The 41,534-nt window shown below is 29.2% G+C and carries 31 protein-coding genes and 1 other annotated feature; of the genes, 29 read left to right on the top strand and 2 right to left on the bottom strand.

Annotated features, from left to right (window positions below):
* Positions 1 to 832: 832 nt before the first annotated feature.
* A complete protein-coding gene (gene galE / locus EG57_RS0221955) occupies positions 833 to 1,819 on the bottom strand; it encodes a UDP-glucose 4-epimerase GalE (protein ID WP_032079238.1) in 987 nt (328 codons plus the stop codon).
* A 601-nt stretch (positions 1,820 to 2,420) separates the two neighbouring features.
* Here galE and EG57_RS0221950 point away from each other — a divergent pair.
* The 6 genes from EG57_RS0221950 (at position 2,421) to EG57_RS0221925 (ending at position 8,734) form a co-directional block, all read left to right on the top strand.
* Positions 2,421 to 4,109, top strand: coding sequence for a methyl-accepting chemotaxis protein (locus EG57_RS0221950; RefSeq protein ID WP_032079237.1), 1,689 nt, complete (start codon positions 2,421 to 2,423; stop codon positions 4,107 to 4,109).
* Positions 4,106 to 6,040 (top strand): response regulator, encoded by a 1,935-nt coding sequence (locus EG57_RS0221945; RefSeq protein WP_032079236.1) that lies wholly within the window; start codon positions 4,106 to 4,108, stop codon positions 6,038 to 6,040. Before EG57_RS0221950 ends, EG57_RS0221945 begins: the two co-directional genes overlap by 4 nt.
* Positions 6,041 to 6,069: 29 nt before the next feature.
* A complete protein-coding gene (locus EG57_RS0221940) occupies positions 6,070 to 6,462 on the top strand; it encodes a response regulator (protein ID WP_032079235.1) in 393 nt (130 codons plus the stop codon).
* A 17-nt stretch (positions 6,463 to 6,479) separates the two neighbouring features.
* Positions 6,480 to 6,833: a response regulator gene (locus EG57_RS0221935; RefSeq protein ID WP_032079234.1), complete on the top strand. Its 354-nt coding sequence runs from the start codon at positions 6,480 to 6,482 to the stop codon at positions 6,831 to 6,833.
* A 282-nt stretch (positions 6,834 to 7,115) separates the two neighbouring features.
* Positions 7,116 to 7,556 (top strand): hypothetical protein, encoded by a 441-nt coding sequence (locus EG57_RS0221930; protein WP_032079233.1) that lies wholly within the window; start codon positions 7,116 to 7,118, stop codon positions 7,554 to 7,556.
* 191 nt (positions 7,557 to 7,747) lie between these two features.
* The gene (locus EG57_RS0221925) at positions 7,748 to 8,734 is read left to right on the top strand and encodes a metallophosphoesterase family protein (RefSeq protein WP_032079232.1); all 987 of its coding nucleotides are present in this window, start codon (positions 7,748 to 7,750) and stop codon (positions 8,732 to 8,734) included.
* Positions 8,735 to 8,981: 247 nt separating this feature from the next.
* Here the strand turns inward: EG57_RS0221925 and EG57_RS25280 are convergent, their stop codons facing one another.
* Positions 8,982 to 10,898 (bottom strand): HD-GYP domain-containing protein, encoded by a 1,917-nt coding sequence (locus EG57_RS25280; RefSeq protein WP_034853981.1) that lies wholly within the window; start codon positions 10,896 to 10,898, stop codon positions 8,982 to 8,984.
* 249 nt (positions 10,899 to 11,147) lie between these two features.
* On the opposite strand from EG57_RS25280, the gene EG57_RS0221915 reads away from it, so the two are divergent.
* The 23 genes from EG57_RS0221915 (at position 11,148) to EG57_RS0221805 (ending at position 41,440) form a co-directional block, all read left to right on the top strand.
* Positions 11,148 to 12,272 (top strand): GntR family transcriptional regulator, encoded by a 1,125-nt coding sequence (locus EG57_RS0221915; RefSeq protein ID WP_032079231.1) that lies wholly within the window; start codon positions 11,148 to 11,150, stop codon positions 12,270 to 12,272.
* Positions 12,273 to 12,664: 392 nt separating this feature from the next.
* Positions 12,665 to 14,335, top strand: a complete 1,671-nt coding sequence (locus tag EG57_RS0221910) for a ribulokinase (protein ID WP_032079230.1) — start codon at positions 12,665 to 12,667, stop codon at positions 14,333 to 14,335.
* Positions 14,336 to 14,353: 18 nt separating this feature from the next.
* Positions 14,354 to 15,043 (top strand): L-ribulose-5-phosphate 4-epimerase, encoded by a 690-nt coding sequence (locus EG57_RS0221905; RefSeq protein ID WP_032079229.1) that lies wholly within the window; start codon positions 14,354 to 14,356, stop codon positions 15,041 to 15,043.
* 228 nt (positions 15,044 to 15,271) lie between these two features.
* Positions 15,272 to 16,477 (top strand): response regulator transcription factor, encoded by a 1,206-nt coding sequence (locus EG57_RS0221900; RefSeq protein WP_032079228.1) that lies wholly within the window; start codon positions 15,272 to 15,274, stop codon positions 16,475 to 16,477.
* The gene (locus tag EG57_RS0221895) at positions 16,478 to 17,500 is read left to right on the top strand and encodes a substrate-binding domain-containing protein (RefSeq protein ID WP_032079227.1); all 1,023 of its coding nucleotides are present in this window, start codon (positions 16,478 to 16,480) and stop codon (positions 17,498 to 17,500) included.
* 138 nt (positions 17,501 to 17,638) lie between these two features.
* Positions 17,639 to 18,640: an ABC transporter substrate-binding protein gene (locus EG57_RS0221890; RefSeq protein ID WP_032079226.1), complete on the top strand. Its 1,002-nt coding sequence runs from the start codon at positions 17,639 to 17,641 to the stop codon at positions 18,638 to 18,640.
* Positions 18,641 to 18,742: 102 nt separating this feature from the next.
* A complete protein-coding gene (locus EG57_RS0221885; protein ID WP_032079225.1) occupies positions 18,743 to 20,278 on the top strand; it encodes a sugar ABC transporter ATP-binding protein in 1,536 nt (511 codons plus the stop codon).
* Positions 20,268 to 21,305 carry an ABC transporter permease gene (locus tag EG57_RS0221880; protein ID WP_032079224.1) on the top strand — a complete coding sequence of 346 codons (1,038 nt, stop codon included), beginning with the start codon at positions 20,268 to 20,270 and terminating at the stop codon, positions 21,303 to 21,305. Before EG57_RS0221885 ends, EG57_RS0221880 begins: the two co-directional genes overlap by 11 nt.
* Positions 21,302 to 22,306 carry a galactofuranose ABC transporter, permease protein YjfF gene (gene yjfF, locus EG57_RS0221875; protein ID WP_032079223.1) on the top strand — a complete coding sequence of 335 codons (1,005 nt, stop codon included), beginning with the start codon at positions 21,302 to 21,304 and terminating at the stop codon, positions 22,304 to 22,306. The genes EG57_RS0221880 and yjfF overlap by 4 nt, the downstream gene beginning before the upstream one ends.
* A 637-nt stretch (positions 22,307 to 22,943) precedes the next feature.
* A complete protein-coding gene (locus EG57_RS0221870; RefSeq protein ID WP_032079222.1) occupies positions 22,944 to 24,710 on the top strand; it encodes a sensor histidine kinase in 1,767 nt (588 codons plus the stop codon).
* An 830-nt stretch (positions 24,711 to 25,540) separates the two neighbouring features.
* Entirely contained in the window at positions 25,541 to 26,509 is a 969-nt protein-coding gene (locus EG57_RS0221865) for a sugar ABC transporter substrate-binding protein (protein WP_032079221.1), read from the top strand.
* Between the two features lie 89 nt (positions 26,510 to 26,598).
* Entirely contained in the window at positions 26,599 to 28,089 is a 1,491-nt protein-coding gene (locus EG57_RS0221860; RefSeq protein ID WP_341350126.1) for a sugar ABC transporter ATP-binding protein, read from the top strand.
* A gap of 1 nt (position 28,090) precedes the next feature.
* The gene (locus EG57_RS0221855; RefSeq protein WP_032079220.1) at positions 28,091 to 29,083 is read left to right on the top strand and encodes an ABC transporter permease; all 993 of its coding nucleotides are present in this window, start codon (positions 28,091 to 28,093) and stop codon (positions 29,081 to 29,083) included.
* Between the two features lie 24 nt (positions 29,084 to 29,107).
* Positions 29,108 to 30,127 carry a carbohydrate kinase family protein gene (locus EG57_RS0221850; RefSeq protein ID WP_032079219.1) on the top strand — a complete coding sequence of 340 codons (1,020 nt, stop codon included), beginning with the start codon at positions 29,108 to 29,110 and terminating at the stop codon, positions 30,125 to 30,127.
* Between the two features lie 16 nt (positions 30,128 to 30,143).
* Positions 30,144 to 31,007 (top strand): class II fructose-bisphosphate aldolase, encoded by an 864-nt coding sequence (locus tag EG57_RS0221845; RefSeq protein ID WP_032079218.1) that lies wholly within the window; start codon positions 30,144 to 30,146, stop codon positions 31,005 to 31,007.
* An 18-nt stretch (positions 31,008 to 31,025) separates the two neighbouring features.
* Entirely contained in the window at positions 31,026 to 31,571 is a 546-nt protein-coding gene (locus tag EG57_RS0221840) for a D-lyxose/D-mannose family sugar isomerase (RefSeq protein ID WP_032079217.1), read from the top strand.
* Between the two features lie 119 nt (positions 31,572 to 31,690).
* The gene (xylB, locus tag EG57_RS0221835) at positions 31,691 to 33,190 is read left to right on the top strand and encodes a xylulokinase (RefSeq protein WP_032079216.1); all 1,500 of its coding nucleotides are present in this window, start codon (positions 31,691 to 31,693) and stop codon (positions 33,188 to 33,190) included.
* Between the two features lie 351 nt (positions 33,191 to 33,541).
* The gene (thrC, locus tag EG57_RS0221830; RefSeq protein WP_032079215.1) at positions 33,542 to 35,023 is read left to right on the top strand and encodes a threonine synthase; all 1,482 of its coding nucleotides are present in this window, start codon (positions 33,542 to 33,544) and stop codon (positions 35,021 to 35,023) included.
* Positions 35,024 to 35,032: 9 nt separating this feature from the next.
* Entirely contained in the window at positions 35,033 to 35,941 is a 909-nt protein-coding gene (gene thrB / locus EG57_RS0221825) for a homoserine kinase (protein WP_032079214.1), read from the top strand.
* Positions 35,942 to 36,016: 75 nt separating this feature from the next.
* Positions 36,017 to 37,336 (top strand): aspartate kinase, encoded by a 1,320-nt coding sequence (locus tag EG57_RS26865; RefSeq protein ID WP_032079213.1) that lies wholly within the window; start codon positions 36,017 to 36,019, stop codon positions 37,334 to 37,336.
* Positions 37,337 to 37,363: 27 nt separating this feature from the next.
* Positions 37,364 to 38,647, top strand: coding sequence for a homoserine dehydrogenase (locus EG57_RS26860; RefSeq protein ID WP_032079212.1), 1,284 nt, complete (start codon positions 37,364 to 37,366; stop codon positions 38,645 to 38,647).
* Between the two features lie 68 nt (positions 38,648 to 38,715).
* Positions 38,716 to 39,004: a binding site (T-box leader), on the top strand.
* Positions 39,005 to 39,294: 290 nt separating this feature from the next.
* Positions 39,295 to 40,527 carry a threonine ammonia-lyase gene (gene ilvA, locus EG57_RS0221810; protein WP_032079211.1) on the top strand — a complete coding sequence of 411 codons (1,233 nt, stop codon included), beginning with the start codon at positions 39,295 to 39,297 and terminating at the stop codon, positions 40,525 to 40,527.
* 154 nt (positions 40,528 to 40,681) lie between these two features.
* Positions 40,682 to 41,440, top strand: a complete 759-nt coding sequence (locus EG57_RS0221805; protein WP_032079210.1) for an exodeoxyribonuclease III — start codon at positions 40,682 to 40,684, stop codon at positions 41,438 to 41,440.
* Positions 41,441 to 41,534 lie beyond the last annotated feature (94 nt).

The raw sequence follows: 41,534 nt of genomic DNA, 5'->3' as shown, positions 1-41,534 counted from the left end.
TATGCTGTGAAGGAAAACTCACTTCATTAAGAAGTTCTAATGCTTGAGATATTGAAAAATGACTACCTCCTCAAATGCGACGTCCTGTCACTTTCGGAGCTTTTGCCGTCCTGGCAAAAATTACGCCATTTTTCAATATCTCAAGCAAAGAACTTCTAAAATTCGTTCGCATCTTCCTTCACAGCATATATCAGTCTACATACAGTTGAAAGTTACTTCTTAGTGCATTACGTATACACATAATACTGTGATATGGCTCTAAATAAAAAGCGTAGCTTTCATAATATCTGTTATATAGTTTATGTATATTTCAGCTATTTTAATAATACTCTATGGCGCAGCCTGCAAAAATAATAAATTTATTGATTATTACCTTTATGAGATACTTGCATATTTTTTTATGTTATATTTTTCAACAACCTAAATAATAAATTTCTTTTAAGGTATTTCTATAAATATAGAAAGCAACCGACTTTTAAATGAAATATATTAGTCTATCAACAGGCTGCACCTTAATTTTTAAGCATTATAAGTTATGATTATAAATATAATTTTCACTTACTAAAACTACTTATGACGATGTAATTAGGTGTGTACACTTGAACTTGCTAGTTTGGATTTTAACTTTTAGGTAGTGATATATGATAAGTGTGTCATCACATTAGCTAAATTGTTTTAGAATAATTAAAACATTTAGCCGTGATGACACACTTATCATATATCACGGACTAAAAGTTAAAATCCAAACTTTCACTGCATCCTTGTGTTGCATTATTTTTAAACTGTGAAAGTAGAGAGTAGTTAAACTTTTAGCATTAATATTTAAATGAAATTATTTTTCGTAACCATTTAAGTGATTTTTATGCCACTTCCATGCAGTTTCTATTATAGTTTCAAGAGAGTTGAATTTAGGTTCCCATCCAAGTTCTTTTATAGCTTTTTCAGAAGATGCTATTAAAGTTGCAGGGTCTCCGGCACGTCTTGCAGCAATTTCAGCTTTAATATTTATACCTGTTACTTTTCTTGCTACATCTACAACTTCTTTAACAGAGAAACCTTTTCCATTACCTAAATTGTAAATTTGACTTTCGCCACCATTTTTAAGTCTTTTTAAAGCTAATGAGTGAGCAGAAGCAAGATCTGATACATGAACATAATCTCTTACACATGTACCATCTTCAGTATTATAATCATCTCCAAAAATCATTATTTTTTCTCTTTTACCTAAGGCAGTCTGTAAAATTATAGGGATAAGATGACTTTCAGGCTTGTGATCTTCTCCAATCTTTCCATTTATATGAGCACCACAAGCATTAAAATATCTTAATGCAGTATATTTTATGTTATAAGCTTTATCACACCATTTTAATATCTTTTCTACTGCAAGCTTTGATTCACCATAAGGGTTCGTTGGAAAAGTTTTATCCTGTTCTAATATAGGTATGTTTTCAGGTTCACCATAAGTTGCAGCTGTAGATGAAAATACAATATATTTAACATCATGTTTATTCATAGCTTCTAAAAGTTTTATAGTAGAACTAATATTATTATCAAAATATTTTAATGGATTTTCTACACTTTCACCTACTAGAGAATTTGCTGCAAAATCTATAACAGCATCAATTTTATTTTCAGTAAAGACTTTATCCAAAATTTTATTATCTTTTAAATCTCCAATATAAAATTTTCCACCTAAAAGTGAATCCTTATGGCCTGTTTGAAGATTGTCAAGGATAACAACATCATGACCACTTTCTAATAAATAAGCAACCATGTGACTGCCTATATAACCAGCGCCACCACAAACTAGTATGTTCATAATAAAAGACCTCCTAATATATAAGTATAAATTTTAGAATTAAGTTAAAAATATTAATTTAGTGAAAGCTTAATTCTTTATATAGTATATTTTTTCCATAGAAAAATAATTTTTTAAATACAGTATAACTTAATATTAATATACTAGCAATATATATATAAAATTAATGTTATATGGTATTTTATATGGATTTTTAACGGTTTGCTATATGAGCTGATTTACTAAATTAACTCATATAACATCAAAAATTGACAACATATATCCAGCATAGTATAATTATAGCCAATAAAACATTCGCTTCTAAATGAATAAAATTTATGTAAAACCGATTGACGCTTGAAGAATAAATATCACAATTCTAAAAAATAAGTAACTAATTAGTAATGTAGCCTCCTACTAAAGAGTTATCAGTGAAAAGTTCATTTCAAAAGAGTTTAGTTTATGCAGTCTGTTCTGAAAATTGTGGAATTAACCAATATTAATTGTAATAAGCCAAAAGTAATGGTTGATGAAGGATAGTGGGATATTATTCTGAATATTTGGTCAATTAATGGTTTTAAAAGAAATGTTTAATGATATTTAACAATAAGGGGGATAGAAAATGAAATGGTTTTACAATTTAAAAATAAGAGTTAAGATTATTTTGTATTTTGTTATGCTTGTAATTTTTATTGGAGTGGTTGGAATCATCGGCATTACCAATATGAGAAACATTAACAGCAGAAGTGAAGATATGTATAAAAACAATTTACTTGCGATACAAGATGCTCAAAATATACAGAAAGATTTATTTGTTATCCGTTCAGATTATTTGTCAATGTTGTATGAAAAAGACAACTCTAAGGTACAACAAAGAATAAATGATATTCAAAAACTAATAGAGGAATGTAATCAAATACAAAAAGATTATGAGCCAACTATTCAATCTTCAGAGGAAAGAAATTTATTCAATTCTTTAAAGAATAATTTTACCATGTATAAAAACACATTAGATGAACATATGAGCTTAATGAAAGCTGGCAATTATTCAGAAGTAAGTTCTAAAGTGACTCAACTTGCAAATTTGAGAGAAAAAAGCGATCAATCAATTCAAGATTTAGTAAGTTTAAATAAGAAAAATGCGGAAACAAAGAATGCAATAAATGTTGCAAGCTATAAAAGTCAATCTATAATTATGATTATAGTCATAATGCTAGGAGCTGTACTTGCAGTACTTGTAGGGTTATTGTTTGCCAATATGATAAGTAAACCTTTGAATCAAATTGTAAATGCAGCTAATAGTATAGCTAAAGGTGATTTGAATGTATATGTAAAAGTAGATACTAAAGATGAAATAGGTATATTGGCAGATGCCTTTATGAAAATGTCAACTAATATCAATGAAGCTATGTCAAATATAAATGCAGCAGCAGAAGAAGTATCAGCAGGAGCAAAGCAAGCGTCTGATTCAAGTATCGCACTTTCACAAGGGAGTACTGAACAAGCAAGTTCAATTGAACAACTAACTGCTTCTATGGAAGAAATATCTTCTCAAACAAGTGAAAACAGTAATAGTGCAAGTAAAGCAAATGAGCTTGCCTATGCTACCCAAGAAACTGCTATTAAAGGTAATGAACATATGAAGGAAATGTTAAAATCAATGGAAGATATTAATGAATCATCTTCAAACATTTCAAAGATTATTAAGGTTATAGATGAAATTGCATTTCAAACTAATATACTCGCTCTTAATGCTGCAGTTGAAGCAGCAAGAGCTGGACAACATGGAAAGGGTTTTGCAGTAGTTGCAGAAGAAGTGAGAAATTTAGCTGAACGTTCTGCTAATGCAGCTAAAGAAACTACAAATATGATTGAAGGTTCTATTAAAAAAGTTGAAAGTGGTACTAAAATAGCATCTGAAACAGCATCAGCATTAAGTGAAATAGTTAAAGATGTTTCAGAAGTAGCAGAGCTTGTAAAAGGTATAGCTGAAGCATCAAATGAACAAGCATTGGGTATTGAACAAATTAATCAAGGAATCATGCAAGTGTCAAATGTAGTTCAGACTAATTCTGCAACTTCTGAAGAAATTGCAGCTTCAAGTGAAGAGCTATATGGTCAAGCTGAAATGTTAAAAGAAGAAGTAGAAAGATTTAAGTTGAAGAAAATAGATAATTATTATGGTAAAACAGAAAAATTTAGTCCTGAAGTATTAGAACTTTTGAAAAAAGTAAATGAAAGTAAAAAGTATGGCAAAAATAATTCACCTAGAATTGCTTTAACTGATAAGGAATTGGAGTTAAATGAATGATTGAAAATAGTATTTTAAATAATAACAATTCATTTCTAATTAATGCCTTATCATGTATGGCTGATGGTGTAATTGTTGTTGATGTTAATGGGAAAATTATGTTTTTAAATTCAGCAGCAGAAGAAATAACGGGATGGTTATCAAAGGAAGCAAAAAATGAAAATTTTAATACTATTTTTCCTTTGATAAATATCAGTACGGGTGAAAAAATTAGAAGTCCAATTGATAATGTAATTAAATTGGGAAAGTCAGTTGGACTTACTAAAAATTCGGGACTAATAACAAAGGATAATAGGAAAAAATATATTTCAGCTAATAGTTCACCTATAAAAGATGATTATGGAAATTTTATTGGGGTAGTTGTAGTTTTTAGGGATATTACAAGAATTAGAAGTATTGAATTAGAACTAATAAATAAGGAAATAGAACTTAGAAAAGCAAAAGAACAAGCAGAAGCAGCTAGTAAAGCTAAAAGTGAATTTTTGGCAAATATGAGTCATGAAATTAGAACACCTCTTAATGGATTAGTTGGTATGGTGGATTTAACTCTTTTAACTGATTTAAATTGTGAGCAAAAAGAAAATTTAATGACAGCTAAATCTTGCGCAAATTCTTTGTTAAAGGTTATTAACGATATATTAGATTTTTCAAAACTTGAAGCTGGAAAATTAGTTATAGAAAATATTAATTTTGATATTAAAAATCTTATAGAAGAAATAATAAGAGCTAATTCTTCAACTGCAGTTGCAAAAGAAATTGAATTAAATTACACATTTTCTTCTACTATACCTCAGTTCCTTATAGGAGATCCAAATAGATTAAGACAGGTGTTAAATAATTTAATTAGTAATGCAATTAAATTTACGGAACATGGAGAAATTTCATTAAAGGTAAAGAATATAGAAACTATTGATGAACATGTTAAGTTAGAATTTAGTGTAACTGATACAGGTATTGGGATATCAGAAGAGAACATAAATACAATATTTGAAAGTTTTAGCCAAGTAGATAGTTCATCTACAAGAACAGTAGGAGGCACAGGATTAGGACTTGCCATATCTAGACAGCTTACTAAGATAATGGGTGGAAATTTGTTGGTTAAAAGCAAATTTGGTCAAGGAAGTAGTTTCTATTTTATCTTGAAATTCCCTGTTGGTAAAGAAGTGAAAAAGATAATAAAACAGCCTTTCAAGATAAATAAGACAACTAAAAAATTAAATATATTGCTTGTGGAAGATGATAAGTTGAATCAACAAGTTATAGAACGAATGTTAAAAGAAAGAGCATATTTTGTTGATATTGCAAATAATGGTTCAGAAGCAATAAAAATGTACGAAAATAAAAAATATGATGTAATACTTATGGATATTCAAATGCCAGTAATGAATGGTATTGAAGCTACAAAAATAATAAGAGAAAAAGAAATTGAAAATCATACACCAATTATAGCTATTACAGCATATGCTTTAAAGGGCGATAAGGAAAAATTTTTATCAAAGGGGATGGATGATTATATACCTAAACCTGTAAAGATGGATAAGCTGTTTAATGTTATAGAAAGTCATACAACAGGTAGTAAGGAAGAAAATTTGAAAAATTTCAATATAAGATTTGGTGAAAATGGAGAAATTGAGTTTTTTAATGATGAAAGTAGAATTCTTAACAAAGAAAAACCAATTATTATGAAAAAATTGTTATATTCTATAGAAGAGCTCAATAAAGCCTTGCAGAAAAAACAATTATCATCTATTGAAAGATTAGCAAATAAAATAAAAAGTTTATCTGATGAAATAAATATATACGAATTAAAGGATATTTCTTTTAAGATAGAACTTTCTGCAAGACGTGGAGATCTTAATGAAGCTGTCTATTATGCTAAGAAAGTGAGTGAAGAATTTGAAATCCTTAAAAAGTCAATTTTAGATATTTAAGAATAAAGTATGATTAGGGGGATACTGCTATGAGAATATTAATTGCAGAAGATGATTTGGCCAGCAGAAGATTTTTATTGAAGTTTCTTTCACAGTATGGAGAATGTGATATTGTAGTGGATGGTATAGAAACTTTGGATGCTTATTTAATTGCTGTTAAAGAAAATAATCCTTATGATCTTATTTGTCTTGATATAATGATGCCTAAAGTAGATGGAGTAAAGGTACTTAAAGCTATTAGAGAATTTGAGGATGATAGAGGGATTATTCCTGAAAAAAGAGCAAAAATAATAATGACAACAGCTCTTATGGATACAGAGTATGTTCATAAATCTTTTGAACTAGGTTGTGAAGCATATGCTGCTAAGCCTATAGATACAAATAAACTAATTGAAGTTATGAAAAAATTAGAATTAATATAATAAAGAGGTGGACTTTTATGAAAAAGATCTTAATTGTAGATGATGCAATGTTTATGCGTGTTGCACTTAAAACGATGCTTGAAAAAAATGGGTATGAAGTTGTGGGGGAAGCTGAAGATGGAGCTGATGCTATAAGTAAGTATTCAATATTAAAACCAGATATAGTAACAATGGATATTACTATGCCTAAGATGGATGGTGTAGAAGCACTGTCTGAAATAAAAAAGAAAGATCCTAATTGTAAAATTGTTATGATTTCTGCTTTAGGACAAGAAACTTGGGTTAAGAAGGCTATTATAATTGGAGCAAAAGGATTCATAGTTAAGCCTTTTAAAGAGGAACATGTTATTAAGACTTTAAGTAAACTGTAACTATATTATATTTAAACAATTTAATAGAATATAATTTTAATTAAAAAACTATGAAATACAGGGTTAATCCTTGAATTTTATAGCTTTTTTTTATGTATAAATTAATAGAAAAAGAATTTATTGAGCATATATTTTGAAATAATTGTTTCTGGAATTAAAAACAGAAAATTTCGAAAATAAACACTTTATAATCAATATTTATTATGATAAAATTATATAAACTAGATAAATAAGCTTTGCTTCATTGAAATTAAATGTATTGACTAATAGGGGGAATTAGTAATGAATAAACAAATATTAGTTTCAAATGTTATATTAAAGCTAGATAAGCTAGGAATAAAGTATTCATTAGGACAAGAAACAGATGTATCAATAAATTGTGATTTTATAAATAAAATATGGAAAGTTGGTATTGAAAATATAAACTACTCTGCATTTGTGTACTTTAATGAAGAAAATAAAACTGTTTTTATGTGGGAAATGATAAAAGATAATAGCTCTGGATTTTCATTTGATTGCGATACTGGAACCTCTTTTCAATCAGGTACTGCAATTTTTAGACAAGTCAAGACATTTCCTCATGATGGAAATGGAGAATATCATGAATGTATTCTTGATCTAAATGATATATCTAAGAGTTTCAAAGAGGTAGCTAAAGAAAATGGATGGAAGTTTAAGAGGGTAATAAGAAAAAAGAAAGCTTTGTATTTACAAGCAGGATAGTATATAGGAATTAAGGCTTTTCCTTTATAGTTGATGCAAACTTCAAAAATGTTATTAAATATCTTCTTTTGCTTATATAACAAGTATGTAATTACCGCACTTATTAAAAATAAGAAAATATAGTTTTATGTATTATAATGTGATATTATATTGTCAATGAATTTTATAGAATAACAGGTGATTTATATAATATGAAAAAATTGAAATTAACTACAGTAATATTAACGGTAATAATTTTAGCTATTTTTTTATTTGTATATAAAAATAAAACTATTAATAGAGAGTTAATCAATTCTAAAAAAGTAGTAAGTAGTGTAAATAAAAAAGTAATTAACAAAAAAGACGAACTTAATTTTTCTGTTCTTGGAGATGTACATGGAGATGCTCGTAAACTGAAAATTGCTATTGATGATTTGCATGATATAAATAATGATGCTGATGTAATGGTGTTTAATGGTGATAATGTAGATCAGGGGATAAAAAGTCAGTATTATATAATGGAAAGTACTTTGGATAAAAAATCAAATGTATTACCTAAGATTATAATTAAAAATATTGGTAACCATGAGTATTTTGACTATGCAAGAGGCAAAAATAATTCTGAAGATGTTGAAAAGCTTAAAAATATGTATTTAAATTTTGCAGGAGAAAAGTCTATATATCATGATAAGTGGATTAATGGATATCATTTTATATCCCTGGGATCAGAAGTTGGTAATACAGAAAAACCAGGTTCAGCAGTAAATGCTTTTTTATCACAAAATCAATTGGATTGGCTGCAGCAGAAGTTATCTGAAAAGCATGAAAAAGGTAAGCCTATTTTTATATTTTTACATCAGCATTTAAGTACTAGCATATCAGGTTGGATTGGAATAGAACAAAGAGATGAGCTTAATGAAATTTTGTCAAAATACCCTGAAGTTATTTTGTTTACATCGCATACACATGTTTTGCTGAGTATAGATAATGTAAATTCCAATGGAACATTTACTACAGTTCATACAGGAGCTGTTCATTATGACATATTGCCAGAAAAAGACCATAAAATTAAAAGACTTTATAATGAAAGTCAAGGATTGTATGTAGAAGTGCATGGAGACAAAGTATTAATAAAAGGCAGAGATTTTGCAAAAAAATCCTGGATATTTTCAAAAGAAATTGATACTAATGTAAAATAGATCTTTTACAGTTTAAGCACATTGTCAAACTCGGTTCCCTCAGACAGGACTAAAGTTCTAAGGCTTTCCAAATCTTCAAGCTAAGAATAATATTAAAGCAATTTAGCTTATGTGATGAACCACTTACCATATATCACTACATAAAAGTTAAAATCCAAACTAGTAACTTCAAGTGTATGCATATAATTACATTGTTATAAGTTACTTCGCTTATGTCGCAATGTGCTTAAATTATAAATTTTATATGTTAATGAATATTATTTTGTTCCAAAACTTTTATAAATTCTTGTACAATAGCTGGATCAAATTGAGTACCTGAGTTTTTTCTAATTATTTCAATGGTTTGTTCTTTTGTAAATGCTTTTCTATAAGGTTTTTCATTTATCAGTGTGGCATAGGTATCAATTATAGAAATAATTCTTGATTGTATTGGAATTTTATCTCCTTTTAGGCCTCTAGGATATCCTTTACCATCCCAACGCTCATGATGATCAAGTACATATTCAGATACCTTTGCCATATTGTTAACTGAGTTTAATATATGATATCCTGTTTCAGGATGATGTTGTATTTCAAAGCGCTCTAGATTAGTTAACTTGTCAGGTTTATTAAGAATGTTCTCATCTAAAGATATATTTCCTATGTCGTGAAGTAATGCTGCTGTTCTTAGATCTTCAATATCATTATCAGACAAGTTTAATTGTTTGCCTACCATTTCACAAAGATTGCTTATTTTTAAATAATAGTCTTCAATTCCTTTGAATTTTTCACACATGGTATCAATTATTATATTTATAATATTTAATTTTATATTTTGACTTTCACATAATTTTTGCTTGTACATGTTTTTCTCAGCCTTTTTAAAAATGTTTGCAATTTTATTGCTACATGTATTTTTACATGCACATCCAAAAGAAATTGATAAATTAATAGATCCAACTTTTTCAAAATAAGTTGATTTTTGCATTTTTTCCACTAATAATTCAGCCCCTCTTAAATTAGTTTTAGGAAGCAATATGGCAAATTCATCACCACCAATTCTTGCAATAACATCATTGGTTTTGCATGATTTTTTCATTACATAAGCAGCCTTCTGTAAAAGTTTATCACCAACTAAATGACCAAAAGCATCATTTGCCAATTTTAAACCATTGACATCTGCAATAATAAAGCCTAAAGGATAATTTTCTTCAATATCCATTCTTGCTAATGCATTTTCAAAAAATCTGCGATTATGAAGTTTGGTTAATTGATCATGAAAGCTTAAGTATTGTATTTTTTCATTTTTTTTCTTTTTTTCTGAAATATCTCTAAATATAAGTATCATTCCAATTATAAAACCTTCACTATTTCTAATTGGTGATGCACTATCCTCAATAGGAGTTTCAGTTCCTTTCTTAGAGATTAATAAAATATTGTAATTAAGTTCAGTAGTTCTTTTAGTATTAAATACAATTTTTAATGGACTTTCACATTTTTCTCTTGTTTTTTCATCTACAATATTAAAAATTTCATCAAATGCTTTACCTAAAACTTCATCTTCTTTCCAGCCTAAAAGTTTTTCAGCAGTTGTATTAACTAGACTTACATTTCCATTTTTGTCTGTTGATATTATACCATCACTAGCAGACATTAGAGTACTATAAAGTAATTTGTTTTCTTCCATTATAGTATCCGCTTTAACATTTACATTTTTAATTATATTGTTAATTGAATTGTTCATTTTATTAAGAGCTGTTACAAGTTCTCCAACTTCATCTCTTCTATTATTAAAATGTTCTGGAAATTTTGTTTCTAACAAACTGTTAGGAATTTGTTTTACTTGGTCAACAGCAATTTGTATAGGAAAAGTTATATTTTTTGATATAATGTATGTGATTATAATAGATAAAAAAATGGATAATGTAGATAAAATAATAAAAATAATTATATTTTTAATAAGTTCGTTATATTTTAATTCTTTTTCTTTAGCAATTATTATATCTATATCATATTGTCTTTTAGGAGTATAGTTTTTTCTTATTGTAGTATCTAATAAATTAATTTCTCTATTATTTGATATAATTTCATTATGTAATGAAACTAATCCTAGTATTAATATCATAATAAGCATTATAAACGATAAAATAAGCATTTTTGCTTTTATTTTAAAGTTATTCAACATCTTTAGCACTCCCTATCATATTTGGTATTAATTAAGTGAAAAATAACCCTTATATAACAATATTTTACTATGAAATTGGACATATTAAAAGTAAAAATTTCCAATTAAACAAGTAAGTTTTTGTTATAGTATATGACAGTGTAAATATTTGCTTTAAATTTAATTTATCCATTGACAGAGTAATAAAAGTATGTAAAATTAAATTAATGACACGTACGTATATGTAAAATGTTTAAGAGGTGTAAAAGTATGATTTATGATGATGATAAATTACCTAAGTATGTTAAAATAGCTGAATATTTTAAAAAACTTATGGAATCTGGTGGAATAAAATATGGAGAAAAAATACTTTCAGAAAGTGAAATTGTGGAAAAATTTAAGGTTAGTAGACATACTGTTAGGCAAGCACTTATGGAACTAAATAATGGTAAATATATACAAAAAGAACAAGGGAAAGGTACCTTTTGTATTTTTAGAGAAAAGGATAATTCGGTAAAAAATATAGCCGTGCTTACAACTTATATATCTAATTATATATTTCCTACAATCATAAGTGGTATTGAAGAAGTATTAAGTTCTTATGGATATAATCTAACATTATTTAATACCAATAACGAAAAACAAAAAGAGAGAGAATGTTTAAAAAAAATAATTGATAGTGAAGTATTAGGACTTATTGTTGAACCTACTAAAAGTGCACTTGAAAATACAAATTTAGATTTGTATAGAGAATTAGAAAAAAAAAGTATACCTTATATTATGATTAATGCACAATACGATGCATTAAATCCAGCGTATATAATTATGGATGATATAAAGGGTGGGAATATTATAACAAATTATCTATTACAGTTGGGTCATAGAGAAATAGCAGGTATATTTAAGTCAGATGATCTTCAAGGTGTAAACAGAAAGCTTGGATATATAAAATCTTTGGAAGAATATAAAATAGAATTAAATAAAGATTATTTAGGAGAATATGAAACTAGTGAAGCAAATTTTTTCCCTTATGAATTTACTAGCAATCTACTTAGAAAAAGTAACAGACCATCATCAATAGTTTGCTATAACGATCAAATAGCAGTACAAGTTTTACAGGCTATACGAGATATGGGATATAGTGTTCCAGAAGATATTTCTATTGTTGGATATGATGATTCAGATTTAGCTACTGCAACAGAAGTAAAGCTTACAACTATCAGGCATCCTAAACAGGAAATGGGAAGAAGATCAGCTAGATTTTTAATGAATATGATTGAAAAGAAAGAAGAAAAATTAGAATATATCTACAAGCCAGAACTTATAGTAAGAAATTCTGCAATTGTTAGGGGAATTCAGCTTAACAAGGAATCTTCTAGTATAATAATTAAGTAATAAACAACTTGCCAATGTATTAAAAACAGTAATTAGTTTTTCTATTATAATTGGATCATATTTAATTTAAAAAATTATTTTATAGTGATACTTATTTAGAAAATATTCTATTGAAGAAGGGTTTTTTATAAATATGAAGAATATAATATTAGATGTACGTACAACATTTGGCGATTGTACTCATATTGATAATTCAAAGCAATCAACTTATAAGTAAGTTTAAATATTAAGTGTTATAAAGAGTCTTTTTTAGATAATACATATCAATGAATTAAGTTAAAATAATGCATCCTTTAAAGTTTACAATTGTGAAAACGTATACACGAAATTACATAGTAATAGTAAATTTATTAAATTGAAAATATTATTAATAACATTTTAGGAGGTAAGTTATGGGCAAATATGTTGTAGGTGTTGATTTTGGAACACAATCTGGTAGGGCAGTTGTTATATCAGTAGATGAAGGGAAACAATTAAGTGAAGCGGTCAGTTTTTATAGGGATGAAGTAATTGATGAATTTTTACCAGGAACAGATATTAAACTTTCATCAGATTGGGCTCTTCAAAATCCAGATGATTATATTGAGGTGTTATTTACTGCAGTACCTGAAGCTATTAAAAAATCTGGAGTGAATAAAGATGATATTATAGGAATAGGCATAGATTTTACAGCATGTACTATGATGCCAGTATCAAAGGATGGTAAGGTTTTATGTCAAATAGAAGAATTTAGAAACAACCCACATGCATGGACTAAACTATGGAAACATCATGCAGCTCAATCAGAAGCAAATAAATTAAATGAAATTGCCAAAGAGAGAAGAGAAGATTTCCTTCAGAGGTATGGTGGTAAAATATCATCTGAATGGTTAATACCAAAAATATGGCAAATATTAAATGAAGCACCAGAGATTTATAATGAAGCAGATAAATTTATGGAAGCTACAGATTGGGTTACTATGCAGATGACAGGAGTAGATATTAAAAATAGTTGTACTGCAGGATATAAAGCAATTTGGAATAAGAGAACAGGATATCCTTCAAAAGAATTTTTTAAAGCACTAGATTCAAGACTTGAGAATTTAGTAGAAGAAAAGCTAAATAGTAAAATAGTGTCCATAGGAAGTAAAGCAGGAGAGCTTATAAAAGAAATGGCAGATAATATGGGGCTTAATTCAGGAACAGCTGTGTGTGTAGGAAATGTAGATGCACATGTATCAGCACCAGCAGTTAATGTAGTTGAACCAGGTAATATGCTTATGATTATGGGAACATCTATATGTGACATACTTTTAGGAATGGAAGAAAAAATAGTACCAGGAATGTGCGGCGTAGTTGAAGATGGAGCTGTGCCAGGATTTTTTGCATATGAAGCAGGACAGTCAGCTGTAGGAGATATATTTGAGTGGTATGTGGATAACTGTATACCAGAAGAATATAGAAAAGAAGCTTTAGAAAAAGAAGTTAATATACATTCATTATTAGAAGAAAAGGCTTCAAAATTAAAACCAGGTGAAAGTGGACTTCTTGCTCTTGATTGGTTAAATGGAAATAGGTCTGTACTGGTTGATACGGATTTAACAGGAATGATCTTAGGACTTACTCTTTTAACAAAACCAGAGGAAATATATAGGTCATTAATTGAAGCCACTGCTTATGGTAAGAATATAATAATAGAAACTTTTGAAAATTCAGGGGTACCTATTAGAGAACTTTATGCTTGCGGAGGACTTCCACAAAAAAATAAGATGCTTATGCAAATATATTCTGATGTTACAAATAAAAGAATAAATATATCTGCATCTCCTCAAACACCAGCGTTGGGTGCAGCAATGTTTGCAGCGGTAGCTGCTGGAAAAGAGAATGGTGGATATGATGATATATTCGAAGCAGCTAAAAATATGGCCAAGCTTAAAGAAGAGCATTATGAACCTGTTAAAGAAAATATGGAAATATATAGAAAATTATATAATGAGTACAAGAAGCTTCACGATTATTTTGGAAGAGGAGAAAATAATGTAATGAAAACTTTAAAAAATATAAAAAGTGAAGTAAGTAAATAAAATTTTGGGAGGTAAAAAATGTTAGAGGATCTAAAAAGCAGAGTGTTAGAAGCAAATTTAGAATTGGTTCGTAAAAATCTTGTTATATATACATGGGGAAATGTAAGTGGAATAGATAGGAAAAGTGGACTTGTTGTCATAAAACCAAGTGGGGTAGATTATGATGAACTTAAAGTAGAGGATATGGTAGTAGTTGATCTACAAGGGAAAATAATTGAGGGACATTTTAATCCTTCTTCAGATACTCCTACACATCTAGTATTGTATAAGGATTTTAAAGAAATAGGAGGAGTGGTACACACCCATTCAGAATGGGCTACTAGTTTTGCTCAGGCAGGATTAAGTGTGCCAGCATTTGGTACAACTCATGCAGATTATTTTTATGGAGAAATACCATGTACTAGAGCTATGATTGAAGGAGAGATAAAGGGAGAATATGAAAAAGAAACAGGCAATGTAATAGTGGAAACATTTAAAAATATTAATCCATTATTTACTCCAGGAGTATTGGTAAATGGTCATGGTCCATTTAGTTGGGGAAAAGATTGTGATGAAGCTGTTTACCATTCAGTGGTAATGGAGCAAGTGTCTAAAATTGCCTTTAATACAATTAATTTAAAAGGAAATAGAAATCCTATGGATCAAGTATTGTTGGATAAACATTTTTTTAGAAAGCATGGAAAAAATGCTTATTATGGGCAAAAATAATTAATTTTATATTTTAAATAAATTACAAGGGGTCTTATAAATGATAAGTGTTTTCTTGCATTACCTATTTAATGTAATAAAGCACTTATTGTCATACTTAAAAACAAATTAAATGTTTTGTTACATATATTACATTTTATACAATTATTTTAAATTATTGATTAAAATTTACTAAAATAGTAAAATGTAATTATGGAGATTTTTTCATTTAGTTTGGAGGTTAGTATAATGTATAAACTTCTAATTGCTGATGATGAAGCAAGAATAAGGAAGGGACTTAGAAACTCAATTAATTGGACTGAACTAAATATTGAAATAGTAGGAGAGGCAGAGGATGGAGAAATAGCATTAAAACTTGTGAAGGAGTTGAATCCTCATATAATAATGTTAGATATATGTATGCCGTTTCTAAATGGGTTAGAACTTATAAAAAAGTTAAAAAATATAAATGAAAAATCTATTATTATAATAGTTACAGGGTACGATCAATTTGAATATATGCATGAAGCATTAAAATTAAAAGTTTTTGACTATATTTTAAAGCCAGTTAATAAAGAAAATTTAAAGGATACTATTTTAAAAGCTGTACAGGAATTAAGTAAAATTGAAAGAAAAAGAAATTATTTAAACTGGACAAGCAGGCAAGTGGATGAAAACTTAAATTCATTAAGACAAGTGTTTTTTAATAATTGGTTTAAAGATAAATTGACACATAAGGACATAATAGATGAACTAAAGTTTTTAAAAATTAAGTTTTCAGAGCATATAGGTATGATATCAATAAAAGTAGTTGAAAAGTTTAAATTTGAATTGTACTTTAAGAATTGGGATAGAGAACTGTTAAATTTTGCCATAATTAATATAGCCTGTGATTTATTGGAAAAGTTTAAACCTGAGGCAGTGTTTATTGATGAAAATAATAACATTATCATTTTTACCAATATATGTAGTGGTAGGCGATGGTATAATTTAGGATCTGAACTAGAAGAAAAAGTGTATTCCTACCTTGGATATATCATAGTAACAGAACAAGAAAAGGTGTTAAGTGGTATTAATGAAGTGAAAGACATTTATAATAAATTGGTGGATAAAATAAGTGAAAAAACTCAATGCAAGCCTGTAGTGCTTTTGACAATGAAATATATCAATAAGAATTATCATGTAAACGATTTGAATCTTCAAAGTGTTGCAGATCAGTTTAATGTAAGCTCTTCATACTTAAGTAAACTTATAAAGCAAGAAATAGGAATATCCTTTAGTGATTATATTACTAATATAAGAATTAAAAAAGCAATATGTTTTATGGAAGATCCTAAAATGAAAATTTATGAAGTAGCAGAATCTGTTGGTTATAGTAATCAGCATTATTTTTGTAAGGCTTTTAAAAAAGTCATAGGAGTTTCTCCTACAGAGTATCGTGGAGGTAATGTATAAGTGATAGGAAAATTAAAATTTAATTTTGTTATTTTTTTATCATTAAGTATTGTTTTTCTTATTTTATTTTCATTAATTTTTATAGAAAATAGTAGAATTAAAAATTCTGATGCAGTAAAATATGTTATTGGAATGTCTCAAGCTAATTTATATGAGCCTTGGAGAATTTCAATGAATGAGGAAATTGTTAATGAAGCTAAAAAATATAAAAATATAAGGATTATCTATAAAGACGCAGGTGGGGATACTAATAAACAAAAAAAAGATATTGATGAATTATTAGATAGTGGAATAGATCTTTTAATTGTGTCAATAAATGATTCTGAAAAATTAACCCCAACAGTGAGCAAGGCCTATAAATCAGTACCTGTAGTGATATTAGATAGAGCTGTAGAAGGATATAACTATAGTGTATATATAGGACCAGATAATGAAAACATAGGTAAAGAAGCTGGAAAAATGGTAGTAGATCTTATGGAAAACAATGAAGGAAGAGTTGTAGAAGTTCAAGGATTATTAAATTCTCATCCAGATATTGATAGAAGTAAAGGTTTTAGAGAAATCATAAAACAGCATAACAATATTAAAATAGTGAGGACTGTTATAGGAGAATGGCAGAAAGATGAAGCAGAAGATAAAATTACAGAAGTATTAAAGGAAGATAAAAATATAGATATTATCTTTGCACATAGTGATTATATGGCATTAGGGGCTTATAAAGCGGCATATAAATTAGGAATTCATAATATAAAAATAATTGGAGTTGATGGGCTTACAGGTGAAAACGGAGGATTAGATTTGGTTTCCAGAGGGATATTGGATGGGACTTTTACTTGTTCAACAGGAGGTAAAGAGGCACTTGAGTGTGCTTTAAACATCTTAAATAAAAAAAATAAAATTCAGAAAAAAATAATATTAAAAAGTGATAAGATTACAAGAAATAATGTGAATGAATATTTAAACAATAAATTTAAATACTTGAGAGATAATTCTAAATCGGAAAAGATAATTTCAATTCCATAAAGATTTTATGATACATTTATTTATATTACAAATAAACTTTAAAGTATAAAAAATAACCTCATATTACCAATACAGTAAAAATAAAACATGATATCATTATATTGTAATATAAATGATTAGTTATGGGGGGATTGGAAAATGAAATTTAAAAAGTTAGCGGCATTAGCAAGCAGCGTAATTCTTGCAACATCTATATTTGCAGGATGTGGAGGAAGTTCAAGTTCTACTAGTACAAGCAGTAGTAATGATTCAAGTAAGAAAAAAATTGTACTAGGTTTTGCTCAGGTTGGAGCTGAAAGTGGTTGGAGGACTGCTGAAACAAATTCAATAAAGGAAATACCAAAGTTAGACCCAAATGTTGAGCTGAAATTTTCAGATGGTCAACAAAAGCAGGAGAATCAAATAAAGGCTATAAGATCATTTATAGCTCAAAAGGTTAACATAATTGCTTTGGATCCAGTTGTTGAAACAGGTTGGGATACAGTATTAAAAGAAGCAAAAGATGCTAAAATACCAGTTATAATAGTTGATAGAGGTGTAAAGGTTTCAGATGAATCTCTTTATACTTGTTTCTTAGGTTCAGATATGGAGGAAGAAGGAAAAAGAGCTGCAAAGCTTATAATAGATCATTTTGGTAAAGATGCAAAACTTAACATAGCTGAATTGCAAGGAACTGTTGGTTCTAGTGCAATGGTTGGACGTCAAAAAGGATTTAATGAAACTATTAAAGATTATCCTAATTACAAAATAATAAAATCACAAACAGGCGATTTTACACGTGCAAAAGGCAAAGAAGTTATGGAAGCTTTCTTAAAATCAGATGGAGATAAGATCAATGTATTATGGTCTCATAATGATGATATGGGCGTTGGAGCTATACAAGCCATAGAAGAATATGGTAAAAAACCAGGAAAAGACATTTTCATAGTTTCAGTAGATGGTATTAAAGATATGTTCCAAATGATGGCTGATGGAAAATCTAATGGTATAGTTGAATGTAATCCACTTTTAGGACCTCAGTTATTGGAAACTGCTAAAGCTGTAGCAGCAGGGCAGAAGGTAGAAAAAAATATAAAATCAAAGGAAAGTGTTTTTACACAGGATCAAGCTAAAAAAGAGTTACCTAATAGAAAATATTAATTATAAGTTCTTAATTACAAGAGCTTGGATGCTTTGATAGTATCCAGCTCTTATATTATAAACTTTTTTAACATATTTTGTTCCAAGGGAGGGAGAATTTTAATGCTGAATAACAATATAATTTTGGAAATGAAGAATATTTCTAAGTCATTTCCTGGAGTAAAAGCTCTTTCAAATGTAAATTTTCAGCTAAGAAAAGGTGAAATTCATACACTTATGGGGGAAAATGGAGCAGGTAAGTCAACACTTATTAAAGTTCTTACAGGAGTTTATGAAATAGATGAAGGCAATATAACTTTAAATGGAGAAGAAATTAAAGTTACATCTACAAAGGATGCACAGGAACATGGAATAAGTACTGTTTATCAAGAAATAAATTTATGTTCCAATTTGAGTGTAGCTGAAAACATTTATATTGGACGTGAGCCAAAGAAAAGGGGAAGCATTGATTGGAATGCAATTAATAATAATGCATCAAAATTACTTGAAGAAAGGCTGAACTTAAAAATAGATGTAAAAAAAATATTATCGTCTTATTCTGTTGCAATTCAGCAAATGGTTGCAATTGCACGTGCTGTTGACATTTCAAGGGGAATATTGATACTTGATGAACCTACATCAAGCTTGGATGATAACGAAGTAAAAAAATTATTTGAAGTAATGAGAAAACTAAGGTCTGAAGGTATGTCTATGATATTTGTAACCCATTTCTTGGATCAGGTTTATGAAATATCTGATAGAATAACTGTACTTAGAAATGGTAATTTGATTGGAACATATGATGCTGAAAAACTTACTCGTATAGATTTAGTATCTAAAATGATTGGAAAAGATTTAGAAGAAATGAATAAACTCAATAATTCAATAAAAAAATCAAAAGTACAATCAGAAATAGAATATTTAGTAAAGACTCATGAATTGGGAAGAAAAGGAACAATGGAACCTTTTAATATAAAAATTAAATCTGGAGAAGTTCTTGGATTTGCAGGATTACTTGGTTCAGGAAGAACTGAAACTGCTAAATTGATATTTGGTATAGATAAATCAGATCATGGTACTATTAATATTTCAGGTAAAGAATATTCTTATATTTATCCTCAAAAAGCAATTGAACAAGGATTTGGTTTTTGTCCAGAAGATAGAAAGGTTGCAGGTGTAGTTGGAGATCTTACAATAAGGGAAAATATTATATTAGCTCTTCAAGCTAAGAGGGGGATATTTAAACATTTACCAATGAAGAAACAAAAAGAAATTGCAAAAAAGTATATAGATTTGTTAAGTATTAAGACGCCTAGTATGGAACAGAAGATTAATAATTTAAGTGGTGGAAACCAACAAAAGGTTATTTTAGCCAGATGGCTTGCAACAGATCCAAAGTTGTTAATTCTTGACGAACCAACAAGAGGTATTGATGTAGGAGCAAAGGGAGAAATTCAAAAATTAATTTTAAAATTAGCTGAAAGTGGAATGACAATTTTATTCATATCTTCTGAGCTTCAAGAAATAGTGAGATGTTGTGATAGAATATTTGTACTTAGAGACAGAAAAATCATAGGAGAATTAGTTGGTGACGATATACAGGAAGACAATATTATGAAAACTATTGCAGAAGGAGGAGAGGGTAATTATGCAAGCTAAATCGGAAAGCATTTTTTCAAAATTTTATCACAATCAGATATTTTGGCCTCTTGTATGTTTAATTGGAATGATTTTGTTTAACTTTCTTGTAAGACCAGGTTTTTTAAGTATACAAATTAAGGATGGACATTTGTTTGGAAGTTTGATAGATATACTTAATCACTCGGCTCCTCTTATTCTCATCTCATTAGGTATGACAATAGTTATTGCAACTCAAGGAATAGATATTTCAGTTGGTTCTATAATTGCTATAAGTGCAGCTGTTTCAGCTACTGTTATAGTAAGAGGAGGCAGTGTACCTGTAGCTATAATTGCAGGATTAATAGTAGGTTTACTATGTGGTATATGGAATGGTGTTTTGGTTGCCTATATTGGAGTTCAACCAATGGTCGGTACATTAATATTATATATAGTTGGTAGAGGTATAGCACAGTTAATAACAGGTGGACAAATTTTAACTTTTACTAATAAAGCATTTATTTTTATAGGTACAGGCTACTTATTTATTCCTGTAGCAGTATACATAGCTGCATTGCTTGTATTTATTGTGTGTTACTTGATGAGGAGAACAGCACTAGGATTATTTGTAGAATCAATTGGAGTTAATAATAATGCTAGCAGATATTCAGGAATAAATTCTAAAAAAATCATATTTTCTTTATATGTTATTTGTGGCATTCTTGCAGGTATAGCAGGTATAATTATATGCTCTAACATAAAAAGTGCAGATGCTAACAATGCAGGCTTGTGGCTAGAGCTGGATGCAATTCTTGCTACAGTTATAGGTGGGACTTCAATGGCTGGTGGAAGGTTTTACTTAGGTGGAACTGTAGTAGGAGCTATATTTATACAAACCTTAACTACAACTATTTATAGTTTAGGAGTAGCACCTGAAGTTACACTTGTTGTTAAAGCAATTGTTGTTATAATAGTATGTTTGATACAAACTGATAACTTTAAAAAATACTTTAAAAAGTTAAATAAGAGAAATAGAAATATTGTAGATAAGGAGGCGGCTAGTATATGACAAAAAAGTTTTCTAAAGGAATAAAACTTAAACTTAATAAAGAATATATTTCAATTTATGCAACTATAGCATTATTTTTAATACTATTTTTGATTGGATCTATATTTTTTAATAGTTTCTTTTCACTACAGGTATTTTCAAATTTATTTATAGATAATGCTTATTTGGTAGTAGTAGCCATAGGTGAAACATTAACTATACTTACAGCTGGTATTGATTTATCTGTAGGAGCAATGATAGCTTTTGTAAGCATGATTACTTCAGATCTACTTAGAAAAGGTGTTAACCCATATTTAGTTATTCTTTTTGTATTATTTGTTGGAATTGTTTTTGGTACAGTACAAGGTGTTTTGATACAAAAATTTAATTTACATCCATGGATTGTAACCTTGGCAGGTATGTTTTTTGCAAGAGGTTCAAGCTACCTTATAAGTATAGATACTATAACTATTAATGATCCTACATTTGCAAAAATTTCAGCATTTAGAATACCAATTGCGCCAGGAGCATTTGTTTCAATCAATGTAATTGTCAGCTTGATAATAGTTGCATTAGCAGTGTATATTTTAAAGTATACAAGATTTGGAAGGACAGTATATGCTATAGGAGGTAATGAAAATTCAGCATTACTTATGGGGCTTCCTGTTGCAAAAACCAAAATACTTGTTTATACATTATCAGGGTTTTGTTCTTCGCTTGGAGGATTACTTTTTACTATATATACTCTTTCTGGATATGGATTACATTGTAATGGTATGGAAATGGATGCTATTGCAGCTTGCGTTGTAGGTGGCATAATTCTTACAGGAGGTTTTGGTTATGCCATAGGACCTTTATTTGGTGTTTTGACTACAGGTATAATTCAAAGTCTTATAATGTTTAATGGTACACTTAATTCATGGTGGACAAAAATTGCAGTAGGAATGCTTTTATTCATATTTATAGCATTACAAAGAGTTATTGTAATTAGAGATGAGAAGAAAAAAATTGTTACAAATTAGTGAAACTTAAAATATAAGCATTATACGACATAAGCGAAGTAACTTTTAACTGTATTCCGGCTGATATATGTTATGAAGAAAAACTCACTTCATTAAGAAGTTCTAATGCTTGAGATATTGAAAAATATCTACCTCCTCAAATGCGGCGTCCTGTCGCTTTCGGAGCTTTTGTCGTCCTGGCAAAATTACGATATTTTTTAATATCTCAAGCAAAGAACTTCTAAAATTTGTTCGAATCTTTCTTCACAACATATATCAGTCTCTATACAGTTAAAAGTTACTTCTTAGTGCGTTACATGTATACATACTATATTTATTACTAATTGCGTAAAAAAGTAATTTAAGCAATAAATCTATTTCGAGATATTTCTATAAAATAAGAAACAACTTGTTTTTAAATTTAATATATTAAGTTTCTAGCAGGATACGCTTTGATTTTTAAGTGCTATAATTTTAATTAAATATAATTTTAACTTACCTAAAATTACCTATAACAATGTGTTAAATGCGTACACTTGAAGTTACTAGTTTGGATTTTAACTTTTATATATCACGTAGTAAAAGTTAAAATCCAAACTTCCACATGTATCTTGTATCGCGTTATTTTTAAAATTAGATTATATTAGGGGGGGTAAAATTGAAGAAAATAATACACTTTTTTCTAAATAGCAGTATAGGTTTTAAGCTGATATTTTATTTTTTTCTGGTGATTTTATTGCCTGTAATCACAATAACTACCTTAAGCAACTTGATATATAAAAACTCAATGACTGATGAGCAAAATGCTAATACACAGCAGATGGTTAAACAAATTACAAATAATGTTGATTTCTATATTAAGGATACAGAAAATATAATTAATTATTTATCATATGATCCTACAGTGCTAAAATTTTTAAGTACTAATAACATAAATAAGGATAATAATATTGAAGATGATACTGCTAGAGAAATAACTAGGTTTACAACTTTACATCCTGAAATTGCTGGAATAATAATAGTAAATTCTAATGATATGTATGTGAGTGATACAATGTATAGAATATCAAGAGAACCGCTTACAAGTGAAAAGTGGTACACTCAGGCATCCAAGAGTGCTAATAATGTGCAGCTTTTTAGTAAGCCTGTAGGACGTAATATCAATAATATTTTTGAATATTGTGCAGATGATGTAGTTTCTATGTCAAAAGCAATAATAGATAAAAAAACTGGAGATTGTATAGGAGTAATCCTTATAGATATGAAGTTGGATGTTATTAAAAGCGTTATTGAAAGTATTAAACCTGGAAAAACAGGTTTTGTGTATATATTGGATTCAAATGGAGAAATAGTATATGCTCCAGTTAATCCTGTGGTTTATAGAATAAAGAAGCAGTGGTTTTTAGATAAAACAAATGGAATTATCATTAAAAGTATAAAAAATAAGAATTATGAATTAATGGATATAGATTCCCAATACACGAAGTGGAAAACTGTAGGGGTATTTCCCCTGGATGAAAGTTTAAAAGCAATGACTTACATAAAATATTATTCATTAATTATTGCAATAGTAACTTTAATATTAGCTGGAATATTAGCTATAATTTTTACAAAAACAATAGTTAATCCAATTACAAAATTAAGAAGACTTATGAAAAAAACTGAAGAGGGCAATTTGGATATTCAATTTAATAGTAAGTATGATGATGAAATAGGACAACTTGGTAATTCTTTTAATAATATGATTAGAGAAATTAGAAATTTAATAAAATTAGTCCATATTGAAGAAAGAAACAAAAGAAAGGCAGAGATAAATATTTTACAATCACAGATAAAGCCACATTTCATTTATAATACATTAGATACTATACAATGGATGGCACAAGAACATGAAGCAGAAGGTGTTGTTGAAATGGTCGGAAATTTAACAAACCTCTTAAGAATTGGATTAAATAATGGCGATGAAATTATAAAATTGAAATATGAAATAAAACATGTAGAAAGTTATTTGACCATTCAAAAGGTTAGATATGAAGATAAAATAAGTTATGAAATTGATGTAGATGAAAGTATTCTTGAAAATAATGTAATTAAATTAATACTTCAACCTTTAGTTGAAAATGCCATTTATCATGGAATAAAGGAAAAGAGAGGAAAGGGAAAAATAATAATTAAAGGTTCCATACAAAATGAGAAAATTCATATTAAAATAATTGATAATGGTATAGGAATTAGAAAAGATAAATTAAGAGAAATTAATAATTTACTGAAGGAAAAGGATTCTTCTAAGAGGAAAATTGGTTATGGTAGTTTTAATGTAAATGAAAGAATAAGATTGAACTATGGAGAAGAATATGGTATTTATTATACTAGTAAATATGGTAAATGGACTGCTGTACATATATGGCATCCAATATTAAAATGAATTTAAAGGATACTGTCTCTTAAATATAGATAGTATCTTAATTTTATTTTATACAAAAATGATTGTACGTACATTTAAAAAATATAGATACATATAACAAATAGCTATGGGATAAAAAATATTTTTAATAAAATTTTCTATATCTGCAGTAAGTCGTAAAAAGTTGATATATGCGGAATTTAGTTGTTTTAGTATATGCAATTTATTATTATTTTTTAGCAAATTTTTTAAAATTTTTATACTTCCATATTGACATTACAATAAAATTATGTAAAATTAAATTAACAACATGTACGTATGTGTAGAAAATTCAGAACATAAAAGTATTATACGTAATTATAGAAATTATGGATATTTAATGAATGTATTAAAATGGCATAAGTCGATGTAGTAAGATGTATTTTAAGGTTTGCTGAAAATACATCAAAAAATATGATGTTTGTGTAAAGCTTTTCTTGTTGGTAATACTATGAGATAGCTGAAATTTTAAAAACATTATTTATTAAACTTATTAGTAAATATTAAAGAAGGATTTTTATAAAATATGAAGAATATTTTATAAAAGAATATTTGTATTTAATGGTAATTAAGAATATTAGTAGATGGCGAAAATGGAAAATATTTATTATCCATAATGTACGTATGAATGTACATAATTTTATGATCTTTATTTAAATACTATGTAAACGTTAACTTGAAACAATTGTGAAAACAAATGCTTTATGAAAGTAATGTGGACAAAGATCAATGTAACTATAGCTAGGTTTAACTATAGTCTATTGATAAATTAACAAAAGGGTTTAATAAAAAAATCTTAAGGGGGAAATATTATGAAAAAAACAAGAAAAATACTAGGTCTCGTATTATCACTTTCCTTAGTAGTTGGATTATTTGTAGGTTGTGGTTCTAGTTCATCAGGATCATCACAAAGTTCGTCTACTAAGAAAAAACACAAATTTGGTTACACTTGTATGACAATGAATAACCCATTCTTCCAAGTACTTGAAAAGTCTATCAGAGCAGAAGTTGAAAAGAATGGTGATCAACTTATTACTATGGATCCAGCAATGGATGTTTCAAAACAAATCGATCAAATAAATGATATGATTACACAGGGTGTTGAAGCAGTATTCTTAAATCCTGTTGATTGGGAAGGTGTTAGACCTGGACTTGAAGCTTTAAAAAAGGCTAATATTCCAATAATCAATTTTGATACAGAAGTTAAGGATATGAATTATGTAACTGCTTACGTTGGTTCAGATAACAAAAATGCAGGTAAAGTATGTGGAGAAGATCTTGTAAAGCGATACCCAAATGGTGGTAAAATAGCTATACTTAACTGTCCTACAATGAATTCTATTAATGATAGAATAGCTGGTTTTAAGAGTGCTATTGAAGGAAAGAACTTTACAATAGTTGCAGAACAAGATGGAAAAGGTGACTTACAAACATCTATGAAATTAGCTGATGACATACTTCAATCTCATTCTGATATAGTTGCTATAATGGGTGGAAATGATCCTACAGCCCTTGGTGCTCTTGCAGCATGTAAATCTGCTAAGCAATCTAAAATTTTAATTTATGGTGTAGATGGTTCACCAGATGCTAAAAAGGAAATTGCAAGTGGAGGACAATTTGTTGGAACAGGTGCACAATCTCCAAAGCAAATAGGTGTTAAATCTGCTGAACTTGGATATAAGGTTCTTAATAAAGAAAATGTTGAAAAGAAAACACCAGTTCAAACTTTCTTAATTAACAAAGATAACGTTTCTAAATATGGAACAACTGGATGGCAATAATTTAACTTAAAACACTAATATGAGCTTTATTCAGAGTTTTGAATAAAGCTCATATTAATAACATAAATATTGAGAGAAGGTGAAGAAATTTGGAAGGCAATTTACTACAAATGAAAAATGTTAACAAACGATTTCCAGGAGTATATGCATTAAAAGGTGTTAATTTTGAACTTAAAAAAGGAGAAGTGCATGCGCTGTTGGGTGAAAATGGTGCAGGAAAATCTACATTAATGAAGGTTTTGGGTGGTATATATAGCATTGATGAAGGTGATATATATATTAATGGAGAAAAAGTAGAAGTTAAATCTGTAAAAGATGCTCAAGCTTTTGGAATTAGTATAATACATCAAGAATTAGTATTGGTTCCATATATGACGGTGGCAGAAAATATTTATCTAGGCAGAGAATTAACTGGTGCTGGTGGATTTGTAGATATAAAATCTATGATAAAGGAAGCACAAAAGTTGTTGAGTTCATTTGAATTGAAAATAAATGCAGCTTCTCTAATTGCCGAACTTACAGTTGCTGAGCAGCAAATGGTTGAAATAATAAAAGCTATATCTTTTAATTCAAAAATTCTTGTTATGGATGAACCAACATCTTCATTAACTGATAAAGAAGTGGAATTCCTTTTTAAAACAATTAGAAATTTAAAAGAAAATGGTGTTGGTATAGTGTATATATCACATAGGATGTCTGAACTTTTCGAAATATCGGATAGAATAACTGTAATGAGAGATGGAGAATATATTGGAACAAAGAATACAAAAGAGACAACTAAAGATGAACTGATTGCCATGATGGTAGGTCGTTCACTTACTAATTATTACACGAGAACTTATAATGAACCAGGAGAAACTATTTTAGAAGTAAAAAATTTAAAAAGAGAAGGAGTATTAAATGATGTAAGCTTTTATGTAAAAAAGGGAGAAATTTTAGGGGTGGCTGGTTTGATGGGTGCTGGTCGTTCAGAAGTTATGAGGGCTATTTTTGGGCTTGACTCTATTGATTCAGGTGAAATTTTTGTTGAAGGAAAGAAAGTTAATATAAAAAGTCCTAATGATGCTATGGATTATGGAATTGGCTTGGTACCTGAAAATAGAAAAGAAGAAGGATTATTCCTTATTCAAAGTGTAAAGTTTAATGCTACTCTAAAAGTTTTAGATAAATTTATTAATTTAATTAAAGTAGATAAGAAGAAAGAAAATGATATAGCTAATAAATATGTAAAAGAAATGTCTATTAAAACTCCTTCTACAGATCAATTAGTTGGAAATCTTAGTGGTGGTAATCAACAAAAGGTTGTTATTGCTAGATGGCTGGCTACTGAACCTAAGGTTCTAATTTTAGATGAACCTACAAGAGGTGTAGATGTTGCTGCAAAAGCAGAAATATATTTAATAATGAACAAACTAGTTAATTCAGGAGTATCTATTATTATGATATCTTCAGAATTACCTGAAATAATTAACATGAGTGACAGAGTTTTAGTTATGGCAAATGGAAGTGTTTCAGGACAGTTAGTTCGAGGTGAGTTCACACAAGAAAAAATTATGCATTATGCAACAGGAGGAATGTAATATGTCTCTACAAACGGAAACAATAACAAAGGAGAAAAAAGAAAGAAATTTTTTTGTACAGTTTTTAAGAGAAAACCTTGGAATTTTAATAGGATTTATTGCTTTATGTGTTCTTTTATCATTTATATCACCAGTATTTCTTTCACAGAAAAATATAATGAATGTACTTAGACAAACATCTACAAATTTATATTTAGCTTGTGCCATGACTATGGTAATTATTTTAGGAGGAATAGACCTTTCTGTAGGAGCTATAATTGCTTTGTCAGGAGTAGTTACAGGTGGCTTGATTGCATTCCAAGGAGCTCCTGTAGCTGTGGCTGTAATAGCTGGTTTACTATCAGGAGTAGTTATAGGCGTATTTAATGGACTAGTTGTTGCAAAAACTACTATACCACCTTTCATAGTTACTTTAGCAACTATGAATATAGCTCGTGGAGCTGCTTATGTATATACTGGTGGAAAACCAATACGTGTTATGTCGGATGGATTTAATTTTATAGGATCAGGATATGTATTTAACTTTCTTCCAACCCCAGTATTCTATTTAATTATTATACTTATTATTTCAGTACTTATAATGAATAAAACAAAATTAGGAAGACATATTTATGCTGTAGGTGGAAATCGTGAAGCTGCAAGATTTTCAGGTATAAAAATAGATAAAGTACTTTTCTTCCCATATGCTTTTAGTGGACTTATGGCAGCTATTGCTGGTATTGTGCTTGCATCTCGTATGTTTTCAGGACAGCCAACTGCAGGTAATGGAGCAGAAATGGATGCCATTGCAGCTGTTGTACTTGGAGGTACAAGCATGAGTGGTGGTTCTGGAAAAATGGGTGGAACTGTAATTGGTGGATTAGTAATAGGAGTATTAAGTAATGGACTTAACCTTATGAATGTTGACTCTTTCTGGCAGTATATAGTAAAAGGTGTTGTAATTTTAATTGCTGTTTATGTAGATGCATTAAAAAAGAAAAAAGCAAAATTTTAGCTTTTAATATTTAGGAGGGAACACATGAAAAAAGGAATTGCTATTGCAGGTAATTTAATAGTGGATAATCTAAAAAAAATTGATGTTTATCCGCAAAAATCTAAATTGACTACTATTCGAGAAGTAAATAGTTCTTTAGGTGGTGCTGTGTGCAATTGCATTATAGATTTAGCTAGAATAGATTCTAGTGTCCCTTTGAAAGCAATAGGACTTATTGGTGCAGATGATATGGGGGATTTTGTACTAAAAACTTTAGGTCAATTTCCTAATATAAATTTAAAAAGAGTTTTAAGACAAGGTAAAACTTCTTTTACAGATGTGATGAGTGATGAAAGTGATAAAACTCGTACTTTCTTCATGTATAGAGGAGTAAGCAGTGAATTTTCAGAAAGACATTTTTCTTTGGAGACTTTGGAAGCAGATATTTTGCATGTAGGTTATATATTGCTTTTGGATGGAATGGATGCTGAAGATCAAGAGTATGGAACTGTTATGGCAAGGGTACTCTGTAGGGCGAAGGAAAAAGGAATAAAGACTTCTATAGATGTGGTTAGTGAAGAAAGTGACAGATATAAAAAATTAGTGCCGCCAAGTCTTAAGTATACTGATTATTGTATTTTAAATGAAATTGAAGCGGGAAAAACCACAGGGATAAATCTTAGAGATGAAGATGGAAAATTAATTGTGGAAAATATTTTGGACGTTCTTAAAACGTTGATGAATATGGGAGTTAATCAGTGGGCTATTATTCATACTCCAGAATCCAGTTTTGGAATAGATGAAAAAGGAAATTACTATGTAAGACCATCTTTACTTTTGCCAAAAGTATACATTAAAGGAACGGTAGGAGCTGGAGATGCCTATGTAGCAGGGGTATTGTATGCAGCTTATATGGGATATTCCATAAATAGTGCAATGGAAGTTGGTACTGCAACAGCAGCTTGTTCACTTTCATCAGTAGACAGTACTAGTGGTGTGAAAAATATAAAGGAAATTTTAGAATTATACAATACCATGCCTAAACAGCCTACACTAGAAATATAAATTGGAGGTAGAAGAAATGTTAGTTAGTCTTTGTAATTTACTTGAGGATGCGGAGAAAAAAGAATATGCAGTAGGTGCATTTAATACTCCAACCTTAGAAGCTGTAAGGGCAGTAATAGCTGGAGCAGAAGAATTAAAGGTGCCAGTTATAATTTCTCATGCAGAAGTTCATGAATCAATTGTTCCTATAGAAATAATAGGACCTATTATGCTGCAGGCTGCCAAAGCTGCAAAGGTACCTGTATGTGTTCATTTAGACCATGGCAGTAGTTTGGATTTAATTTATAAAGCAATGGAGATTGGATTTACTTCAGTAATGTTTGATGGTTCAAGTTTACCTTATGAAAAAAATGTAGAATTAACATGTCAGGTAGTAAAAGATGCTCATTTAAAAGGAGTTTCCGTAGAAGCAGAACTTGGAATTATGACTACGTCAGGTGTAGGTGGAGAGAAAATTGGAGCAGAGGAAGGCTCAGAAAATAAAGATCTTTACACAAATCCAGATTTGGCTGCTGATTTTGTTAAAAAGACAAATATTGATGCTCTTGCAGCTTCCTTTGGTACTGCTCATGGAATATATTTAAAAACTCCAAAGCTGGATTATGAAAGATTAAGTGAAATTCGTAAAAAATCTCAGTTACCTATTGTTATGCATGGTGGATCTGGTGTTAGTGAGGATGATTATCGTAAAGTAATTGAAAGAGGAGTTAGAAAAATTAATTACTATACTTATATGTCCCGTGCTGCAGGAGAAGCCATAAGAAAAAAGATAAATGCTTCAGAAGAGGATGTTTTTTATCATGATATTACTTGTCTAGCCATTGAAGCTATGAAGCAGGATGCTATGAAAGCTATGAAAGTTTTCAATAAAATGTGTTAATTTGTGCAGGAGGATATTATGAAAGTAGAAGATTATAAAAAATTGCAAAAGATTGTTACTGAGTATTATGAAAAAGCACATATAGTTTTAACAGATAAGGAAAAAGAAAATATAGAAGTTTCTGATTTTGGACTCAATGATATTTATAGGACTGGATTACAGTTAGTCATCTATGTTAATACGGAAAGAGTATGTTCAAAGGAAATGGTATTATTATCAAATCAAACATGTCCTGAACATAGACATCCTTCTGTAAGCAATAAACTTGGTAAAGAAGAAACCTTCAGATGTAGATATGGAAAGGTATATTTATATGTTGAAGGAGAAGTAACAGAAAATAGAAAAGCTGCACCACCAGCTGGTGATGAAAAATATTATACTGTATTTCATGAAATAGAATTAAATCCTGGTGAACAATATACAATAAAACCTAATACTCTCCATTGGTTTGTAGGTGGAAAAGAAGGTGCAGTAGTTTCTGAGTTCTCTACAAAGAGTATGGATGAAACTGATATATTTACAGATGCAAGAATTAATCGTATTACTAAAATAGAGGACAATTGACAGAGGACAGAGGACAATGAAGGTGAGTTTTTTTCTTACATCCACTGTCCTCTGTCAATTGTCTGTTGAATAAATAAATTTAAACGGAGTTTTTATTAATAAATAAAGGGGTGATTTTCATGAATTTCCTAGGGATTGATTTAGGCACATCTTCAGTAAAGATAGTAATCATGAATGAAAATGGACAAGTGGTTGCTTCTAATAGTAAGGAATATGATGTACATTATCCTAAGGTTGGCTTTGCAGAACAAGATCCTGAAGATTGGTGGAATGCTGTTAAAGAAGGGCTAAAGGAGATAGTATATAAAGCAGATTCTCAGTATAAATCTATAGATGGTATTGGATTGAGCGGACAAATGCATGGTTTGGTGCTTTTGGATAAGGATTGTAATGTTTTAAGACCTGCTATATTATGGTGTGATCAGAGAACTCAAGAGGAATGTGATTATTTAAACAATGAAGTTGGAAGAGATAAGCTTTCTCTTTATACAGGTAACAAAGCATTAACTGGTTTTACTGCTCCAAAGCTATTATGGGTTAAAAAACATGAACCTCATATATTTAATAAAATAGCTCATATTTTGCTTCCAAAGGATTATATGAATTTTAAATTAACAGGAAAAATTGCTACAGATGTTTCAGATGCTTCAGGTACATTGATGTTTGATGTAAAAAATAGAGCTTGGTCACAGGAAATGCTAAAACTGCTTCAAATAAAAGAGGAATTTCTTCCTAAGGTTTATGAATCTTCAGAGATAATTGGAGAAATATCAAAAGAAGTTGCAAATTATACAGGTATTTCATCTACAGCTATAGTGGCAGCAGGTGCTGGAGATCAGGCGGCTGGAGCTGTAGGAACAGGAACTGTAAAGGCAGGTACGCTTTCTGTAGTACTTGGAACTTCTGGAGTAGTTTTTGCGAGCAGTGATGATTACAGTGTGGATGAGGAAAGCAGATTACATTCTTTCTGTCATGCTAATGGAAAATGGCATCAAATGGGAGTAATGCTTTCAGCTGCTTCATGCCTCAAATGGTGGGTAGAAAATGTAAATAAAGATTTAAAGGAAAGTCCTTTTGAAAAATTACTTTATGAAGCTGGTGAATCAAAAATAGGTGCAGGTGGATTGATATTTTTGCCATATCTTATGGGAGAGAGAACTCCTCATAGCGATCCAGATGCTAAAGGAACTATAATTGGACTTAATATTACTCACAAACGTGGTGATATTACTAGATCAATATTAGAGGGAGTATGTTTTGGACTTAAGGATTCGCTAGAAATTTTAAAAAGTATAAAGATACCTATAAATGAAGTTAGGTTAAGTGGTGGTGGTGCTAAAAGTCCATTATGGAGACAAATTGTTGCAGATATATTTAATGTAAAGGTTCAAATTATAAATTCTGAGGAAGGACCAGCTTATGGTGCAGCAATATTAGCATCTGCAGCATGTGGACTTTATAAAACTGTAGATGAAGCTTGTTGTAAATTAATCAAGGTTACTGAAACTATTATACCAATAAAGGAAAATGTAAAAAAGTACGAAAAAGTTTATGATATATATAAAGATTTATATTTTGTGTTAAAAGACTCTTTTAAGAGATTAAATAAAGTTTTATAAGTAAAATGATAATTATAATATAATTTTAAATGATAAATTTTGATTTGGGTATGAATTTAGATTTCTTGAAATTAATTTTGGAGAAATATTAAGTTCATACCTTTTTAATTTATATATTTAATTCATATTATGAATTTGCTATTTTTAATTATTTAGAAATCTAAAGAAAGAATTGCGTGAAAATACTGATAAATACTTGGTTTGTAAAGGTTTTAAGTAAAACAAATACATACAAAGTGTACGCCTAAAAAAAACACTTGATTTTTTAACACAAACATTATATTATATATAGCATAGCTAAATATACATAAATAAAATATATAAAAAGTTAACTTAAAAGGGGGCTAATAAATGTTATACAAAAGCACCAGAGGAAAAGGAAAAGTTGTAAAGTCATCGGAAGCAATAATAAAAGGAATAGCTGAAGATGGTGGATTATATATACCAGAGAAGTTTCCTAAGATAACCAGACCTTTTGAAGAATTAGAAAATATGAGTTATCAGGAACTTGCATTATATATTATGAAAAAGTATTTTGATGATTTCAGTGATGATGAACTTAAAGATTGTATAGATAAAGCTTATGATGAAAAATTTGAGACTCCTAAAATAGCACCATTGGTGTACAAGTCAGGAGCATATTTTTTAGAACTTTATCATGGAAGTACGCTAGCCTTTAAAGATATGGCATTGAGTGTATTACCATATCTTTTAAAAACAGCAGCTAATAAATTAGGTGTAAAAAAGGAAATAGTTATACTTACAGCTACATCAGGTGATACTGGAAAAGCGGCTTTAGAAGGATTTCATGATGTAGACGGAACAAAAATTATAGTGTTTTATCCAGAACATGGTGTAAGTGAAATTCAGAGAAGACAAATGATTACTCAAGAAGGTGAAAACACATTTGTGGTAGGTATAGAAGGAAATTTTGATGATGCTCAAAGTGGAGTTAAGGATATATTTGCAGATAAAGAATTTAATGAAAATTTAAATGAAAAAGGATATATGTTTTCTTCTGCAAATTCAATAAATATAGGAAGACTTGTACCCCAAATAGTTTATTATGTTTATTCATATGTAAATTTATTAAAAAATAAAAAGATTAAAGATGGGGAAAGCATAAACGTAGTTGTCCCTACAGGAAATTTTGGAAATATACTAGCAGCTTTTTATGCTAAGCAAATGGGCGTTAATATAGGAAAGTTCATTTGTGCATCTAATGAAAATAAAGTTCTTACAGATTTTATAAATACAGGAATTTATGATAGAAAAAGAGAATTTTCTGTAACTAATTCTCCTTCAATGGATATTTTAATATCAAGTAACTTAGAAAGATTTTTATATGAAATAAGCGATAGAAATGAAGAACTTATAAATATGTTTATGAAACAGCTTAAAAAAGAAGGAAAGTATGAAATAACAAAGGTTATGAAGGAAAATTTGAAAGTGCTTTATGGAGATTTTGCTACAGAGAAAGAAACTCTTGAATCAATTAGAAAGGCTTATGAAACATCTAAATATGTTATAGATACTCATACTGCAGTAGCTTACGATGTTTATGAAAAATACAAGAAAAATACAGGAGATGAAAGTGTTTCAGTAATAGCTTCAACAGCAAGTCCGTTTAAGTTTCCAAAGAGCATAAATGAAGTGTTAAAATTTGCAGATGAAGGCGCTTCCGAATTTGAAATGGTACAAAATTTATCAAAGAAAATGAAACTTGAAATACCAAAAGGTATATATGGATTAGATAAAAAAGAAATTCATCATAGTACAACCTGTGAAAAGTACGAAATGAAGGAAGTTATTAAAAAATTTTTAAGGATGTAGGTGATATTTATGGTAGAAGTTAGAGTGCCTGCTACAAGTGCAAATATGGGTCCTGGATTTGATTGCCTTGGAATAGCAGTTAATATGTATAATAAATTTATTGTAGAAGAAATTGAAGAAGGTCTTATCTTTGAAGGCTGCGATGACAAATTTAAAAATGAAGATAATTTAATATACAGAGCTATGAAAAGATGTTTTGAAAAAATAGGTTATAAACCTAAAGGCTTGAAGATAAAGATAGAAAGTGAAATACCTGTATCAAGAGGACTTGGAAGTAGTGCTGCTTGTGTAATAGGAGGAGTTGTTTGTGCTAATGAATTAGCAGGAAGAGTTTTAGATAATCAACAGCTTTTAGATTTGGCAGTGGAAGTTGAAGGGCATCCTGATAATATAAATCCAGCATTTTGTGGAGGTATGACTGTTTCTATATCTGAAGGTGAAGAAGTTGTTTATAATAAAGTAAATATAAAAGAAGGCATTAAGTTTTGCGCACTTATACCTAATTTTACATTGTCTACAGAAAAGGCAAGAGCAGTATTGCCTAAAAATGTAGAGTATAAACAAGGAATTTATAATATAGGAAGAACTGCACTATTAATAAGTGCATTGAATAATGGAGATTTTCATTTGCTTAAATTTGCTTGTAAAGACAAGTTACATCAAGATTATAGAGCACAGCTAATAGAAAATTTTTATTCTGTAAAGGAACAATGTGAAAAGCTTAATTGTTTGGGTGTATTTTTAAGTGGGGCAGGTCCAACAATTATGGTTATGCTTAAGGAAGAGGATAATGATTTTTCTAAAAATATTCAGAAGTTTTTGAATAATTTGGAAAGTAAGTGGGCAGTAAAAGAACTTAAAATAGAAAATCAAGGAGTTATTGTAAATAGAGAAGCAGAATTAACTAAATGTAGTTAAGTTAATAATCAATAGTTAAAATAAATTTCATTCTTTAACTATTAATTTTTAACTAAAATAAACGGGGGGCTAATAATGAGTAATATAGTTGTAGCTAAATTTGGAGGAAGTTCACTTGCAGATAGTGATCAATTTAGAAAAGTAAAAAATATAGTTTTAGATGATGATAAAAGAAGATATATTGTACCTTCTGCACCAGGAAAGAGATTTAAAAAGGATTATAAAATAACAGATCTCTTATATTTGTGCCATGCACATGCACAAAATAGTATATCCTTTGAAGATGTTTTTAGGCTTATAGAAGATAGATATGTTACTTTGGCAAAGGAATTAGAAGTTAATATAGATATAAAAAAATATTTGGATCAAATAAAAAGTAAGATAGAACAAGGAGCTTCAGCAGATTATACAGCAAGTAGAGGGGAATATTTAAATGGATTGATTTTAGCATCTTATCTTGGATATGAATTCGTAGACGCAGCAGAAGTTATATGTTTTAAGAAGTACAAAACTTTGGACTTAGAAGCTACAGAAATAGCATTTAAAGAAAGAATGGCAAATGTTGAGAGAGCAGTTATACCAGGATTTTATGGTGCTATGCCTGATGAAAATATAAAAACTTTTACAAGAGGAGGATCTGATGTAACAGGAGCTGTAATTGCAAGGTGTTCTCAAGCAGATCTTTATGAAAATTGGACAGATGTTTCAGGCTTTTTAATGGCAGATCCCAATATAGTTGAAGATGCTAAACCAATAGAAGTTATAACTTATAAAGAACTTAGAGAACTTTCTTATATGGGAGCAAAAGTACTTCATGAAGAAAGCATATTTCCGATTAGGGATGTATGCATACCTATAAATATAAGAAATACTAATAGGCCGCAGGATAAAGGAACTTTAATTGTAGATGATAATAAACCAATAAACTATAGTGGAACTATTACAGGTATAGCAGGTAAAAAAGGCTTTACAGTTATAGCTGTACAAAAAATGCTTATGAATTCAGAACAAGGTTTTTGTAGAAAACTTCTTTCTATATTAGAAGGTAATGGAGTATCTTTTGAAAATATGCCATCTGGTATAGATTCGGTTTCATTAGTAATAGAGGAAGAGCAACTTGGAGATAAATTGGATAATATATTGGAAGAAATAAAAAGACAATGTAATCCAGATTCTATAGATGTTCATCCTAATATGGCACTTATAGCCACTGTAGGTAAAGGTATGGATAGAACAAAAGGAATATCATCAAAGGTATTTAGTGGCCTTGCTAAAGGTGATGTAAACATTAGAATGATAAATCAAGGATCTAGTGAAATAAACATTACTGTAGGTGTTGAAAATGATGATTTTGAAAAAGGTCTTAGATCTATATATAGAGCTTTTGTAAATTAGCTTGTGTAAATGAGAGGAGTAATAATTATGGAAAAGGTTAGAATTGCGTTACTAGGTTTAGGAAATGTTGGAAAAGGTGTTTGGAATATATTAAAGAACAATAGGGAAACTATAATCAAAAGAGCAGGTTATGATATAGAAATTGCGAAGATACTTGTAAGAGATACAGGAAAAAATAGAGGAGTAGATGTACCTGGTGAAATTCTAACCACTAATGCAGATGAAATATTCAATGATGATAGTATAAAAATTGTAGTAGAAGTTATAGGTGGATTAGAACCTGCTAAGCAATATATATTAAATGCTATAAAAAATAAAAAACATGTAGTGACTGCGAATAAATTGCTTATTGCAACTAATGGAGAACAAATTTTTGAAGAAGCACACAAAATGGGCGTTATTGTAAACTTTGAAGCTAGTGTAGCGGGGGGGATTCCTGTAATAAACAGCATAAATGAAAGCTTAACAGCTAATAAAATAGAAGAGGTTGTTGGGATAATAAATGGAACTACAAATTATATATTAACTAAAATGACTTTAGAGGGTATGGACTTTGAAAGTGCACTTAAAGAGGCACAGCAAAAAGGTTATGCAGAAGCAGATCCGACTTCTGATGTAGAGGGCTTTGATGCAGTTTATAAATTGTCTATTTTAACTACTTTAGCCTTTGAAACAAAGGTAAATGTAGATAATGTATATGTAGAAGGTATAACTAAGATAAGACCTAAGGATATAGAATATGCTAAAGAATTAGGATATGTTATAAAGCTTTTAGCTATAGTTAAGGATGTAAATGGAAAATTGGAAGTTAGAGTGCATCCAACAATGATTCCTGCAATTCATACTTTAGCTAATGTTAATGATTCCTTTAATGCAATTCTTATTAAGGGAAATGCAGTTGGAGATTTGATGCTTTGCGGAAGAGGAGCTGGAGAACTTCCAACAGGAAGTGCTGTAGTTGGAGATATCATATCCGTTTTAAGAAATGATAGAGAAGGTGTAAATACTGAGGATATAAAATACAATAATAGAGAAATAGCTAGTTCATCAGAAATTAAATCTCAGTACTATTTAAGAATTACAGTAAAAGATATGCCAGGAGTTCTAGGAAAGATAGCTACTATACTTGGAAAAAATGAAGTGAGTATTTTATCATTTATACAAAAACCTAAAAAAGAAGATTTTGTATCATTAGTTCTTGTTACTCATGAAACTATAGAAGGAAATGTCAATAAATCTCTAGAGGAAATAAAGAGTTTGGAAATAGTTGATAAAATTAAGAATGTAATTAGAATTGAAGAATTAAATTAAAAGTATATTGACAACCTATCAAAATTAAAATATAATTACTAACAAGTTAATAATTTATAAATTTAATATGTAAAGCAGAGATGGAGAAAAAGGTATTTGATGGTTAACTAAAGAGAGCTAGCGTTAGGTGAAAGTTAGTGTTAATGTGAATATATAATGATCACTCCGGAGCTTCTTAATTGAAAGACTTTTGTCAAGTAAGTAAAGACGTTTACCAGCGATATATGGTTAGGGTTCACTATAAATAATAGATTTATATAGTTAAGTTGTTTAGAGTTGACCTGATAATAAGTGGCAGTTAGTGTAGCTAATTGCAATTAAGGTGGTACCACGGAAGTTTAATCTTTCGTCCTTATAAGTATAAGATAATTATGCTTTTAAGGATGAAAGATTTTTTTATTGTAAGTAAATTGTTAAATACTGTTTAAATTACTTTTAGATCATGTTAAAGCAACGTAGATTAACTTACCTACTATATCAAGGCATAGTTATAACGTTAAGAATTATGATGATATATAATTTAGCAGTATTTCAAGAAAATTACATATAAAACTAAAAAAATAGGATAAGGAGGAATTTTTGGAAAATTGGGGCAAAACACAAAACTAGTAACAAAAGTTAAAAGTAAATAGAAGGGGGCAATAAAAATGAAAGAAAATTTAGTAGTAGATAAGGAATATTTAACATTAAGTGATGTAAAAGAGGCTAAAGAAAGAATAAAGGATATATGTGTAAATACAAAATTAATATATAGTTCAGAGTTTAGTCGTGAAAGTGGAAATGAGGTTTATATAAAGCCAGAAAATCTTCAGATTACTGGAGCTTTTAAATTAAGAGGAGCATTAAATAAGATATGCAAATTGACTGAAGAACAGAAAAAGAAAGGATTAATAGCATCTTCAGCAGGTAACCATGCACAGGGAGTTGCTTATGCTGCAAATAAGCTTGGAATTAAGGCGACTATTGTTATGCCTGAAACCACACCATTAATAAAAGTACAAGCTACAAAAAATTATGGGGCTAATGTAGTTTTAAAGGGAAAAGTTTATGATGAAGCTTATGAGGAAGCTAAAAGACTAGAAAAAGAGCATAGATATACTTTTGTTCATCCATTTAATGATGTGGATGTAATGGCTGGTCAAGGAACTATAGCACTTGAAGTTATGGAAGAGTTAAAAGATGTAGATGCTATATTAGTACCAATTGGCGGCGGCGGACTAATAAGTGGTATATCAACAGCAGCTAAAGCTATTAATCCTAATATAAAAGTAATAGGAGTTCAAGGAGAAAATGCAAATCCTATGCAGATATCTTTTAATACTGGTAAATTAACTTATGCAGATGCCATAGATACTATTGCAGATGGAGCAGCAGTTAAACAGCCAGGAGATATTACATTTGAAGTAATTAAAAAGCATGTAGATGAAATTGTTACAGTAAGTGATCAAGAACTTATGGAAGCTGTATTTATTCTTCTAGAAAAACATAAACTTGTAGCAGAGGCAACAGGAGTAATGTCATTAGCTGCTTTAAAGAGATTAGATTTTAAAGGTAAAAAAGTAGTTTCTTTAATAAGTGGTGGAAATATAGATGTGGTAACTATAGCATCACTTTTAAATCATGGATTATTTTCAAGAGGAAGAATATTCTGCTTCTCAGTCAAACTTCAAGATACTCCAGGACAATTAGTTAAGATATCTAAAATATTATCAGATAAAGGGGCTAATGTAATAAAATTAGATCACAATCAGTTTAAGGCTATTGATAGATTAAAACATGTAGCTTTAGAAGTTACAGTAGAGACAAATGGACAAGATCATATAGAAGAAATAGTGAAAGCCTTGAATGAAGAAGGCTATAATGTAGATAAGGTATATTAATATTGAAATAATTAGTGAAATCTGTGTTATAATTTACTTGTGAATTTTATCATAATATAAGCATAATACTTCGTATTATGCTTATATTGTTAGCTAGAAAGTTTGTATGGTAAATTTCATGATTTACTAAAAGATAACATTGGAGGTATGTATTTTGAAATTAATATCATGGAATGTAAATGGCATTAGAGCATGTGTCACTAAGGGATTTTTAGATTATTTTAAAGAGACGCAAGCAGATATATTTTGTATTCAAGAAAGTAAATTACAAGAAGGTCAAATAGAATTGGAGTTAGATGGATATCGTCAGTATTGGAATTATGCTGAAAGGAAAGGATATTCTGGCACAGCTATATTTACAAAAAAGAAACCGTTGAATTTTAAATATGGAATTGGTATAGAAGAACATGATAAAGAAGGCAGAGTTATTACTTTAGAATTTGATGATTTTTATATTGTAACAGTATACACACCTAATTCTAAGGATCAGTTAGCTAGATTAGAATATAGAATGAAATGGGAAAATGATTTTAGAGATTATTTAAAGTCTTTGGAAAAGAAAAAACCTGTAATCATGTGTGGAGATTTAAATGTGGCTCACAAGGAAATAGATCTTAAAAATCCTAAAACAAATAGGAAGAATGCTGGATTTACAGATGAAGAAAGAGAAAAGTTTACTGAACTTTTAAGCAATGGATTTATTGATACTTATAGGTATTTTAATCCAGATAAACAAGGAGTATATTCTTGGTGGTCTTATAGATTTAATGCTAGAAAAAATAATGCTGGTTGGCGTATAGACTATTTTTGTGTTTCAGATTGCTTAAAGGAAAGGTTAGTTAATGCAGACATTCACACCGAAGTTATGGGATCAGACCATTGTCCTGTAGAACTTGTTATTTTAGATAAGTAATAATCTAAAAATATTGCGACTTAAGCGTATGTAAAGCGAAGTAACTTTCAACTGTATTCCGGCTGATATATGCTGTGAAGGAAAACTCACTTCA

The sequence above is a fragment of the Clostridium drakei genome (assembly GCF_000633595.2).
GTDB lineage: Bacteria > Bacillota > Clostridia > Clostridiales > Clostridiaceae > Clostridium_AM > Clostridium_AM drakei.
This window is presented reverse-complemented; position numbering and strand designations above follow the sequence as displayed.

Excerpts from the sequence above, each read along its gene's own strand:
- galE (WP_032079238.1), bottom strand. The coding sequence starts at position 1,819 with ATGAACATACTAGTTTGTGGTGGCGCTGGTTATATAGGCAGTCACATG.
- EG57_RS0221950 (WP_032079237.1), top strand. The coding sequence starts at position 2,421 with ATGAAATGGTTTTACAATTTAAAAATAAGAGTTAAGATTATTTTGTAT.
- EG57_RS0221945 (WP_032079236.1), top strand. The coding sequence starts at position 4,106 with ATGATTGAAAATAGTATTTTAAATAATAACAATTCATTTCTAATTAAT.
- EG57_RS0221940 (WP_032079235.1), top strand. The coding sequence starts at position 6,070 with ATGAGAATATTAATTGCAGAAGATGATTTGGCCAGCAGAAGATTTTTA.
- EG57_RS0221935 (WP_032079234.1), top strand. The coding sequence starts at position 6,480 with ATGAAAAAGATCTTAATTGTAGATGATGCAATGTTTATGCGTGTTGCA.
- EG57_RS0221930 (WP_032079233.1), top strand. The coding sequence starts at position 7,116 with ATGAATAAACAAATATTAGTTTCAAATGTTATATTAAAGCTAGATAAG.
- EG57_RS0221925 (WP_032079232.1), top strand. The coding sequence starts at position 7,748 with ATGAAAAAATTGAAATTAACTACAGTAATATTAACGGTAATAATTTTA.
- EG57_RS25280 (WP_034853981.1), bottom strand. The coding sequence starts at position 10,898 with ATGTTGAATAACTTTAAAATAAAAGCAAAAATGCTTATTTTATCGTTT.
- EG57_RS0221915 (WP_032079231.1), top strand. The coding sequence starts at position 11,148 with ATGATTTATGATGATGATAAATTACCTAAGTATGTTAAAATAGCTGAA.
- EG57_RS0221910 (WP_032079230.1), top strand. The coding sequence starts at position 12,665 with ATGGGCAAATATGTTGTAGGTGTTGATTTTGGAACACAATCTGGTAGG.
- EG57_RS0221905 (WP_032079229.1), top strand. The coding sequence starts at position 14,354 with ATGTTAGAGGATCTAAAAAGCAGAGTGTTAGAAGCAAATTTAGAATTG.
- EG57_RS0221900 (WP_032079228.1), top strand. The coding sequence starts at position 15,272 with ATGTATAAACTTCTAATTGCTGATGATGAAGCAAGAATAAGGAAGGGA.
- EG57_RS0221890 (WP_032079226.1), top strand. The coding sequence starts at position 17,639 with ATGAAATTTAAAAAGTTAGCGGCATTAGCAAGCAGCGTAATTCTTGCA.
- EG57_RS0221885 (WP_032079225.1), top strand. The coding sequence starts at position 18,743 with ATGCTGAATAACAATATAATTTTGGAAATGAAGAATATTTCTAAGTCA.
- EG57_RS0221880 (WP_032079224.1), top strand. The coding sequence starts at position 20,268 with ATGCAAGCTAAATCGGAAAGCATTTTTTCAAAATTTTATCACAATCAG.
- yjfF (WP_032079223.1), top strand. The coding sequence starts at position 21,302 with ATGACAAAAAAGTTTTCTAAAGGAATAAAACTTAAACTTAATAAAGAA.
- EG57_RS0221865 (WP_032079221.1), top strand. The coding sequence starts at position 25,541 with ATGAAAAAAACAAGAAAAATACTAGGTCTCGTATTATCACTTTCCTTA.
- EG57_RS0221855 (WP_032079220.1), top strand. The coding sequence starts at position 28,091 with ATGTCTCTACAAACGGAAACAATAACAAAGGAGAAAAAAGAAAGAAAT.
- EG57_RS0221850 (WP_032079219.1), top strand. The coding sequence starts at position 29,108 with ATGAAAAAAGGAATTGCTATTGCAGGTAATTTAATAGTGGATAATCTA.
- EG57_RS0221845 (WP_032079218.1), top strand. The coding sequence starts at position 30,144 with ATGTTAGTTAGTCTTTGTAATTTACTTGAGGATGCGGAGAAAAAAGAA.
- EG57_RS0221840 (WP_032079217.1), top strand. The coding sequence starts at position 31,026 with ATGAAAGTAGAAGATTATAAAAAATTGCAAAAGATTGTTACTGAGTAT.
- xylB (WP_032079216.1), top strand. The coding sequence starts at position 31,691 with ATGAATTTCCTAGGGATTGATTTAGGCACATCTTCAGTAAAGATAGTA.
- thrC (WP_032079215.1), top strand. The coding sequence starts at position 33,542 with ATGTTATACAAAAGCACCAGAGGAAAAGGAAAAGTTGTAAAGTCATCG.
- thrB (WP_032079214.1), top strand. The coding sequence starts at position 35,033 with ATGGTAGAAGTTAGAGTGCCTGCTACAAGTGCAAATATGGGTCCTGGA.
- EG57_RS26865 (WP_032079213.1), top strand. The coding sequence starts at position 36,017 with ATGAGTAATATAGTTGTAGCTAAATTTGGAGGAAGTTCACTTGCAGAT.
- EG57_RS26860 (WP_032079212.1), top strand. The coding sequence starts at position 37,364 with ATGGAAAAGGTTAGAATTGCGTTACTAGGTTTAGGAAATGTTGGAAAA.
- ilvA (WP_032079211.1), top strand. The coding sequence starts at position 39,295 with ATGAAAGAAAATTTAGTAGTAGATAAGGAATATTTAACATTAAGTGAT.